At 65.9% G+C, this 57,671-nt stretch carries 47 protein-coding genes and 1 other RNA gene (1 of these 48 running past the window's edge); 19 read left to right on the forward strand and 29 right to left on the reverse strand.

Going from position 1 to position 57,671, the window contains the following annotated elements:
• From VGQ44_14520 to mnmA, 11 genes are all read left to right on the forward strand, one after another.
• Positions 1-322, forward strand: a 322-nt coding sequence (locus VGQ44_14520) for a TolC family protein (protein ID HEV8448041.1), incomplete at its 5' end; no start/stop codon positions are given.
• A gap of 15 nt (positions 323-337) precedes the next feature.
• Positions 338-1,627 carry an efflux RND transporter periplasmic adaptor subunit gene (locus VGQ44_14525; protein HEV8448042.1) on the forward strand — a complete coding sequence of 430 codons (1,290 nt, stop codon included), beginning with the start codon at positions 338-340 and terminating at the stop codon, positions 1,625-1,627.
• The gene (locus tag VGQ44_14530; protein HEV8448043.1) at positions 1,624-2,430 is read left to right on the forward strand and encodes an ABC transporter ATP-binding protein; all 807 of its coding nucleotides are present in this window, start codon (positions 1,624-1,626) and stop codon (positions 2,428-2,430) included. The genes VGQ44_14525 and VGQ44_14530 overlap by 4 nt, the downstream gene beginning before the upstream one ends.
• A gap of 90 nt (positions 2,431-2,520) precedes the next feature.
• Positions 2,521-3,765 carry an ABC transporter permease gene (locus tag VGQ44_14535; protein ID HEV8448044.1) on the forward strand — a complete coding sequence of 415 codons (1,245 nt, stop codon included), beginning with the start codon at positions 2,521-2,523 and terminating at the stop codon, positions 3,763-3,765.
• Between the two features lies 1 nt (position 3,766).
• Positions 3,767-5,023, forward strand: coding sequence for an ABC transporter permease (locus VGQ44_14540; protein HEV8448045.1), 1,257 nt, complete (start codon positions 3,767-3,769; stop codon positions 5,021-5,023).
• Positions 5,023-6,264, forward strand: coding sequence for an ABC transporter permease (locus VGQ44_14545; GenBank protein HEV8448046.1), 1,242 nt, complete (start codon positions 5,023-5,025; stop codon positions 6,262-6,264). Before VGQ44_14540 ends, VGQ44_14545 begins: the two co-directional genes overlap by 1 nt.
• Entirely contained in the window at positions 6,261-7,526 is a 1,266-nt protein-coding gene (locus VGQ44_14550; protein ID HEV8448047.1) for an ABC transporter permease, read from the forward strand. The genes VGQ44_14545 and VGQ44_14550 overlap by 4 nt, the downstream gene beginning before the upstream one ends.
• Positions 7,527-7,562: 36 nt before the next feature.
• Positions 7,563-8,306 (forward strand): bacillithiol biosynthesis deacetylase BshB1, encoded by a 744-nt coding sequence (gene bshB1 / locus VGQ44_14555; protein HEV8448048.1) that lies wholly within the window; start codon positions 7,563-7,565, stop codon positions 8,304-8,306.
• Entirely contained in the window at positions 8,303-9,052 is a 750-nt protein-coding gene (locus VGQ44_14560) for a tryptophan 2,3-dioxygenase family protein (GenBank protein HEV8448049.1), read from the forward strand. The genes bshB1 and VGQ44_14560 overlap by 4 nt, the downstream gene beginning before the upstream one ends.
• 18 nt (positions 9,053-9,070) lie before the next feature.
• Entirely contained in the window at positions 9,071-10,240 is a 1,170-nt protein-coding gene (locus VGQ44_14565) for a cysteine desulfurase family protein (protein ID HEV8448050.1), read from the forward strand.
• A gap of 7 nt (positions 10,241-10,247) precedes the next feature.
• Positions 10,248-11,402: a tRNA 2-thiouridine(34) synthase MnmA gene (gene mnmA / locus VGQ44_14570; GenBank protein HEV8448051.1), complete on the forward strand. Its 1,155-nt coding sequence runs from the start codon at positions 10,248-10,250 to the stop codon at positions 11,400-11,402.
• Between the two features lie 88 nt (positions 11,403-11,490).
• Here mnmA and dnaJ read toward each other — a convergent pair whose 3' ends face one another.
• Both dnaJ and VGQ44_14580 read right to left on the reverse strand, forming a co-directional pair.
• Positions 11,491-12,636: a molecular chaperone DnaJ gene (gene dnaJ / locus VGQ44_14575; protein ID HEV8448052.1), complete on the reverse strand. Its 1,146-nt coding sequence runs from the start codon at positions 12,634-12,636 to the stop codon at positions 11,491-11,493.
• Between the two features lie 16 nt (positions 12,637-12,652).
• A complete protein-coding gene (locus tag VGQ44_14580) occupies positions 12,653-13,285 on the reverse strand; it encodes a nucleotide exchange factor GrpE (protein HEV8448053.1) in 633 nt (210 codons plus the stop codon).
• Between the two features lie 145 nt (positions 13,286-13,430).
• Here VGQ44_14580 and VGQ44_14585 point away from each other — a divergent pair, with 145 nt between their 5' ends.
• Positions 13,431-13,760, forward strand: coding sequence for a YdhR family protein (locus VGQ44_14585; protein HEV8448054.1), 330 nt, complete (start codon positions 13,431-13,433; stop codon positions 13,758-13,760).
• A gap of 20 nt (positions 13,761-13,780) precedes the next feature.
• On the opposite strand, the gene VGQ44_14590 is transcribed toward VGQ44_14585, so the two are convergent.
• The 8 genes from VGQ44_14590 to ffs all read right to left on the reverse strand — a co-directional run bounded on the left by VGQ44_14590 (position 13,781) and on the right by ffs (position 20,508).
• Positions 13,781-15,100 carry a competence/damage-inducible protein A gene (locus VGQ44_14590; protein ID HEV8448055.1) on the reverse strand — a complete coding sequence of 440 codons (1,320 nt, stop codon included), beginning with the start codon at positions 15,098-15,100 and terminating at the stop codon, positions 13,781-13,783.
• Positions 15,097-15,729: a CDP-alcohol phosphatidyltransferase family protein gene (locus VGQ44_14595; protein ID HEV8448056.1), complete on the reverse strand. Its 633-nt coding sequence runs from the start codon at positions 15,727-15,729 to the stop codon at positions 15,097-15,099. The genes VGQ44_14590 and VGQ44_14595 overlap by 4 nt, the downstream gene beginning before the upstream one ends.
• Before the next feature lie 128 nt (positions 15,730-15,857).
• Entirely contained in the window at positions 15,858-16,535 is a 678-nt protein-coding gene (locus VGQ44_14600) for an ADP-ribosylation factor-like protein (protein ID HEV8448057.1), read from the reverse strand.
• A 12-nt stretch (positions 16,536-16,547) separates the two neighbouring features.
• Positions 16,548-17,033 carry a roadblock/LC7 domain-containing protein gene (locus VGQ44_14605; protein ID HEV8448058.1) on the reverse strand — a complete coding sequence of 162 codons (486 nt, stop codon included), beginning with the start codon at positions 17,031-17,033 and terminating at the stop codon, positions 16,548-16,550.
• A 348-nt stretch (positions 17,034-17,381) separates the two neighbouring features.
• The gene (gene recR, locus VGQ44_14610) at positions 17,382-17,984 is read right to left on the reverse strand and encodes a recombination mediator RecR (protein ID HEV8448059.1); all 603 of its coding nucleotides are present in this window, start codon (positions 17,982-17,984) and stop codon (positions 17,382-17,384) included.
• Between the two features lie 39 nt (positions 17,985-18,023).
• The gene (locus VGQ44_14615) at positions 18,024-18,341 is read right to left on the reverse strand and encodes a YbaB/EbfC family nucleoid-associated protein (GenBank protein ID HEV8448060.1); all 318 of its coding nucleotides are present in this window, start codon (positions 18,339-18,341) and stop codon (positions 18,024-18,026) included.
• A 114-nt stretch (positions 18,342-18,455) separates the two neighbouring features.
• Positions 18,456-20,354, reverse strand: a complete 1,899-nt coding sequence (gene dnaX, locus VGQ44_14620; GenBank protein HEV8448061.1) for a DNA polymerase III subunit gamma/tau — start codon at positions 20,352-20,354, stop codon at positions 18,456-18,458.
• 57 nt (positions 20,355-20,411) lie between these two features.
• Positions 20,412-20,508: signal recognition particle sRNA small type (ffs, locus tag VGQ44_14625), an RNA gene on the reverse strand.
• 196 nt (positions 20,509-20,704) lie between these two features.
• Here ffs and VGQ44_14630 point away from each other — a divergent pair.
• Entirely contained in the window at positions 20,705-21,142 is a 438-nt protein-coding gene (locus tag VGQ44_14630) for an MmcQ/YjbR family DNA-binding protein (GenBank protein HEV8448062.1), read from the forward strand.
• A 30-nt stretch (positions 21,143-21,172) separates the two neighbouring features.
• Here the strand turns inward: VGQ44_14630 and ilvA are convergent, their stop codons facing one another.
• From ilvA to VGQ44_14715, 17 genes are all read right to left on the reverse strand, one after another.
• Positions 21,173-22,132 carry a threonine ammonia-lyase gene (gene ilvA / locus VGQ44_14635; GenBank protein HEV8448063.1) on the reverse strand — a complete coding sequence of 320 codons (960 nt, stop codon included), beginning with the start codon at positions 22,130-22,132 and terminating at the stop codon, positions 21,173-21,175.
• Entirely contained in the window at positions 22,133-23,212 is a 1,080-nt protein-coding gene (locus VGQ44_14640; protein HEV8448064.1) for a GntG family PLP-dependent aldolase, read from the reverse strand.
• A gap of 275 nt (positions 23,213-23,487) precedes the next feature.
• Positions 23,488-24,432 (reverse strand): YhjD/YihY/BrkB family envelope integrity protein, encoded by a 945-nt coding sequence (locus VGQ44_14645; GenBank protein ID HEV8448065.1) that lies wholly within the window; start codon positions 24,430-24,432, stop codon positions 23,488-23,490.
• A gap of 43 nt (positions 24,433-24,475) precedes the next feature.
• On the reverse strand, positions 24,476-24,967 hold the full coding sequence (locus VGQ44_14650) for a YtxH domain-containing protein (GenBank protein HEV8448066.1): 492 nt from the start codon (positions 24,965-24,967) through the stop codon (positions 24,476-24,478).
• A gap of 16 nt (positions 24,968-24,983) precedes the next feature.
• Positions 24,984-26,504: a sigma-54 dependent transcriptional regulator gene (locus VGQ44_14655; GenBank protein HEV8448067.1), complete on the reverse strand. Its 1,521-nt coding sequence runs from the start codon at positions 26,502-26,504 to the stop codon at positions 24,984-24,986.
• Between the two features lie 33 nt (positions 26,505-26,537).
• A complete protein-coding gene (locus VGQ44_14660) occupies positions 26,538-27,149 on the reverse strand; it encodes a hypothetical protein (protein ID HEV8448068.1) in 612 nt (203 codons plus the stop codon).
• A 3-nt stretch (positions 27,150-27,152) separates the two neighbouring features.
• A complete protein-coding gene (locus VGQ44_14665; protein HEV8448069.1) occupies positions 27,153-28,559 on the reverse strand; it encodes a class II fructose-bisphosphate aldolase in 1,407 nt (468 codons plus the stop codon).
• Positions 28,560-28,614: 55 nt separating this feature from the next.
• The gene (locus tag VGQ44_14670; protein ID HEV8448070.1) at positions 28,615-30,015 is read right to left on the reverse strand and encodes a glucose-6-phosphate isomerase; all 1,401 of its coding nucleotides are present in this window, start codon (positions 30,013-30,015) and stop codon (positions 28,615-28,617) included.
• Between the two features lie 35 nt (positions 30,016-30,050).
• Positions 30,051-30,830 (reverse strand): MBL fold metallo-hydrolase, encoded by a 780-nt coding sequence (locus tag VGQ44_14675; protein HEV8448071.1) that lies wholly within the window; start codon positions 30,828-30,830, stop codon positions 30,051-30,053.
• A gap of 29 nt (positions 30,831-30,859) precedes the next feature.
• On the reverse strand, positions 30,860-32,266 hold the full coding sequence (gene pyk / locus VGQ44_14680) for a pyruvate kinase (GenBank protein ID HEV8448072.1): 1,407 nt from the start codon (positions 32,264-32,266) through the stop codon (positions 30,860-30,862).
• Between the two features lie 27 nt (positions 32,267-32,293).
• Entirely contained in the window at positions 32,294-33,436 is a 1,143-nt protein-coding gene (tal, locus tag VGQ44_14685) for a transaldolase (GenBank protein HEV8448073.1), read from the reverse strand.
• 94 nt (positions 33,437-33,530) lie between these two features.
• The gene (locus tag VGQ44_14690) at positions 33,531-34,823 is read right to left on the reverse strand and encodes a PQQ-dependent sugar dehydrogenase (protein HEV8448074.1); all 1,293 of its coding nucleotides are present in this window, start codon (positions 34,821-34,823) and stop codon (positions 33,531-33,533) included.
• A complete protein-coding gene (locus VGQ44_14695) occupies positions 34,820-35,923 on the reverse strand; it encodes an alpha/beta hydrolase-fold protein (GenBank protein ID HEV8448075.1) in 1,104 nt (367 codons plus the stop codon). Before VGQ44_14695 ends, VGQ44_14690 begins: the two co-directional genes overlap by 4 nt.
• Before the next feature lie 118 nt (positions 35,924-36,041).
• Complete coding sequence (locus tag VGQ44_14700) at positions 36,042-36,512, reverse strand: hypothetical protein (GenBank protein HEV8448076.1); 471 nt, start codon at positions 36,510-36,512, stop codon at positions 36,042-36,044.
• 102 nt (positions 36,513-36,614) lie between these two features.
• Positions 36,615-37,973 (reverse strand): SusD/RagB family nutrient-binding outer membrane lipoprotein, encoded by a 1,359-nt coding sequence (locus tag VGQ44_14705; GenBank protein ID HEV8448077.1) that lies wholly within the window; start codon positions 37,971-37,973, stop codon positions 36,615-36,617.
• Between the two features lie 15 nt (positions 37,974-37,988).
• Positions 37,989-41,327: a SusC/RagA family TonB-linked outer membrane protein gene (locus VGQ44_14710; GenBank protein ID HEV8448078.1), complete on the reverse strand. Its 3,339-nt coding sequence runs from the start codon at positions 41,325-41,327 to the stop codon at positions 37,989-37,991.
• 397 nt (positions 41,328-41,724) lie between these two features.
• A complete protein-coding gene (locus VGQ44_14715; protein ID HEV8448079.1) occupies positions 41,725-44,625 on the reverse strand; it encodes a BTAD domain-containing putative transcriptional regulator in 2,901 nt (966 codons plus the stop codon).
• A 126-nt stretch (positions 44,626-44,751) separates the two neighbouring features.
• On the opposite strand from VGQ44_14715, the gene VGQ44_14720 reads away from it, so the two are divergent.
• Together VGQ44_14720 and VGQ44_14725 are read left to right on the forward strand one after the other, a co-directional pair.
• Positions 44,752-45,588 carry a glycosyltransferase family 2 protein gene (locus VGQ44_14720; protein ID HEV8448080.1) on the forward strand — a complete coding sequence of 279 codons (837 nt, stop codon included), beginning with the start codon at positions 44,752-44,754 and terminating at the stop codon, positions 45,586-45,588.
• Positions 45,585-46,301: a polysaccharide deacetylase family protein gene (locus tag VGQ44_14725; protein ID HEV8448081.1), complete on the forward strand. Its 717-nt coding sequence runs from the start codon at positions 45,585-45,587 to the stop codon at positions 46,299-46,301. Before VGQ44_14720 ends, VGQ44_14725 begins: the two co-directional genes overlap by 4 nt.
• A gap of 261 nt (positions 46,302-46,562) precedes the next feature.
• Here VGQ44_14725 and VGQ44_14730 read toward each other — a convergent pair whose 3' ends face one another.
• Entirely contained in the window at positions 46,563-49,676 is a 3,114-nt protein-coding gene (locus VGQ44_14730) for a hypothetical protein (protein HEV8448082.1), read from the reverse strand.
• Between the two features lie 336 nt (positions 49,677-50,012).
• Between VGQ44_14730 and VGQ44_14735 the strand changes: the two genes are divergently transcribed.
• The 4 genes from VGQ44_14735 (at position 50,013) to hrpB (ending at position 56,865) form a co-directional block, all read left to right on the forward strand.
• Positions 50,013-52,349 (forward strand): M14 family zinc carboxypeptidase, encoded by a 2,337-nt coding sequence (locus VGQ44_14735; protein ID HEV8448083.1) that lies wholly within the window; start codon positions 50,013-50,015, stop codon positions 52,347-52,349.
• A 196-nt stretch (positions 52,350-52,545) separates the two neighbouring features.
• Positions 52,546-53,265, forward strand: a complete 720-nt coding sequence (locus VGQ44_14740) for a matrixin family metalloprotease (GenBank protein HEV8448084.1) — start codon at positions 52,546-52,548, stop codon at positions 53,263-53,265.
• 37 nt (positions 53,266-53,302) lie between these two features.
• Positions 53,303-54,241: a hypothetical protein gene (locus VGQ44_14745; GenBank protein ID HEV8448085.1), complete on the forward strand. Its 939-nt coding sequence runs from the start codon at positions 53,303-53,305 to the stop codon at positions 54,239-54,241.
• A 104-nt stretch (positions 54,242-54,345) separates the two neighbouring features.
• On the forward strand, positions 54,346-56,865 hold the full coding sequence (gene hrpB / locus VGQ44_14750; GenBank protein ID HEV8448086.1) for an ATP-dependent helicase HrpB: 2,520 nt from the start codon (positions 54,346-54,348) through the stop codon (positions 56,863-56,865).
• Between the two features lie 8 nt (positions 56,866-56,873).
• Here the strand turns inward: hrpB and VGQ44_14755 are convergent, their stop codons facing one another.
• On the reverse strand, positions 56,874-57,671 hold the 3' portion of the coding sequence (locus tag VGQ44_14755) for a serine hydrolase domain-containing protein (GenBank protein ID HEV8448087.1). The gene runs 723 nt beyond the window's last position; only the last 798 of its 1,521 coding nucleotides appear in the window; the start codon falls outside the window, past its right edge; it ends in the stop codon at positions 56,874-56,876.

The following is a 57,671-nucleotide window of genomic DNA, read 5'->3' on the forward strand; positions in this document are numbered from 1 at the left end:
GCAGGCGAAGGTGACGCGTGACAACGCGAACTACGCCCTCAAGGCCCGCCAACTCCAGGTCACCACTGACGTCACCAACGCGTACCTGTCGTTGATCGCCGCCGCGAAGACGGTGCAATTGCAGGAGCAAACGGCTCAGAAAGCCGCCGAGGAGCTCGCGGCGGTGGAAGAGCGGTACAAGGTCGGCGCGGCGACGTTCCTCGAAGTCACCACGTCGCGCGGCTCGTACGAAACGGCGCAGATCGGCCGGGTCAACTCCATCTACGATTACCATACGGCGTTCGCCAATCTCGAGAGCGCAGTCGGGCGCCCACTCCGCTGAGGACTGCTGACCATCATGGGTAAGAAATCGAAGATCGCGATCGGAGTCGTGGCCCTGGCGGGCCTCGTATCCGTCTTCGCGTTCAGTGCCTCCAAACGGGGCAACAAGGCGGTCGAAGTCCGCATCGAACCGGTGCAAAAGCGCGATCTGATCGCGTCGGTCACCGCGAGCGGACAGGTTCGGCCGCAGACGAAAGTCGACGTCGCCTCCGACGTGAGCGGCAAGATCACCAAGCTCGCCGTCAAGGAAGGCCAGATGGTGAAGCGGGGCGACCTGCTGCTGCAGATCGATCCGACGCAGGCGCAGGCCGCCGTCGAGCGCGCCGAGGCGGTGCTTGCGTCGAGCAAGGCCCAGCTGACCCAGTCGCAAGCGAATCTCGAGCAGGCCCAGAAGAGCTACGATCGCTCCGCACAAATCAAGAAGGCGAACGCGCAGCTCATATCCGATGAGCAGCTCGAACAGCTGAAAACCGCCGTGGACGTGAACGCGGCGTTGGTTGACGCGGCAAAGCACGCGGTCGATCAGGCAGTCGCCGGCGTCAACGACACCAAGAGCTCGCTGGACAAAACGACCATCTACGCGCCGATGTCTGGCCAGATCACGCGTCTCGACGTCGAGCAGGGTGAGACGGCCATCCAGGGCACGCTGAACAAGGACGCGGCGACGCTCCTCACGATCAGCGACATGTCCGTGCTCGAGACGCGCGTGAAGGTCGACGAGACCGACGTTGCGCGCATCGCAGTCGGCGACTCGGCGCAGATCCAGCTCGACGCGTTCCCGGACACGACCTTCCTGGGCCGGGTCACGCGCATCTCGAACAGCTCGGTCAAGGGCACGAGCGCCACCACGACGACCGACCAGGCCGTCGACTACGAGGTGACGATCCAGCTCCTGAACGCGCCCAGGGACACGCGTCCCGACTTCTCCGCCACCGCCAAGGTGATCACGGACAAGAAGACGCACGTCCTGTCGGTGCCGATCATCGCCCTCACGGTGCGCGAGAACCAGGCGCTCCAGCAGGGAGATACGGCCGTGGGGTTGGGCAAAACCAAACCCGCGAAAGAAGTTGGCAAGAAGGACGTGGAAGGGGTCTTCGTGGTCGGCACGGACAACAAAGTGACCTTCCGGCCCGTAAAAGTAGGTATAGCCGGCGAGAAGCACTTTGAGATTCTCGACGGTGTCAAAGAGGGAGACCGGATCGTCGCCGGTACCTACCAGGCGATCCGCGACCTGAAGGACGGGACCATCGTTCGAGAGACCAAGCCGGACCCAAAGAAAGCCGCCACCCCGGGGACCAAGTCGTGAACCCAATCGTAGAAACACCGCTCGGCGAAACCGCCGAGCGGCAGGTCGTTACAGGCAAGCCAGGAGCCGCGCCAGAGTCGAAGTGGATCATCGTAACGCGCGGTGTGAAGCGCGAGTACGACATGGGCGGCGAAGTCGTCCGCGCACTGCGCGGCGTCGACCTCGCCATCGGGCGCAACGAGTACGTCGCCATCATGGGTCCGTCGGGCTCGGGCAAGTCGACGCTGATGAACGTGCTCGGATGCCTCGACACGCCGAACGGCGGCGAGTACTGGCTCAACGGCCAGCTCGTCTCGAAGATGAGCGACGACGCTCTGGCTCGCGTGCGGAACAAGGAGATCGGGTTCGTCTTTCAGACGTTCAACCTCCTTCCCCGCGCGACGGCACTGCACAACGTCGAGCTGCCGCTCGTGTACGCCGGCGTCGGCGCCGACGAGCGGAAGCGGCGCGCCATCGAAGCGCTGACCAAGGTGCAGCTCCAGGACCGCATGGACCACCGGCCGAACGAGCTCTCCGGCGGTCAGCGCCAACGCGTCGCGATCGCCCGCGCGCTGGTCAACAATCCCTCGATGCTGCTCGCCGACGAGCCGACCGGTAACCTCGATTCTCAGACCTCCGAAGAGATCATGAGAGTGTTCGAGTCCCTTGCCGACGCGGGACAAACGGTCGTCATGGTGACCCACGAGCCGGACATCGCGTCTCATGCGCGCCGAATCGTCGTGCTGCGCGACGGGCTCATCTCGACGGATGAGCGCCGGGAACAGTTCACCGCCCGCCTCGGCGCGACGAACGCGCACTCGTAACTTCGCCTGCGGTTTTCCCGTAAGAACGGGAGACGTCTGACGGCGGGGGGCATCCCGACCCGAAAGCGTCTCCCGCTCGCATTTCAGACCATGTCATTCTTCCAAGCCGTTCGACTTGCGTGGGAAACGATCCGCGTGCAGAAGCTGAAAAGCTTCTTCACCGTGATCGGTGTGACGATCGGCGTGACGTTTCTCATCGCCGTCGTCTCGATCGTCAGCGGAATGGGTCGCTACATGAAGGACGACCTGATCGGCAAGCTCATCGCCGTCAACTCGTTCAACCTCCGCTCCCGACCCGATATCCAACTGGGCGACGTGACCCAGGACGAGCTGCGCGAATGGCGTAAGCGCCCGCACATCATGGACTCCGATGTGCCCGCGGTGGCGGCGGCGCTCGCGCCCGACGTCCTCTGGGCCACCGAGAGCGGCAGCAACCTGAACGTGGAATCGGCGTACGCCTCGCCGCGCAACACGCAGTGCTCGACCGTATCCGAGCAGTGGTTCACCATCAAGAAGATGGGCGTGTCGCAAGGTCGCCCGATCGCGCCGCAGGAATACGAGATCGGGGCGCCGGTCGTGATCGTCGGACAGGACGTCGCCGACCACTTCTTTCCAAATCTGAATCCGATCGGGCGCGCCGTTCGCATCCAGGGCATTCCCTACACCGTCGTCGGCGTGGCCGAGTCGCAGGGGAGCGTGTTCGGCATGTCGCTCGACAAGTTCCTGATCGCGCCCGAGCGTGCGCCGCTCAACCGCTGGGTGAACCCGCACGGCGTGATCGACCAGATGGTCATTCAGGGGCCCTCCGACGAAGGAATGAAGGAGGCCATGGAGGCCACGCGCTCGGTGATGCGGGCACGGCACCATTTGCACCCGTCGCAACGGGACAACTTCGCGCTCGAGACGTCGGATTCAGCGCTCGAGTTCTGGAACAAGCTGCAGGGCTATCTCATCGTCGCCGGCATCGCGTTGCCGACGGTGGGGCTTGTCGTCGGCGCGATCGTGATCATGAACATCATGCTCGTCGCCGTCGCCGAGCGCACGCGTGAGATCGGAATCCGGAAGTCGCTCGGCGCGCGCCGCCGCGACATTCTGAACCAGTTCCTGGTCGAATCGGCGACGCTGGCGACCATCGGCGCCGCGTTGGGCGTCGCCCTCGGCATCGGCTTCGCCAAGGCACTCGCCGCGATCTCGCCGCTGCCGGCGTCCGTTGAGATCTGGTCGATCTTCGTCGGCGTCGGCGTCGGCGCCGGAGTCGGCCTCATCGCGGGCGTCTATCCCGCGAGTCGCGCGGCGATGCTCGATCCGATCGCCGCCATGCGCCAGGAGACCTGACATGTCCGATCTTGGCGTGCGGGTCTTCAGCCTGTTCGAGGGAGTCGGCATCGCGCTCGACTCGCTCAAGTCCAATCGGGTCCGCGCCGCGCTGACGATTCTCGGCGTCGCCGTCGGCGTGTTCGTCGTCGTCGTCATCTCGGCGGCGATTCATGGGATCAATGCCAGCGTCGCTCGGGATTTCGAGAAGGCGGGGCCGAAGACGTTCTTCCTGTCGCGCTACCCGATCACGTTCGAAGCGTGCGATGGCACGGACGACACGTGCAAATGGCGCCACAATCCGCATTTCAATCTGTCCGACGCGCAGATGCTCAACACCTTGCCGAGCATCATGGCCGCCGAGGCGCAGCTCGGGCTGAGCAAAGAAGTGCGGTATCACGACAACGTATTGAGCAGCACGCAGGTCATTGGCGCGATGGCGAACTGGACGCTCATCGACCACGCCGGCGATCTGTATCCCGGGCGTAGCTTTACCGAGGCCGAGGCGGCGAACGCCGAACGCGTCGTGATCGTGAACGACGAGATGGCCAAGCGGCTGTTCGGCGACTCCGATCCACTCGACAAGGTCGTGACGATCGGCGGGTCACCGTTCACGGTGATCGGCGTGTACCACTACGAGGCCAGCTTCCTCACCGGCGGCAACCGGCCGCGCGCGATCGTGCCGTTCGAGACGGCGTATCGCACGCTCAAGGGCGGCATCGGCAACATGGGGATCGCGATCCTCCCGCGCGACGAAGTGACGCGCGACGAGGCGGAGGACGACGTCATCGCCGCCATGCGAGCGCGGCGCGGGCTTCGGCCCGGCGTCGACAACAACTTCGCGATCATCACGCAGGATCAGCTGCTCAACACGTACAACAAGATCTTCGGGATGTTCTTCCTCGTCATGATCGTGTTGTCCGCCATTGGGCTGATGGTGGGCGGCGTCGGCGTCGTGGCGATCATGATGATTTCGGTCACGGAGCGCACGCGTGAGATCGGCGTCCGCAAGGCGCTCGGCGCGACGCGGCTGACGATCCTCTGGCAGTTCCTCGTCGAAGCGGTGACGCTCACCGCCATCGGCGCGATCATCGGCCTGCTCTTCGGCGGCATCGCGTCGGTGATCATCCGCAACGCGACGCCGATCAAGGCGTCGGTCCCTCCGCTCGCGATCGTGGCGGCGCTCGGCGCGAGCGCGATCACGGGCGTGTTGTTCGGAATGCTGCCCGCGATGCGGGCGTCCAAGCTGGATCCGGTCGAAGCCTTGCGCTACGAATAATGCCGATCTTCGAGGCAGTGCGCCTCGCGCTCGCCCAGATTCGCGTCCAGAAGCTCAAGAGCTTCTTCACGCTTCTGGGTGTGATGATCGGTGTGATGTTCTTGATCGCGGTCGTGTCGATCGTCGAAGGCATGGGCCGCTACATGGAAGACGACTTCGCCGGTCGTCTCCTCGGCGCCAACACGTTCACGCTTCGCCGCTTTCCGTGGTTCGGCAACCACGTGACTCGCGACGAATGGCTCGAGTGGCAGCGGCGCCCGCGTTTCTATCAGGCGGACGTGGCGTTCGTGCGGTCGGTCCTGCCGCCGGCGGCGCGCTGGGCCGTGGAGAGCCAGGACAACACCAACGCGTCGACGCAGTACGCACGCCCGCGACAGGTCGACGCCCACGCCGTCGACGGCGACTACTTCGTCATCAAGAAGTACGATCTCGCGTCGGGACGCACGATCGCGCCGCAGGAGTACGAGCTCGGCACGCCCGTCGTCGTGATCGGTGAGGAAGTCGGGAAGTATTTCTTTCCGAACCTGAATCCGCTCGGCCGCGAGCTGCGCATCGGCGGCATCCCGTACCAGGTCATCGGCGTGATCGCGCACCAGGGGTCGCTGTTCGGCCAGTCGCTCGACCAGATGGTGATCGCGCCGTTCGGTTCTCCGCTCCACCGCCTCACGAATCCGCGCGGCGACATCGATGGACTGCTCGTGCAGTCGTCGAGCACGATGATGATGGACGATCTGATGGAGGTCGTGCGCGAAGCGCTGCGCGCGCACCGGCATTTGCGTCCGGCGCAGCAAGACAACTTCGTGATGGAGACGACCGCGTCGGCGCTCCAGTTTTTCGAGCGCATCAAGAACACGATGACGATCATCGGCGCCGCGCTGCCCGGACTCAGCTTGGTCGTCGGCGGCATGGTGATCATGAACATCATGCTCGTTTCCGTCGCCGAGCGGACACACGAAATCGGGATCAGAAAATCCCTCGGCGCTCGACGGCGCGACATTCTCCGCCAATTCCTCGTCGAATCCGCGACGCTCAGCACGGTCGGTGCGATGATCGGCATCGCGCTCGGCATCGCGGCCGCCAAGATCATTTCTATGAAAACGCCGCTGCCTGCGGCAGTGGCGCCCTGGTCGCTCGTCGCGGCGACGCTGCTCGGTACGGTCGTCGGGATCGCGTCGGGCGTCTATCCCGCGCGCCGCGCGTCGCGACTCGACCCCATCGAAGCGCTGAGACACGAGACGTGAGATTCCTCGCGCATGCATACGAGGGCGTGTTCATCGCGCTCGAGGCGATCCGCGGGAACAAGTTTCGCGCGGCGCTCACCATCATGGGCGTGGCGGTCGGCGTGTTCGTGGTGGTGGCGCTGTCGTCGGTCGTGCGCGGCGTGAACGAATCGTTCGCGCGCGACGTCGCGGCGGCGGGACCCACGTCGTTCTTCGTCTATCGCCGGCCGCTCAATCCGTTCCAGAGTTGCGACCCCAGCGATCCCGATGCCTGCCCCGAGCGCCGCAACCCGGCGATCACCAACGACGAAGCGAACGGCATCGGGGCGCTGGCGACGATCTACGCCGTCACGCAACACGTCGCCGGCGGCGCGGAGTTCAAGTACAAGGACCGCTCGCTCAACGCGGGCATCGAGTACTACTCGGCGAATTGGACCGACGTCGACGGCGGCGACATCCAGCCGGGACGCAGCTTCACCCAAGCCGAGAATGCCGGCGGCGCGCGCGTCGTGATCGTGAACGACAAGATGGCGCAGCAGCTCTTCGGCGCCTCGGACCCGATCGACAAAGTGGTGATGGTCAACGGCGCACCGTTCACGGTGATCGGGCTCTATCACTACACCGCGAGCCCGATGGGCACGCCGACGTCGGCGGGCGGCGGTGACTCGCCGAAGGCGATCATCCCGATCGAGACGGGCCGGCGCCACATGAACCTGTGGGTCCGCGGAAACAACCTCATCGTCAAGCCGCGCGCGGGTGTCGGCGTACAGGACGCGGTCGACGACGTCACGGCCTATCTGCGCTCGAAGCGAGGCCTGCGCCCGCGCGACCGCACCAACTTCGCCGTCGTTACGCAAGACCGGCTGATGGACGTCTACAATCAGCTGTTCGGGACGTTCTTCGTCGTCGGAATCGCGCTCTCCTCCGTCGGACTTCTCGTTGGCGGCATCGGGGTCATCGCGATCATGATGATCTCGGTCACCGAGCGCACGCGCGAGATCGGCGTCCGCAAGGCGCTCGGCGCGACGCGCGGCACGATCCTGTGGCAGTTCCTCGTGGAGGCGGTGACGCTCACGGGCATCGGCGCGGCGGTCGGACTGATTCTCGGGTTCGCCGCGACCGTCATCGTGCGTACCGCGTGGCCGTCCATTCCGGCCTCGACGCCGCTCTCGTCGATCATTTCCGCGCTCGCCGCCAGCGCCGTCACCGGCGTGGTGTTCGGCATGCTGCCGGCCGTCCGCGCAGCTCGCCTCGATCCCGTCGCCGCGCTGCGCTACGAGTGACCCGGGCGGCGACAGGGCCCCTGTAGATTTCGCGCCATGTCCGCCCCCTCCCCTTCCGACAACGGCCGAGTGGACGTGCTCGCGATCGCCGCGCACCGCGACGATTGTGAGTTGACCTGCGGTGGAACGCTCGCCCGCGCCGTGCGCCAGGGCCACCGCGTCGGCATTCTGGATCTCACGCAGGGTGAGATGGGCACTCGCGGATCCGCGGAGGTTCGCGCGGACGAAGCGACGCGAGCGGCGAAGGTGCTCGGCATTACCCTCCGCGAGAACCTGGCCCTCCCCGACGCCGCGATCATGAACGACCCGCCGACTCGGGAAAAGCTGGCGCGCGCGATTCGCCGGCTCCAACCGCGCGTGGTCATAGCGCCGGCGCTCGAAGGCCGCCACCCGGACCATCACGTATCGGCCCAGCTCGTGCGCGACGCGTGCTTCATCGCCGGATTGGCGAAGGTCGCCCCCGATCGGGCGAAACATCGCCCGCTCAAGATCCTCCATTGTCTCGCCTACCGGCAGGACTTCATCCGGCCCTCGTTCGTCGTCGACGTCTCGGACACGTTCGAGCTGAAGATGGAAGCCATTCGCTGCTACAAGTCGCAGTTCGAGGGGGAGACGCAAGCCGGCGAGGTGTACCCGAGCGGCGAGCCGCTCGAGGACGTCGTTCGCCACTACGGCGCGTATTACGGAACGCTCATTCGGCGTCGCTACGGCGAGCCCTATTTCACGACGGAGATGGTCGCGGTGGACGACGTCGCCGCGCTCGAGGTGTCGACGTTTTGAGCGAGGTCAACTACCAGTCGTATCTCTCGCTCGACGAGCTGCTGTCGCTCCAGCGGCCGCTCTCGTCGCCGGAGCACCCCGACGAGCTGCTGTTCATCGTCGTGCATCAGGCGAGCGAGCTGTGGTTCAAGGCGATCCTGCACGACATCGACGGGCTCGTGGACTCGCTCGTCAAGCACGACGCCGGACAGACGCTTTGGCACGTGCAGCGGCTGAACGGTCTCATGCGAATCGTGTCGGCGCAGCTCTCTTCGCTCGAGACGCTCCCGCCGCAGCACTTCGCCCAGTTCCGGAAATTCCTGGGCACGTCGAGCGGACAACAGAGCGTGCAGTTCCGGGCGATCGAAGCGGCGTCCGGGCTTCGTGACGCGCACTTCATGCAAGTGCTCGAGGAACACGGCTCGATCCCCGATCTCGTCCGCCGAGCGCTCGACCGGCCGACGCTTCAGGATCTCTTTCTGCGGCTGGTCGAGGCAAGCAACACGACGTTGGAGGACCTCTACCTTGGGCCGGGCCCGAAGATGCTCTTTTTCGTGGCCGAGGCCTTGCTCGAATACGAGCAACAGTTCGCCCAGTGGCGCTTCAAGCACGTCCAGCTCGTGGAACGGGTGCTCGGCCCGAATACCGGCGGCACCGGCGGAACGCTCGGTTCCCGCTATCTAATGCGGACGATCGACCAGCGCTTTTTCCCCCGCCTCTGGGAGGTCCGCTCGCGGTTCTTCGGCAGCCCTGATCGAAAGACGTAAAGAGCCTATATTGTTGCCATGCCGGAGCCTATCTACCTCGACCACGCCGCCACGACCCCGGTCCGCGCCGAGGTGCTCGAGGCCATGCTGCCGTTCTACGGGCCGCGCTTCGGGAACCCGTCGAGCATCCATCGTTGGGGGCGCGACGCTCGCACGGCGCTGGACGAGGCGCGCGAGCGCGTCGCCCACTGTCTTGGCGCGCAGCCCGACGAAATCTGCTTCACGTCGGGCGGTACCGAGGCGGACAATTTCGCGATTCTGGGCACCTGGCGCGCGCTCCACGGAAGCAGCCGGAACGCCGTCGTTACCTCGCCGATCGAGCACAAGGCCGTGCTCGGCGCGGTTCATCAGGCGGGGCACGAGGGAGCCGCAGAGCGTCAGTGCGCGGTGCTTTCGACAGGCGTCGTCGACGCCGCATCGTTCACTTCGGTCGTCCGCGACGATACGACGATCGCCAGCGTCATGTGGGTGAACAACGAGATCGGCACGGTTCAGCCGGTCGCCGAGCTGGCCGCCCACGCGAAGAGCGTCGGCGCGATCTTCCACACCGACGCCGTACAGGCGTTCGGCAAGATCACGATCGACGCCGCAGCGACTCCGTTCGACCTCCTCTCGGTGTCCGGCCACAAGATCGGCGCGCCCAAGGGAATCGGCGCGATGTTCATCCGCCGAGGCATCGGGATTGAGCCGCTGTTGCACGGTGGCACGCAGGACCGCGGCCGTCGCGCCGGCACGGAGAACGTCGCCGCGATCGTCGGTCTGGCTCGCGCCGCGGAGCTGGCCGTTGCAGAGCGTGAGGAAGACTGTACGCGACTCTCGGCGTTCCGCGACCGCCTCGAGCAGGCGCTCGTCGCGCGGATTCCCGATGTCGTGATCCACGGCCGCGGCGCCCCAAAGCGCGCGCCGCACATCCTGAACGTCTCCGTGCCCGGCACCGACAGCGAATCGATGCTCATGGCGCTCGACCTTCGGGGCATCGCCTGTTCGGCCGGTTCGGCGTGTCAGAGCGGAAGCGTCAACGCGTCGCACGTCCTCGAGGCCATCGGCGTCCCGCCGGAGCTCGGCAACGCGGCGATTCGCATGAGCGTCGGCTCGCTTACGACCGACGCCGCGATCGATCGCGTGGCCGAAGTCTTCCCGGCCGTCGTCAACAAGGTGCGCGGCATGTCCGCCGCCGCCGCGGACTGATGGATCGATGAACGTAGTCAGCAGTTCCGGTCCACCCGTCCACTCGTCCACCCGTCCACCCGCTCGAGGGCGCGTTCTCGTCGCCATGTCCGGCGGAGTCGACTCTTCGGTCGCCGCCGCGCTTCTCGTTGAACAGGGCTACGACGTCGTGGGCGCGACGATGAAGCTCTTTTGCCACGACGGCGACCTGCCGGACCGCCCCTGCTGTTCGCTCGATTCGGTGAACGATGCGCGCCGCGTCTGCCACACGCTCGGCATTCCGCACTACGTGCTGAACCTCGAGAGCGCGTTCGGCCGCGACGTCGTCGACGATTTCGTCGGCGAGTATTCGCGCGGACGCACTCCGATTCCGTGCGTCCGCTGCAACACGTTCACGAAGTTCCGCGACCTCGTCGCCAAGGCCGACGGAATCGACGCGCGCTGGGTGGCCACCGGACACTACGCTCGCGTCGTCGATGGCGTGTTGCATCGCGGCGTCGATCCGTCGAAGGACCAGTCGTACTTCCTCTGGGGAATCAACCGCTCCGTGCTATCGCGGATGATCCTGCCCGTGGGCTCGCAGACGAAGCCGGAGACACGCGCCGTCGCGCACCGCCTCGGCCTCGAGGTGGTGGCGGAGAAGACCGAGAGTCAGGACATCTGCTTCGTCCCCGACGGCGACCACACGAAGATCATTCGCCAGCGACTCGGCGACGACGCGCCGTCGCTCGCGCGCGGACCGTTCGTGCTCTCCAACGGAGAGATCGCCGGCACGCACGACGGCTTCGCACGGTTCACGATCGGGCAGCGCCGTGGCCTGCCGGGCGGATTCCGCGTGCCGATGTTCGTCGTGGAAATTCGTCCGGAAGACCGCGCGGTCGTGATCGGCCCGCGCGAGGAGTTGCTCGGACGCGGCGTGATCGCGCGCGGCATGAATTGGCTCGTCGACGCGCCCGATGTCGGCGCCCGAGTCGAAGTTCAGGTGCGCCACCGCGCGGCGCCCGCCCGCGCCGAGATCGTGCGCGTAGACAGCGACGAAGTCGAACTGGCGCTCGACGAACCGGTCGCCGCGATCACGCCGGGCCAATCGCTCGTCCTGTACGACGGCGCGCGTGTGCTCGGCGGTGGCTTGATCGAGCGTGGAATGCGGGGGCGGGGGGCGTTGCCGGTTTTAGCGGCGTAAAAAGGGGTGGACGGGTGGACGGGTGGACGGGAAACTACCTCAGTTCTCAGATCTCGGTGGTTCGCTGTCCACCTGTCCACCTGTCCACCTAGTACTTCAATCCCCCCGCATCGGCGAAGTCCCGCATCGCCTTCTCCTGCTCTTCGGTGAGCTTTTCTGGCACGCTCACCTGCACCTCGATGATCAGGTCGCCCTTGTGGTCGTCCTTCGTGATGCCCTGACCTCGCACGCGAAAGCGTTTTCCCGCGGGAGTGCCGGGTGGGATTTTGATCGCGACTTTTTTGCCGTCGAGCGTCCGCACGCTGATCTTCGAGCCCAGCGTCGCTTGCGCGATGTTGATCGGCACTGGCGCGACGACGTCGAGGCCTTCGCGCCGGAAAAAGCGGTCCGGTTCGACTTGGAACGTGATTAGCAGATCGCCGGCGGGGCCGTTTCGCGTGCCGCGCCCGCCCTGTCCCTTGAGACGAATCTTCGTTCCCGTGTCGACGCCCGGCGCAACGGTGATCATCACCTTCTTTCGCGTACGAACCTCGCCGACGCCGTTGCACGTCGGACATCGCTCGCTGGGAACGGTTCCCTTCCCGAGACACATCGGGCAAGGACGCTGCACCGCGAACCCGCCCTGGCCGAACGAGATCGTTCCGCGGCCCGAGCACTCAGGACACGTCTGAATCTTCGCGCCGGGCGCGGCACCGGTGCCGTGGCAGGTCGGACACTCCTCGTTCACCTCGAGCTCGATCGGCACTTTGCCGCCGAGGGCCGCGACGCGAAACGGAATGTTGAGTTGCGACTCGATGTCCTGTCCCCGCTCCGGTCCCCGCGGCCGCGATCCGCGAGCGGCCCCTCCGCCGCCGAACATCGAGCTGAAGAGGTCTCCGATGCCGCCCAACCCGACGTCGTTGAAGTCCTCGAACCGGAATGACCCGCTGGCGAACGGATTCTGCGCGCCAGCCCCCCCGGGCTGCTGCCCAGGCCGTCGCTGCCCTCCGCCGCCCCCGAAGCCGCCGAATGCGCCGAGTGAGCGCATCGTGTCGTACTGTTTGCGCTTCTCGGCGTCGCCCAACACCTGGTAGGCTTCCGAGATTTCCTTAAAGCGCTCGGCGGCCTTTGGGTCGTTGGGGTTTTTGTCGGGATGGTGCTTGGCGGCGAGCTTCCGGTACTGCTTCTTGACCTCGTCCTGCGAAGCGGAAGCGGGCACGCCAAGGACCGAGTAGTAGTCCTTCGTCTGAGCCATATCGATCAGTACGTGCTCAGCCGTTCCACTGCTTCACGACCACGCGCGCCGGGCGTAAAAGCTGGCCGTTGAACAAGTAGCCCACCTGGAAGACGCGCGAAACGACGTGGTCGTCCTCGGGCGATAGGGCCGGTTCCGTGACTACCGCCTCATGGAGGGCGGGGTCGAAAGTTTGGTCGATTGGGTTGATCAGCTGAAGACCCGCCGCGCCAAGCGACTTCAAGAACTTCCGCTCGACCATCTCTACGCCCTGTACGAGGGTCGAGGGATCGACCGTAGCGGGATCGACGTGCGCGAACCGCCCAAGGTCGTCGAGCGCGTCGAGTAAGTGCTTGGCGAGATCGGCCTGAGCCCGGCTCGTCAACTCCCCCCGCTCCCGCGCGGTTCGCTTGCGATAGTTGTCGTATTCGGCGGCGAGCCGAAGGTATTTGTCGCGTTCGGCAGTCAGCTCTCTCTGGGCATTTCCGCCACCCACGACCGGGTCGGCCTGGGCGACGTCGGAGTCGCCGGGATCAGCCTCGGGCGCGAACGCCTCCGCCGGAAGCTCGCGGATTTCGTCGGTCGGACTGGCCGCGTCCCCGTCGGCTTGGCGGCCGGCCCCGTCGGCCGCGCGTGAGGACTCGGCCTCTGGCTTTTTCGGATGCTTCATCGTTCCTGAATGTTCGCGGTACCGGTGGCGGGGTGCAACGGCCATACCCTGTATCACTGCCGGATCGACAGCACGCCTCTGGCAGCCCCCTCCGAAGGGTCGTACGGTAAAGCCTCAGGTAATCCACTTCAATTCGGAGCCCGTCATGGCCGACCATCTGCTGCAGATCAACTTCACGCTGTCGGTTCCGGTCGAGGAATACGAGCATGCGACCGAGGCTGCTTCACACGCGATCTCCGGCGTCTCCGGCCTGCGATGGAAGATCTGGATCGCGAACGCGGAGACTCACGAAGCGGGCGGAATCTACTGTTTCGAGAGCCGCGAGTCGGCGGACGCGTACCTCAACGGCCCAATCGTCGCCGCTCTCAAATCGGCGCCGTTCGCCCACGACGTGAGCGTCAAGCACTTCGACTATCTCGAGAACGCGACCGCGCTCTGTCGTGGACCGGTCGCCACGGCGTTGCAGGGTGTGTAGGTCCGATCGTCGTCGATAGACTATCGCGCGACGCTTACACTGGCACCCCGCACCGCCGGCGCTGATTGATTCGCGAGCAAACGCACACGCAACTGATCCAGCGTGTACTGAGCAGCGCGCTCGCGAATCTCCGCGCGGTCTCCCCACAGATGGTGAAGCTGCGTCGTCACATCTCCGTCGATGTCGACGGCCAGCCACACCGTGCCCACGGGTTTCTCCGGAGTGCCCCCGGAGGGCCCGGCGATTCCGGTGATCGCCAGGCCGACGTTCGCGCCGGTGACGCGACGCGCGCCGGCGGCCATTTCTCGAACGACTTCGTCACTGACCGCGCCATGCGCGGCGAGCGTTGCGTCGCTCACACCGAGCGTCTCGCGCTTCACGTCGTTGTGGTACGCGATGACGCCGCCCAACACTGCGTCGCTCGAGCCGGGAATCGCGGTGAGTCGAGCGCCGAGTAGGCCGCCCGTGCAGCTTTCGGCGACGCCGATCGTCAGCCCGCGCGACCGGCACATCTCGAGCACGACGGCCGCCAAGTCGGCGTCGTCCTCCCCGTAGATCCACTGGCCCGCGCGATCGCGCAGACGCGATGCCGCGCGCGCGATGGTGCCCATGGCGTCGCGCTCCGGCGCGTCGCGCACGGTGAGCCGGAGGTCGACGCCGGTGATCGACGGCAAATACGCCAACTCAACGCCGAGCGGACCGCCGTCCATCGAGCCGATCTTGTCGGCGAGGAGTGACTCGGAGATTCCCGTCGTTCGCAACGTGCGCGAGCGGACCACCGTCCCCGTCGCGACGCGCGATGCGAGCCGCGGAAGGAGCGAGTCGGCGAGCATGCCGCGCATCTCGCGCGGAACGCCCGGAAGCATCGCGACCCAGCGGCCTCTTTCGTCCTCGAGCCAGACGCCCGGCGCGGAGCCGTGGTTGTTCTGCAGCTTCGTCGCCCCGACGGGCATCATCGCCTGCTGCTTGTTGGCGGCGGGAAGCGGGCGGTTGAAGCGCTTGAGCCAGCGCTCTTCCATCCATCGGAAATGCTCCTCGTCGAGCTCCATTCGTCGGCCGAACAGCTCGGCGATCGATTGCTTGGTGAGGTCGTCCGACGTCGGACCCAGCCCGCCGGTCGTGATGACGGCGCCGCTGCGCTCGAGGGCTTCGGCGACCGCGCGCTGAATCGCCGTCGCGGTGTCGCCGACGGTCGCGCGCCGCACGACGTGCATACCGAGCGACGCAAGCGCGCGCGCCAGATGCGCGGCGTTCGAGTCGACGGTGAAGCCGAGCAGGAGCTCGTCGCCGATCGTGACGATCTCCACCGCGGTGCCGCGCTGCAGTTCCTGCGAGGTCATTTTTGAGGGACGGTGGAAAAAATGCTCCCGAAGCTGCGCAAGTAGATCGCGAGCGAAAAGATCGTGAGCGCCACGGCGACGATCATCGCGAGCCATCCGACGGTGCCGTTGAACATGGCGAACGCTTCCCACAATTCGCCGCGCCACGACTGTGCTTCTTTGAGCGCCACGGCGAAGAACCAACAGTAGGCGCATCCTTGCCAGAACAGCTGAATCGCCGTCTTCCACTTCGCCGGGCCGATCGCGGCGATCACCACGCCGCGCCGCGCCGCCGCTTGCCGAAAGAGCGTCATGAACAGCTCTCGCCCAAGCACGACCAACACGACCCACAACGGGAGGCCCATCAAGCCGAGCGGCGTAACGAACGGGAGATGCGGCGCGAGCAAGTACATCGGGATCAGCGTCGCGACGAGGAGCAGCTTGTCGGCGAGCGGATCGAGAAGTCGGCCGAGGTCGGTTTCCTCTTTGCGCGAACGCGCGAGATATCCGTCGATGTAGTCGGTGACGGCCGCGATGACGAAGAGAACGAACGCCGTGAGACGAAGCCCCCAAGAGTTTGCCAGCGGCAGCGTCGCAATGAGCGGCGTCGCGACGATGCGGCCAACCGTGAGGGCGTTCGGCAGATTCATGTCGACGGGGAAACTACACAGGGTGACGGCGCTCTGGATCGCGCGGGCTTACCTAGAATCTCCCGCCCTCCAACGCCTGTTCCAAGACCTACGTCCACCTGTCTCCCCGTCCACCCGTCCACGCACGCTCAGGCGAGCGACTTCAGCACCAGCTTGCTGACGATCTTGAGCGTGTCGAAGACCCCGTCGCCGTTCACCGCCACCGCTTCGATGTAGGGGGCGCGCTCGATCCATTCGCCGGTCCCCAGCTGCTCGACCAGGCGCTCGCCCGGGTGCGCGGCATCGTTCATCACGCGCCTTCGCGCCGGATCGGTGACCTCCCAGCCCGGGTTGAGCGCCGACTGGAGCTCGCGGATCGAGGAGGCGTTCGGCAGATCGCGCTTGTTGTACTGAATCACGAATGGCATCGACGTCAGGTCGTACCCGTACTCGGCCATGTTGTCGTACAGGTTCTGCATGGCCTCCTGATTCGCCTCCATGCGCTCAATCTGCGAGTCGCCGACGAAGACGATGCCGTCGACGCCCTTGAGGATCAGCTTCCGGCTCGCGTTGTAGTAGACCTGGCCGGGCACCGTATAGAGGTGGAACCGCGTCTTGAACCCGCGGATCGTGCCCAGGTCCACGGGAAGAAAATCGAAGAAGAGCGTGCGCTCGGTCTCGGTGGCGAGCGAGATGAGCTTGCCCCGAGTGTCCGGCTCGACCTGGCCGTAGACGTGCTCGAGGTTCGTCGTCTTTCCGCCCAACCCGGGACCGTAGTAGACGATCTTGCAGTTGATCTCGCGTGACGCGTAGTTGATCATCGACATGGCTGCGTTCCGCTATTGAAACAGCTTGTCGATTTCGTCGTCGGCGCCGGCCAGGATGCTGGGTCCGGCCGCTTGCGCGCTCCGCGTGAATACGGTTTCGAACAACTGTGAAAGCTCTCCGACGGTTTGGCGAAGCTTGAGCCGCACCAAGCCGAGCGTGGTTCGATTGTCGAACAGCACGACGAGGATGACGCGGCGGGCGATGTCGGCGAGATACATCGACTCCTTCTCGCCTTGATGGAACAGCGAGTTGAAGTCGTTCTCGCCGATCAGCTTCGCGAGTTGATCGTTAGCGCTGAAATCGGCGGCGGTGAGGGTCGCGAACGCGGTCGGATCGAACGTCGGGCGCTCGCCAACCGTCGCGATCAGTTGGCCCGTCCGGTCGACGAGCAGCGCGCACCGCGCGTTGCAGTCAACGAGAAACCGGTCGAGGGCCTTCGTGATCGCGCCAAAATCATCTTCGGTGAACGACCAACTGGCGCTCACGGAAGGGGCCATTTCGAGGGAAGTCCTATTCGAGGTGGGAATCCAAGCGACGGAGGAGCCGTTCACCCGTTCGCCGAAGCAACGGACGGCGTTCCCACGCCACGTAATCATGCAACAGGTGAACGGTCTCGGGCCCCGGTTTGCGACCGAGGTATCCAAGCGCCGCCAGGCGCCTGACGGGCTTCCTGCTGAACAAGTCACGCCGCGACCGCTGAATCTGCGAATTCCACGCGGCCGCCCCGAGTATTAGACCGACGAGGAAGCCCCCCGTCACGGCCCATCCTGTTCCATTTGCGCGGCTTCGGCGCTTTCTCGCCGTCCCGGCCCACCGGTCCACCGGTCCACCGGCCCATCTGCCGTTCACATCGCCCTCCGCGCGCTGATCGCCTGCGCGATGGTCACTCCGTCGGCGTACTCCAGATCTCCTCCCACTGGCAGCCCGCGCGCGATGCGCGACACCGCGACTCCCGTTGGCGCGAGCTGTGTTTGGACGTACAAGGCGGTCGCCTCCCCCTCCAAACTCGGATTCGTCGCGAGGATGATCTCGCGCACGGCGTTCCCGGTTTCGTCCGCGGGATTCACCCGACTCAGTAACGCGTCCACAGTCAGGTCCGCGGGACCCACGCCGTCGAGCGGAGCGAGCCGTCCGCCGAGGACATGGTAGAGGCCTTTGAACTCGCCGGCCCGCTCGATCGCGCCAATGTCCGACGCCTGCTCCACGACGCAGATCAACGACGGATCACGCCGCGGGTCGCGGCAGATCGAACAGACGTCGTCTTCCGTGAGGTTGAAGCAGCGCGCGCAGGTTCGCACGCGTTCGCCGAGCGTGACGAGCGCGTTCGCCAGACGTTTGCTCTGCTCCGGCGATTGTCGGAGCAGGTAGTACGTGAGACGGAGCGCCGTCTTGCGACCGATTCCGGGGAGGCGCGCGAGTTCCGTCGCGAGATCGTCGATCGCCGACACGTCTTGGGTCGCCCTACTCGAGGCTGGCGGGTTCGCCGCTCAGAACGGGAGCTTGAACGGCAGCTGAAGACCGCCCGTGATTTTGCCCATCTGCTCCTGCGCGGCCGCCTGCGCCTTCTGCTGCGCGTCGGCCACCGCGACGACGACGAGATCCTCGAGCATCTCGATGTCCGACGGATTCACGACGCTCGCGTCCAGCTTGATCTTGGTGATTTGTCCGGTCCCGGTGACTTCCGCGGTCACCATGCCGCCGCCCGCGGAACCGGAGACACGCTGCTGCTGCAGCTCGTCCTGGATCTTCTGAAAGCGGCCCTGCACTTCCTGCGCTTGCTGCAGGATTTTCATGAAATCAGGCATGGAAAGCGGGTGGACGGGTGGATGGGTGGACGGGTGAACCGCGGTGCGGTTGGACTTTGCTGTCCACCCGTCTACCGGTCCACCTGTCCACCTGAAAAGTTAGAACCCAGCACGTCAATCAGCCACGTCGAGGTCCAGCGCCTCGATCGCGGCGTCGAGCACCGGGTCGCGCTTCCTGAGAGCAGCCACGCGCTCGGCACGCACCATCTCGTCCGTCAGCCGCTTGGGCGGCGCGGCGACGGCCTGTTCATCCCGCCGCAATTCGACACGGTCGACGCCGACGAACCTCTCGCGCAATGCGGCAACGATCTCGCCGCGCGCGGTGTTGATGGCGTGCGCGTAGATGTCGTTCGGCTCGTCGAGCTCGATCGTGACGACACCGTTCGCCGTGACCGCGGCGGGCAGCGCATGCGAGAGCGCGGTCGCGAGCATCGGCTTCGACGCGCGCAGGCGATGCACGACCGAATCCCAGTGCGACGTGAGCTTACTCATCTCGAGCGGTACGACGCCCGCCATTTTCCCGTCGGGTCCGGCCACCGCGACCATCTCCATCCACTCCCCACGGAGCGCAACGGGCGCCGCGTCCGCGAGTTCGGCTCGAACGGCTGGTCCGTCGGCGCGAGCGCTGGGGCGCGGAGACGGCGACGGTGTGACCGGCCGCGGCGTGGGAGCGGCACTCGGCGTCGGCGCGGCCGCTGCGTCAACGCGTGCGTCACGGCGCGAAGTCGGCGACGGAGTCGACTGCGGCCGCATGGATGAACCGCCGGAGCTCGAGCCACCTGAACCGCCGTCGCCGGCGCCGCTGCCGATCGACCGGATCAATCCTTCAATGTCGACCGCGCGATCCATCAGGGCGAACCGGACGAGCAGCGTCTCGACGAGCAATTGTTGTTGGCCGCTCTTCTTGAAGCGCGGCTCGATCTCGGTGATGAGCTGGAGCATGCGCAGCAAGTCGGACGTGGCGATGCGGTCGCGCCGAGCCTCGAGCGCTTCGCGCCCGCGCTCGGACACTTCCGTCGCCGCACCGCCGAGGGCGACGGTGAGCAGCGACCGAAGCGTCTCGGCGAGCCCGTTGAGGAAACCGCCGAAGTCGATGCCCGCATCGGCGAGTCGCGACACCGCGGGAAACACGTCGGCCGCGCGCCGATCGGCGATGATGTCGATGAGCGCGACGAATTCGTCTTCGGCGACCAGACCGAGCGCGTCGCGGACGCGATCGGCCGTGACGCGGCCGTCGCCCATCGAAAGCACCTGGTCGGTGAGACTCAGCGCATCGCGCATCGACCCGTCGGCCGCGCGCGCGATCGACGCGAGGGCTTCGGGTTCGGATGAAATTTTCTCTTCGGCTAGCACGTGCGAGAGCCGGTCGCGAATCTCCGCGGCACCGATGCGCTTGAAGTCGAATCGCTGCAGACGGCTCAAGACCGGCGCGGCCGACTGGGCGATCTTTTGCGGCTCGGTCGTCGCGAAGACGAAGACGACACGCGGCGGCGGCTCCTCGAGAATCTTGAGGAGGGCGTTCCACGCATCCTTCGTGAGCATGTGGGCTTCGTCGACGATGTAGACCTTGTGGTGGTCGACACCGGACGGGGCGTACATGGCGCGCTCGCGCAGATCGCGTGCGTCGTCGACGCCGCGGTTGGACGCCGCGTCGATCTCGACGACGTCGAGACTCGCCGCGCCGCTCCAGATGCGCGTGCACGACGTGCATTCACCGCACGGCTCGCCGTCGAGCGACGGATCAGCCCGCCTCTCGCAGTTGAGCGCCATCGCCAGCACTCGGGCGAGCGTCGTCTTGCCGACACCGCGCGGCCCGCAGAGCAGATAGCCGTGCGCCACGCGGCCACGCGCGATCGCGCCCTTGAGCGTCGACGACACGTGCGACTGCACGGCGACGTCGGCGAACTTTTTTGGGCGGTACTTCCTGGCGAGCGCGAGTGACAATGGCCGAGTGCGGAGGGCGGTGTGCGGAGTACAGCCGCGAGACGCGAAGAACGAGAGCGGGTTGGACAATGTACCGAAAAGCAAAGCGCGGGGACATCGCTCACCTCGAGCGTGTTCCCCGCGCGATACCCCAGGTCTGACGAAGCAACATCAGACACCTCTTACCGCTGCTACCTTCGGGGTCCTGACGGAGTTTGAAGGCTGACGCCCTCCGGGACCTGAGGCAAGGAGAAATTTAGGCAGCGTGGAGTCCGACGAGAAGTCTGCGGTCCGACTTCAGATGTTCGGGCGTCCGATTTCTCGCCGTTCGCGTCGCTTCATGGCGGTGCCTTGCGCCGCGAATGAGCTCCTGTCATGTTACCGAACAAATGCCGAAAAGCGTCTCACGCTCGCGAGCGACGGCCAAGCGGCCGTCGAAAATGACCAAACGGCGATCCAAGCCGAAACCCGCCGCGAAGGATCCCCTGTCGCGTCTCCGCTCGATCTGTCTCGGACTCCCGCAGAGCACCGAGGTCGAAGCGTGGGGCGCCCCCACGTTCCGCGTCGGAAAGCTGTTCGCGATGTACGCCTCGCCGTCGTCGCACCACAGCGGTGGGCGCCCCGCCGTTTGGATTTACTCCGTGAGCGTCGAACAAGACCTCGTCATTCGCTCTCGCCCCGACAAGTACTTCAAGCCGGCGTACGTCGGCGCGTACGGATGGGTCGGCGCGTGGCTCGACCAGAATCCGCCGTGGGAGGAGATCGAGGAGCTTCTGCGCGACGCCTGGCGACGCCGCGCGCCGAAGAAGGTCATCCCCCTGCTCGACGGCGTCGAAGCGCCTCCGGAAAAAGCGCAGCGGTCCAAGCGCGCGCGCTGACGCGTCGCCGCCGCGGAATTCGTCGGCGAACTAGTTCCAGTTCAACCCGCGAAGCTGATCGAGATTGACGTTGCCGCCCGATAGTACGGCGACCACGCGCGATCCCTTTGGCAGCTTCACGAGCCCGTGCAGCAGCGCGCCGACCGGCGCCGCCGCCGCGCCCTCGACGACGAGCTTGCACCGCTCCATCACCCAGATCATCGCCTCGAAGATCTCGCGATCGGGGAGGGTGACGATCTCGTCGACGAAGCGCTGGACGACCGAGAGATTCAGTTCGCCGACGCGTCGCACGCGGAGGCCGTCGATGATCGTGTTGCAGTCGATCGTCTCGAGCCTGCCCGCTTCGACGCTGCGCTGCATCGCCGGACCATCGGATGACTCGACGCCGATCACGCGGATCTTCGGATTGTGTCCCTTCACCGCCATCGACACGCCGGAGATCAATCCCCCGCCGCCGATCGGCACGACCACGGCGTCCACGTTCGGCCAATCCTGTACGATCTCGAGGCCGAGCGTACCCTGCCCCGCGATGAGCTGCGCGTCGTCGAACGGGTGCACGTAGGTGAGCCCTTCGTCGCGGACAAGTTCTTTGGCCTTCTCATTCGCTTCATCCCATATCTGGCCGTGCAGCACGACCTCGGCGCCATATGCCTTTGTTGCGGCGATCTTGGCCGGCGTGGCGTTCGTTGCCATGCAGACGACCGCTCGAATCCCGTGAATGCGCGCGGCGAGCGCCACGCCCTGCGCGTGGTTGCCCGCCGACGAGCAGACCACGCCGCGCCGTTTGTCCTCGTCCGACATCAACGCGAACTTGTTGAGCGGCCCGCGAATCTTGTACGAGCCGACGCGTTGAAAGAGCTCGGCCTTGAGCCGAACGTCGAAGCCGGTCACGTCGCTCAACTGCTGCGACGTCAAGAGCGGCGTGTGCTTGATGTGCGGCGCGATGCGCGCGCGGGTTTGGACGAAATCGTCGAGCGTCAGCGTCAGCATTCAGTGTCCACGCGTGAGGGCCGAACGCAGCACGGTCGCCGCGCGGCGGCAATCGTCCGCGCTCACGTCGATGTGCGTCACCAGCCGAATTCGAGTCGAGCTCCATTCGGAAACGAGCACTCCGTGTTCCTTCGCCGAGGCGGCCAGGTCGGCCACCGACTGTCCCGCGAGCAGGTCCACCATCACGATGTTGGTGTCCGGCGAAACGATCTCGACGCCGGGAATGCCTTGGAGCGCCTCCGCCATGTCGCGCGCGTTGGCGTGATCGTCGGCGAGACGCGCCAGCTGATGATCGAGCGCGTAGAGCGCCGCCGCCGCGAGGATGCCGGACTGACGCATCGCGCCGCCGAACAACTTGCGCGCGGTCCAGGCCCGCTCCATGGCCTCGCGCGTCCCGGCGAGCATCGCGCCGATCGGCGCGCCCAGCCCCTTCGACAGGTCGACCATCACGGTATCCGCCGGCGCGGCCAACTCGGGGAGCGACACGCCGCTCGCGATGCTCGCGTTCCACAGCCGTGCGCCGTCGAGGTGAACGGGAATTCCGTGCTCGCGCGCGATCGCGCACATCTCACAGAGGTCGCCGAGCGGGACGATCACGCCGCCGGCGCCGTTGTGCGTGTTCTCGACGCATACCAGTCCCGGCGCGGGATAGTATCGCGAGCGCGGCCGAAAGGCACGCCGCAAATCGTCCGCCGACATGACCCGTCCCGCCCCGTCGGGCACGACGGCGAGAATCTGCGCCCCCGCCAATGCCGCGACGCCGGCGATCTCGCTGTGCACGATGTGCGCGTCGACGTCGGCCAACACCTCGGTGGCTCGCGGCGCGAGCAGCCACACGGCCGCCTGGTTCGCCATCACACCGCTCGGAAAGAAGAGCGAATCCTCTTTGCCCAGCATCTTGGCGACGCGCTCCTCGAGGCGGCGAGTCGTCGGATCGCCGTCGCGCTCGTCGTCGCCGACATCGGCCACGGCCATCGCGGCGCGCATTCCCGGCGTCGGCTTCGTGACCGTGTCGCTTCGCAGGTCGATCGGCATCGACGGAATATCGCGTCGGTGCGCGAAACCCGCGAATTCGTTCATGAGGGAGGCGGGGTTCGTGGGAACGACGACGTCTTAACGGCGCTGACGTCCTTACGACGCTGACGTCCTTACGACGCTGACGTCCTTACGACGCCCTAAGGGCGCCGTCCGTTGCGGCGCCCTCTGGACGTCAGCGCTCTAAGGACGTCAGCGCTCCAAGGACGTTAGCGCTCCAAGGACGTCAGCGCTCCAAGGACGTCAGCGCTCCAAGGACGTCAGCGCTCCAAGGACGTCAGCGCTCCAAGGACGTCAGCGCTCCAAGGACGTCAGCGCCCTTAGTCTGTCAAAACCTCACGCTGCAACCTCCGCACTCTCCTCAACTCGTATACTTGTCCGACCTCCCCCCCCAGTATGAAGATGAGCGCCGCGTAGTAACACCAGACGACGACGAACACGATCGCGGTGAGCGTCCCCCTGTACATGCCGCCGGGGTTGAAGCTCCGCGTGTAGTTCGCGAAGAGGATGCGCGCTCCCTCGAAGCAGACGCTCGTGAACCCCGCGGCAACCCACGCCGACGCCGTCGTGACGCGGCGGATGGGCAGAAACTTGTAGAGCGCGTAGAACATCAGGGCGAGGAACGCGAAGCCGAGGACGCGGCCCACCCAGTAGTCGACGCCGCTCAACACGTCGGTGCGCAGCCCCACCGACACGAGCGCGTGCGACGCGAGACCGACGTACGTCGTGACCGTGACGCTCGCCACGAACAAGAGCGTCGACACGATGGTGATCTTCACGTCGAACACCTTGCCGGCGATGATGCCGCGCTCCGTCTCGATGTCGAACACGCTCGCCAGCACAGTGCGCAGCGATCCGAACAGCCGCGTGGAGAACCACACGAAGCCGATGGCGCTGTAGATCGTGATCGACCTGCGCGCGCTCAGCAGGTCGTTGATCAGCCTGTGGACCGGCGAATTGGTCTCGACATGCGCCGGGAGCAGGCGGTCGAGGAAGACGCCGATCTGGTCGGTCGAGTCGATCGACCCGGCGTACACGATCGGCAGGATGAACGTGATGCCCGCCGCGAGGAGCAACAGGAACGGCAGCGCGGCGAGCAGAATGTTGAACGCGATCCCGCCGGCGAGGAACAGCACGTTGTCCTCACCGCTGTTGTCCCAGACCCGCTTTATGTAGTCGCGGGCGGTCCAGACAAACTCACCAATCGGAGAGCGACGAGCCCCGCCTTCGCCCCCCGTCTCTCCCGCGCTTACGCTCGAGGACAATGGACGCGCGAACGTGGGGCTGGCCGATCAGCGGGCAATCCGATCAGCCCTCGACCGGCTCGTCGGCCCCCGTGTCGTGCGCGCGCTTCGCCGCTTTCACGCCCGCGGTGTACGCGGCCTTCGTCGTGGCGAGCCGGTTCTCCAGATCCTCACGCGCGTCGTGCGCCGCAGCGCGACCGGCGTCGACCGCGTCGCGAGCGGCCGCGCGGCCCGCCTCGACGGCGCGCGAAACCTGCCGGCGCTTGAGCTCGACCGCGTCCTTCGCGCTGTCGATCGTGTCTTCGACGCGGCGGCGCGCGTCCTGATACGTCTCGTTGACCGTATCGCCCAGCTCCTGCGCCTTTCGCTCGGCGAGCTTGCGCGCGCGGATGGCGCGTCGCTTGAGGTCGCGACGCGTTTCCTCGCCGGATTTCGGCGCGAACAGGAGCGCGACGCCGGCGCCGAGCGCCAGCCCGACGATGAACGGCATCACGCTCGTCGAGCGCTGCTCGATCACCACGTACGGATCGTTGTCTTCGAAGTCTCGGCGTGACATCGCGATCTCCTCTCGGTTAGCGTTTGCGCGCCAACGGCTTCTTCACCGAAGCCAAGACGCGCTCTTGTGGAAGGTCGGCTTTCGCCCGGCCGTTGGTCGTTGTGTCGTCCGCGGCGTGAGCGGCGGGCGTCGCGGTCGTCAGCGTCGCTGTGGGAGGCGGCTGCATCTCGCCGCTCAGGAACGACATCAGGTCTCGTCGCACGTCGTCCCCGCTGATCCCCAGGAGCTTGGACGTCTTGTCCATGTCGCCCGACGTGGACGCGAACGTTTGCAGCGCGAGCAACCGCCGCCCTTCCGTGGCGCTCGCGCCGACTGGGATCGTCACCGAGGTCGGGGCCACACCCGAGTCGCGCAGATGTCGCGGCATCACGTCGCTCAGACTGATCGCGTCGCCGCGCGCCATGATCACCGCGCGCTCGACCGCGTTCTTCAACTCGCGCACGTTCCCCGGCCAGTGGTACGCGAGGATCCACCCCCACGCCGCATCGTCGAAGTCGGCGATCTTCTTTCCGTTCTGCTCGGCGTACCGCGCGAGAAACTCGGTGGCGAGGAGATGGATGTCTTCCGTCCGCTCGCGCAGCGGCGGCAGGGAGATCTCGACGACCGCGAGACGGTAGTAGAGATCCTCGCGGATGTCTCCGTCGGTGATCGCTTGCTGCAGATCCTTGTTCGTCGCCGCGACAATGCGGATATCGACGGAGATCTCTTTCTTTCCGCCGAGGCGGCGAACCTGCCGCGTCTCGAGTGCGCGAAGCAGCTTGACCTGAATGTCCGGCGACATCTCAGCGACTTCGTCGAGGAAAATCGTGCCGCCGCTCGCCATTTCGAACGCGCCGGGTTTCTCGTTTACCGAGCCGGTGAACGCGCCCTTCTCGTGGCCGAACAACTCGTTTTCGAGAATCTCCTTCGGCAGCGCGGCGCAGTTCAGCGCGAAGAACGGCCCGCTGGCCCGCTCGCTCTTGCTGTGCAGTGCCCGGGCGACCAGCTCCTTGCCGGTGCCGGACTCGCCGAGGATGAGCACGCTCGCCGTGGACGGAGCGACCGCGTCGATGACCTGGTAGACGCCCCGCATCACCTCCGACTGGCCGGTGAGCTCGCCATAGTGGGTGAGTCCCTCGAGCCGCGACGTGAGCTCGCGGTTCTTTTCCTGGACCTCGAACTTCTCGAGGGCCTTGGGAATCAACGCCTTGAGTCGGTTGAGCTTGTCCGCGTTGAGCGGCTTTTCGATGTAGTCGTATGCGCCTTGTTGCATCGCCTGGACAGCCGAGTCCACGGTGGCCTGCCCGGTGATGATGATGCATTCCGTGGCAATTCGGCGTTGCTGTAGCTCACGAAGCAGCGCCAAACCGTCGAGTTTGGGCATCTTCAAGTCGGCGAGCGCCACCCCGTAGCGATCGTTGGCCAGCCGCTCGAGCGCTTTCTGGCCGTCCGGGGCGATGTCGACCGTGTACCCCTCGTCGGTCAGAATGGCGCTCAGGCCTGACGTAATCGCCTGCTCGTCGTCCGCAATCAGAATCTTCGCGTTCGTGTGTTTCATGCGCTGTCGGGATACCCCGGGGCGTTCCGCCCTTTAGGTAGGGAACGTAATCGTAGCGCCGCTTTCGAAGATGTCGAGATGGACGCCAGCACTATGCGCCGCGGAAACGACCTCGTCGCTCAGCGCAAATCTCGAACCGTCGCGCTCGGCGTAAGAGATACGCATCGCGGGGCCTCCGGGCCCCTCCACGGCGGCGCAGACGACGTCGTCCGAGACCTCGACCGCGGCCATCAGGACGGCCGCGATCGCGAGCCGGGCCGCCGATGCCGGCACGCTCGTCGTCCCGAGCCGTTCTACCCCCTTGTCGACCGTAAGGCGCGTTCCGGCCTCGCTCGCGGCTGCGCCGCGCGAGGCCAGCACGGCCACGTCGCGAGTGATCTTCGCGATGTCGGTGGCTCCCCCGCCACGCGGCGACCTCGCCAGAGAGAGCATCGCCTCCGCCGATTGGATCACCGATTCCAACTCGGCCGCCGCCGCCTCGGCGAACGGGCGTACCGTAGACGTGTCGGCGTCCGCCTTCGTACTGCGCGACCGTACGACCTCCAAGTTCACGGCCACGCCATTCAGCGCGCCCTTGAATTGGTGCGCCGTCGCGTCACAGAGCCGCTGGAAGACCCCCAGCCACAGCTCGTCGGCCGTCGCCAATCGTCAGTCGCTCAACTCCGCGTCGTCCGGCGCTGCCGCCACCGACACGGCACGCGTTGGATCGTCGCGATGGATGGCGATGGGCTTCACGAATCGCGCGACCATCGGTGCGGTATCGCCGATGGCCAGCTGATCGAACAGGAAACCGAACTTCTGGTCGTACGCGGCGTCGAGCGCGGCGCGCGTCGCTTCGGGCAGGTCCCAGAATTTTCGCTTGAACGGGCCCAGCGCCTTTTTGCGAGTCTTGTAATAGAACTGTTCGTCGGAATCCTTCGGCTTGCGCTCGTCCTTGGCGTTCTCGTCGAGCCACTTATAGATCTCGGCGCGCAGCGAATCCGGAATGTGGTCGAACAACATGTTCTGGAAGTTCGTCGCCAGGTGGATCTCGGCGGTCTCGCACTTCGGGAAATTGTGGAAGGCGGTTTCCGGTAGCGTGGACGCTCCGTGTTGAACCGCGCCGGCGAGCCCGTACTCGTCGCGCGCGACCTTCGACAGCCGCTCGAGCGTGTCGAAATCGAGCTTCACGTCGGCGATCGAGCCGTCGGGCAGCACGACGCCGCCGTGCGACGTCCCGGACTGCACGCTGATCTTCGACAGGCCGACCTCGCCCTTCGGCAGACGACGAATCAGTCCGTCCACGTAGGCGCGCAGTTCTTCGGCCGTGCTGTTTTGCGTGCCGATTTCGCCGATCTCGCCGCCGATGGAAATCGTGATCCCGTCGGGCTCCAGCTCGCGCACCGTCTTGAAGATGTCGGCGCCGACCTCACAATTCAGCCGCTGCTGCTCGTCGAGCGTCGACTTGGAGATGTCGACGAGGGTGGACGTATCGATGTCGATGTTGAAGAAGCCGGCGGCGATGGCTTCGCGGGCCAGCGCTTTGACGGCGTCGACTTCGGGCTTCGGATCGGCGGCGTACTTCTTGGCGTTCACCTGGAAGTGGTCGCCCTGGATGAATACCGGACCGCGAAACCCTTCTCGAATCGCCGCGGCCAGCACGACGGCGACGTACTCGCCGGGCCGCTGGTCCGTGTAGGCGATCTCCGAACGCGCGATTTCGAGAATGAACGCGCCGGCCTTCTTGGCGAGCGCCGTCCGGAAGATCGATCGCGCCGTGTTGTACGCCATCCCGCGCACGTTGATCGCGGGCACGGTGAACCCGTGACACGCACCGCGCCCGCGGGCCTTGTACAACTCGTGAATCGATGACGGTATCACTCCGACTGCCTGCGCGATTTCCCAGATCAGCCAGCGCGCATGCTCCTTCTCCGGCCCGGACTCGAAGACCGCCGCCCTCACCAGCGTGTCCATCGCCGCCGTCGCGACGGCATCAGCGTTCTTCACCGTCACGCGGCCGTCGCGGACCTTGACGTCAGCGCCGAACAATTCGTTGAGCGATTCGATTGAGTTCATGAGATTCGTCCGTCGTCTCGATCGTTCCGGTCCATCGGTCCACCGGTCCACCGGCCTATCGGCCCTCCGCCTTCCAGGCATACCTCGCATCCGGCTTCGGCAACAGATTCCATTCCTTCCGCGCCTGTTCCGCGTCGACGCGGCCGAGTTGCGCGTAGGTGAACTGCTTGCCGAGCTCCACGCCCGGCTGGTCGAGCGGATTCACTCCGTAGAGCGCGCCCGCGTATATCGTTGCGATCTCCAGCAGCATGAACAGCGCGCCCAAATGCCACGCGTCCACACGATCGATATGGATCGTCATACTCAGCCGACCGCGCCTCGCGAGCGCGCCGGCAGTCGCTCGCTGTTCGATCGACAACAGCTCGCCCAGTCGGTGCCCGCCGAGGTAGCCGAGCTCCTTCACATCTGAATGTAGCGAAGGAATGGTCACGTCCGACGGTGATTCACGAACGGCGATGAACGTGACCGTTTTGTCGAGTGGCCCTTCCATGAAGAGCTGCACCTTGCTGTGCTGGTCGGTCGCGCCCAACGCGGCAAGCGGCGTCGGACCGACTCCATGGTCGCCGGGTTGCCGATGCTTACCGAGACTCTCTGCCCAAAGCTGCACGAACCAGTCGGCGAGATTGCGCAGCGGGTCGGAATACGGCATCAGCACGTGGATGTGCCGGCCGGCGGTCGAGTCCGCGAGGTATTGGAGCGTCGCGAAGAGCGCCGCCGGATTCTTCGACAGGTCTTTTCCCGTGCAGCCCGCGGCGATGTCGTGCGCTCCCGCGAGAAGCTGGGCGGTGTCCATCCCCGTCAAAGCCGCCGGAAGAATCCCGACCGGCGTGAGCACGCTGTAGCGCCCGCCGACGGCCGGCGGAATATCGACCGCGGGAATCCCCTCGGAGTTCGCGATCTCTCGCAGCGCGCCGTTCTTGGGATCGGTGACGAACACGAGATGCGCTTTCGCGTCCTTCGTTCCCTTGTTCAACCGATCGCGCACGACGAGATACTGCGCCATCGTCTCGGCCGTGCCACCCGACTTGGAGATCACGACGAACAGCGACCGTTCGAGCGAGAGGCGATCGAGCAGCGCGGCGATGGTGTACGGGTCGACGTTGTCGAGCACATGAAGGCGCGGATTTCCGGCGCGTTCCGCGTCGGTCAGCGCGTTCCAGTCGGGCGCGAGCAGCGCGGTGCGCAGCGCGATGGGGCCCAATGCCGAGCCGCCGATGCCAAGCACGACGACGTCATCATACTTGCCCTTCGCGCTGGCGGCGAAATCACTGGACTGCTTGTGAAGCTCCGTGTCGTCGGGGAGGGCAAGAAAACCGAGCTCACCCGCGGCTCTTCGCTTGCCGAACGTGTCGTGCGCTGCTCTGAACGCGTTGGGGGCGGACGTCCAATCGGCCGTCGTGATCCCACCGCCGACGACATCCCCCATCATGTTCGAGAAATCGAGATCGAGCGTCATGAGCGTGGTGTGAAGTGCGGCGCGCGTTACGCACGTCAGTCGACGCGAACCACCAGACCGTCGAACGCCGGCGTAATGCCGTGCGGCAGCTCTGCCTCGAGGTCCGCGTGGAAATTGTCGTGCGTGAGGTGCGTGAGATAGGTGCGCTCCGCTCCGACTTGACGCGCGGCGCTCACCGCCTCGGGGAGACTCAGGTGCGTAGGATGTTCCGTTCGAAAGAGGGCGTTGATCACGAGCACCTTCGCGCCGGCCAGCAAGCGGAGCGCGTCGGGTGGAAGCGACTTGGCATCCGTGACGTACGCCAACGGCCCGATTCGATATGCAAAGACCGTGACAGCTCCGTGAGGCACCCCGACCGGCAGCACTTCCATGTCGCCGACCATGAACGGAACGCCTGCGGCGACCGGATGCGCCTTTCCTTCGGGCTTCGACGTCCCGGGCAAAGGCCGGATTTGATCGTCGAAGATGTAGCGGAACTTCGACTCCAGCTCGTCCAGCGTCTCCTTCGGCCCATAAATCGGAAGCGGCGCCTCACGATTCACCGTGATCGCCCGCAAGTCGTCGATGCCGTGCGTGTGATCGGCGTGGCTATGCGTGTAGGCAACCGCGTCGACGCGGTCGATTGCCGCGGCGATCAGCTGGAGGCGCAGTTCCGGCGGCGTGTCGATGAGAAGCCGAGTCCCGTGAAAGTTCTCCACGACCGCGCCGACGCGATTTCGCTTGTCGCGCGGATCCGGCGACGTACACACCGCGCAGCGACACCCAATCTTGGGGACGCCGAAACTGGTGCCGGTGCCGAGGAAGGTGAGTTTCACGGAGTCACGGTGCGACGGGCGCCCGCCCGTTACACCGTCTCGACCTTGAGCAGGTTCGTCGTGCCGGGAACGTCGAACGGCACGCCCGCCGTGACCACGACGCGATCGCCATCGCGGGCGAGCCCGCGGCGTTGCACGGCTTCGAGAGCGAGCTGCACCATCTCGTCGTACGTGTTGCAGTGCTTCACGAGCTCCGGGATCACGCCCCACACGAGCGCGAGCTGGCGAAACGTGCGCGGTACGTCGGTCAGCACCAGAATCGGCACCCTCGGCCGGTGGGCGGCGACGACGCGCGCGCTGAAGCCGCTCTTCGTGAATACGATCAGCACAGGCGCATCGAGCATCGTGACCGCGGCCGCGCTCGCCGCGGCGATCGCAAACTCGGTGGACACCGCCGTCTCGTCTTTTCGGCGTTCGTCGCGCTGACCGCGGGGACGCGCGCGAGTCTCGATCTCCGTGATGATGCGGGTCATCGCTTCGACGGCCAACCGCGGATATTGTCCCGCCGCGGTCTCGGCCGACAGCATGACCGCGTCGGTGCCGTCGAGGATCGCGTTGGCGACGTCGCTCGCCTCGGCGCGCGTCGGACGCGGATGCGTGATCATGGACTCGAGCATCTGTGTCGCGGTGATCACCGGCCGTCCAAGCCGGTTGCACAGCGCGATGATCCGTTTCTGCGCCCACGGCACCTCCTCGAACGGCAGCTCCACGCCGAGGTCGCCGCGCGCGACCATGATGCCGTCCGAGGCGCGCACGATCGACTCGATGTTCTCGAGCGCCGAATCTTTCTCGATCTTCGCGACGACGAGCATGTGCTTCGGCACGAGCTGCCGCAGCTCGGCGATGTCCTGCGCCCGCCGCACGAAGCTCAGCGCGACGTACTCGAGCTCCTGCTGCACGGCGAAGGCGATGTCCTCGCGATCCTTCGACGTGATCGACGGCGCCGACACCTGCACGCCGGGCAGGTTGATTCCCTTGTGGCTGGAGAGCGTGCCGCCGTGTACGACGCGCGCCGTCACGCGAGGCTTGGCGACATCCAGAACGACGAGCTCGATCAGTCCGTCGTTGATGAGGATCCGGTCACCGTCGTTGACGTCGTCGGCGAGCGCCTCGTAGGTCACGGGCACTTCGTCGCCCTTCTCTTTCCCCTCCGGCGCGAACACGACGTCGCTCCCGTCGAGAAGCTCGCGCGTATTCCCCAGCTCACCGATGCGGATTCGCGGACCCTGGAGATCGCCGAGAATGGCGATCGGCCGCTTCGTCTCGGTGGCAACCTCGCGAATCAGCGCGATCGTCGCCGCGTGCTGTTCGTGCGTGCTATGTGAGAAGTTGATCCGGGCGACGTTCAGGCCGGCGCCGACGAGGCCGCGTAACGCGTCGCGCGTCGAGCTCGATGGGCCCAACGTGCACACGATCTTGGTTCGGCAGTAGCGCAATAGTGGAGTTCGTGTTGACGGCGTGAGTTAGTGGCTCTCGACCAGCTCCTTCCCCAGCGCCTTCGTCTTCGCCTGCAGTCCGGCCAGCAGCGTGTCGTACGACTTCTGGAAACTCGCGATGCCGTCGACCAGCAGCTTCTGCGTCACGTCGTCGATCGAGATTCCGTACGTGCCGAGCTCGTCGATCGTGGCCTGCGCCTCGTCGACGTCCTTGTCCACCGTGCGCGAGACGTTACCGTGGTTGCGGAACGCGTCCACGGTCTGCGGTGGCATCGTGTTCACGGTGTTCGGGCCGATGAGGTCCTCGACGTACATCACGTCGCGGTACGCCGGATTCTTGGTGCTCGTGCTGGCCCACAGCGGACGCTGGATCGTGGCGCCCTTCGCCGACAGCGCCATCCATCTCGGCGAGGCCTTCCGCTCCTGAAAGAGCTTGTAGGCGAGCTTTGCGTTGGCGATCGCCGCCTTGCCTTTCAACCCCTCGAGCGCTTTCGCGTCGCCCGGGCGTAACTTCGCGGCGGCGTCGAGCCGCTTGTCCGTCTCGGTGTCTACGCGGCTCACGAAGAAGCTGGCCACCGAATGAATGTTCGTGATGTCCTTGCCCGCTTCGACACGCTCCTCGAGCCCCGCCATGTATGCGTCGATGACCCGCGCGTACGCCTCGATCGCGAACAGCAACGTGATGTTGATGTTGACGCCGGCGGCCGTGAGTCGCTGCACCGCCTTCGCGCCTTCGACGGTGCCGGGTACCTTCACGAACGCGTTCGGGCGATCCACCGTTTTCCAGAGTCGCGTCGCTTCGTCGATCGTCGCCGCGGCATCGTTGGCCGCGCCGGGCGACACCTCGATCGACACGAAGCCGTCGGCGCCGTGGAGCCCGTCGAACGTCGGACGGAAGATGTCGCACGCGTCGCGCACGTCGGTCGTCGCGATCCGCTCGAACAGCTCCATCGCCGTGAAGTCGCCGGCGGAGAACCGAATCTGATCGTCGTACGTCGTGCCCTCGGCCAACGCCTTCTCGAAGATCGTCGGGTTCGACGTCATTCCGGTCACGGCATCGTCGCGAATTCGGCGCGCCAAGTCGCCGTTCTTCAGGATCGTGCGATCGATGAAGTCCAACCAGATCGCCACGCCCGCATCATGAAGATCCTTGAGTCGATTCTCACTCACTTCTCTCTCTCCCCCGAACTCTTCGCTGTTCAAGCGGTTCCCGTCCACCTGTCCACCTGTCCACCTGTCCACCTGTTTCACAACCTAGCCGATCCTACTTCTTGTCGTACACGATCTTGTAGATGCGTCCGCCCGCGTCGTCGGCGACGAACAGCGAGCCGTCGGTTCCCTGGGCAAGACCCGTGGGCCGGTGGTTGCCCGGGTTTCGCGGCCCGAAGCCCTCGGCGAAAACCTCAAAAGCGCCGGCGGCCTTGCCGCCGTTCAGAGGTTGGAACACGACGTTGTAGCCCTGCTGCGGCTCCGGGGCCCGATTCCACGATCCGTGGAACGCGATGAACGCGCCACTCTTGTACTTCGCCGGGAACGACGAGCCCGTGTAGAACATGAGTCCGTTCGGCGCCCAGTGCGCGGGAAAGACCGCGACCGGCTCCTTCTTCGGCGCGCATTGGCCGGTCTTCTTGCCGTCACCGCCATACTCGGGCGCGAGCACCAGATGGTGTTCCTCCACTGCGTAGTAGCAATACGGCCAGCCAAAGTCATCGCCCTGATTGGGCTGAATCAGTTCTTCCGCGGGGTTCTCGGCGTTGTAGTGCGCGCTTTGCGGCCACTGTCCAGAGTTCTCCGGCTCGCCGCCGAGTCCGTCGCGACCGTGCTGCGTCGTCCACAGCTTTCCGTCCAGCGGGTTCATCGCGATGCCGACCGCGTTGCGAATGCCGCGGGCGAAATGATTCTCGGCGCTCGGTTTCTGGTGCAATTTCCGCGCGTCGAACTTCCAGATCCCTCCGCGAATTTCGACTTCGTCGCACGGATTTTTCCCCGGGGATTCCTTCTGACGGTCGGCCGTCTGACACGAGTTGGTCGCCGTACCGAAGTTCACATATAGGTTGCCCGCGCGGTCGATCGTGAACGTCTTGACCTGGTGGCTCCCGCCCTTCGGCAATTCCTCGGCGACGGTGTCCGCGTTTCCCGCGGCAGCGAACGTTCCGGTCGGAAACGGATAGCGAAGAATCTCCGTGCTGGTTTCCGTATAGAGGTGTCCGTCGAACAGCGCGACCTCCGACGAGGTGAATCCGCGCGCGAAGTGGACCGCCTTGTCGGCCTTTCCGTCGCCGTTCTCGTCGCGAAGAATCCAGACGCCGCCGACGCCACCGCGCCCCTGCGCCGAAACGATCACGTCGCCGTTCGGCGCGACGACCATGTGACGCGGGTTCTTCAGCGTATCGCCGTCGACGCCGATTTTCTCCGCGTAGACGGTCGCGCAGAAGCCCTGTGGAAGCCTGATTCCGGCGTTCTCAGGGTCGCACTTTTCCGATCCACGCGGCTGCGCGCCGAGAAGGGCCGGGGCCGCCAAGAGCGCGACCGCGGCAACGGACAAAAATCGTCTCATTGATGGTTCCTGCCAGTTGTCGGTGAAGGACCGAACTCGAGAGTTCGCGAAAAGAATGGTAACACCTTGGTGATGATTCGCTGGCCGATGCCGTTGGTGTGCGTGCCGTCGTAGGTCTCGAAGGTGTGCGGCACCCCGGCACGCGTGAGCGCCGTGTCCATCGTGACGAGCTGCGACGGCGGCACGAGCTCGTCGCGCGTGCCGATGTCGAACGCGAACCCAGCGAGACGCTTCAGCCGGTCCGCCGAGCGCGGAATCATGTCGAGCGGAAAATGCTCGGTCCACTTCGCCGCTACTTCGTCCATCAGTCGCCAGCTGCTGTCCCGACGCTCCGCGGGGAAGTCCACGAAGAGTGGCGGCCGGTTCGGATTCGGCGTGAACGCGGCAGCCATCGCGAGATCGACCGATGCGCCGAACGGCAAGCGCTTCGCGTCATCGAGTGACGCCAGGTCCTCGACGAGCCCCCACGCCGCAGCGGCACCGGGATCCGCGGACATCCGAAAGTGCGTGCAGCACGCGCTGAGGGCGTATGCGGCGCCGTAGACGTCGCCGGCGTGTCGCATGGCCAAGTACAACGTGCCGAATCCACCCATCGAGTGGCCGGCGATTCCTCGGCTGCGCGGAGTGGCGAGCGTGCGGTACTTGCCGTCGATGTACGACACGAGCTCGGCGACCGTGAAGTCCTCCCAGCCGCCGGCCGACGAGGAGTTGGTGTAAAAGCTGCCGAGCAGGCGGTTTCGCTCGTTCGGCATCACGATGATCATCTCTCGCACCGCGCCGGCGGCGACGAGCGAGTCTGTGGAGCGGCCGATGTCGAACCCGGCGTAACCGCGCGCCCACGAAAGCTCGTTCGCGGTGAAGCCGTGGAGCAGGTAGACGACCGGGTATCGCTTCGTCGGACTCGAGCCGTAGCTCGGCGGCAGGTACACGAGCACCGAGCGATTCGGCGAATCGCCGTACTTGTTCCCCTCGAGCGCCGCCGAATGAACCGTATCGTGGACGAGCCGCGTCGCGGGCGCCGCCGCCTGCCCTTGCAGCGCCGCGGCGAGGAAAACCGAGAACAGCACAAACTGGCCGCGAGGGCGGAGGCGTGTCGTCATCGCCGTGTCACGAGTTGTCTGGTCGAACACGATGACTTACGCCGCGGGCGCCGCGAACGCAACCGCGGCCGTCTATTGGATCGGGCGCGGGTGAGCACCGCGCCCGCGCACTGATCGCTCAGCGCGCGACGGGCGTACCGGTTTGGGCCGTCCCGGCGGCATTGGCCCCGCCGTTCTTCAAAAACCCCTTCTCCACCGCGATCAGTGCTGCCGACGTGAGGAACGCTGCGAACAGTGTCCGCGTTGGCGAGAAGCCACGAATGTCGATTTCGCGAATCAACGGCCGTGGTACCTGGACGACCTCCTGCTTCCACGGGGCGCCTGTTCCATCGCGTCGCACCGACTCATCCATTGCGACGGAGAGCGAGGTCAAATCTTCGGCGACCACGCTTCCGCGCAGCTGCTCGATGGCCGGCCCCACCTTCGCCGCCATGATGACGGAGCCGGAGTCGGTCAGCGTCGCTTGCACTTGGCGTCCGGTGAGGTGCTCGGTCTCCGCGATGTGCGGCGTGGTATACGCGTAGCACCCCGAAGCGAGCACGCCGGCGACGACCGTAACCGTGGCGCGATGAGCTTGTTTCATGATCATGCGACGTCACTCCTGCAAAGGATCGCGGGGAGGGCGAGGCACGCTCACCCTCCCCGCATCAACGCTAGCACTTCAACTCCATTCCCGCGCCGGGACGGCGATTTACGGACAGCCGTTCGGGTCGTTCCAGTTTCGGCCGCTGGCGAGCCCTGGCTCGTTCGTCGGCGCGTTCGTGTTCGTCTGCATCTCGGTCGATCCATACAGGAAGCGGCCGGGGATCGCCGTCTTGTTGCGAGCCGGCTTGAGCGCCGGGAGACAGGTGCGCTTGTAGTCGTTCCACGCTTCGACGTTCTGGAACGTGAGGATGTACTTCTCGGTCATGATGTCGTTGAGCGTGGGGCTTGCGATCGGTGCCTTGCTGTACCGCGCACGCACGTTGTTGAGGGCCGTCGTCGCGGTGGTTTTGTCGTTGGTCTGGAAGGCCGCCTCGGCGATGATCAACTGCGTCTCGTCGTACGTGATGATCGGCTGCTGGAACTCCGCGTCGTTGGTGCGGTTCGATCCAAGAATCGACGAGACCGAATCGGCCGGCGTGGTCTGCGTCGTGACGTCGTAGCCGGCGTACCCGCCGTGCGAGTTCTTGGCGAAGTAGTCGGGCAGGCGCTTGTCGTTCTGGGCGACCATGATCTTGGCGAGGACGGAACCCGCGACGAGGTCCTGGCCGAACGACGTGAGCTGGAACTGCGCCCACAGGTTGCGCTCCGACGTGGCCGACGAGTGCACCGTGAGCCAGTCGTTGGCGGGCGTCGAGATACCCTTCTTGGCCTCGTTGAGCGCGCTCGTGTACTGCGCCGCACCGAGCTTCTCCTCCTGGTGGAGATAGATGCGGGCCTTGAGCGTGTGCGCGGTTTCGATCCACTTCGCGGTGTTGCCACCGTAGATGAGATCGTACGCGCCGGGACCCGCGCCACCGGAGCCCATGTCCGTAATGGCCTTGTCCAGGAGGGTCAGCAGATCGGCGTAGATCTGCTGCTGCGGGTCGAAATGAGGCGACGAGTTGCCGCCGACCGCTTCGCGGTACGGCATGTCGCCCCAGATGTCCACGCCCCACAGCACGTCCATCGCCTCGACCACCTCGGCGATGCCGAGATACACCTTGTCGTTCGCGGCCGTGGCGTTCGCCTCCACCTGGCGGATCTGGATCAATCCACCCGTGGTGTAGATGGACTGGAACGACCCGTCGAAACTGTCCGAGTCGATCGCGTAGGTGCCCTGCAGGTCGACGAACCGTCCGCCCTGGCCGGCGCACTGCTGCATCCACTCGCAGATGTTCATCGCCACCGGGCCTTCCTGCTGGCCCATGATGTTGGCGATCGCGCCGCCGAACAGCTGGTTGGTCGTGGCGGCCGTCGGAGCGTTGGGGTTGGCGACGGCGGTTTGAGAGTCGAGGAAGCTGCCGCACGCGCTGGGGAGCGCGAGCGCGACGACCCCGACGAACGCGGCGTATTTGGAGATTCGCATTCGAGAGTCCTCGCGTTAACGGTTGAGGCTGACCGAGACGACGAACGAACGGGTGAGCGGGAGGTTGAAGTAATCCGCCGCGCCGACCTGCTCGAACGGTCCCGCGACGTTGGTCTCGGGATCGAGCCCCTGGTACTTGGTCCACGTCTTGAGATTCCGACCGGCGACGCGGATGGTCATGGTGTTCAGGTTGAGCAGCCGGTTGACCCAGGCGCCGTCGAACGTGTACGCGGCCGAGATCTCGCGCAGCTTCACGAAGCCGGCGTTCTCGAGGCACGGCTCGTCGATGCCCGTGAAGGGACAGGCGGCGATGCCGCTCGTGCGATACCAGTTCTCGCCGATCGGAATCTTCTGGCCGGCGCCCGGACCGGTGACCGGCCCCGGGTACCAATCGGGATCACCGAATGCGTGCAGGTTGCCCGAACACGAGGCGTTCGACGAGCCCGTGCAGATCGCGCGGTTCTTCGTGTCGCCCGCGGTGCCGTAGCTCCACAGGGCGCCCCGCGTGCCGTCCCACATCAAACCGCCGTGACGGATATCGAGCAGTCCCGACAGCTCGAGCTTCTTGTACTTGAAGCTGGAGTGCATGTTGCCGGTCCACTTCGGATTCGGATCGCCGAGGATGCGCTGGTTGTCGAAATCGCCGCACGGCATGCCGGCGTTCGCGCAGCCATTCGTGCCGTCGTCGATGTACAGCGTGCCCTTCGCCTTGCCCTGGCACGCCGCGGCCGCGGACGGATAGTTGGCCTGTAGATAGTCGGTCGGCGTGACGCCGCAGCGGATCCACCCCAGACCGCGGATGACGCCGAGCGGCTGACCGACCATCGCCACCGTGCCGATGAACGACGACCCCGTGAACAGGAACTGCGCGCCGGCGATGTTCTCGACGAGCGACTGGTTCTTGCCCCAACCGAAGCCGAGGTCCCACTGGTAATTCGTGCCCATCAGCGGACGCAGGTTGAGCGAGAGCTCGGCGCCACTGTTGCGGAAGACGCCGGCATTCTTCGCCTCGCTGCCGAAGCCCGTCGACGGTGAGATCGGCGTCACGAGAATGACGTCCGTCGTGCGCGACTTGTACCACGTGGCGCTCAGGTCGGCCTTCTCACCCCAGAAGCCGAGATCGAAGCCTGCTTCCCTCTCTGTCGTGCGCTCGGGCTTGAGCGCCGTGGCAGGCTTCACGCCCGTGAAGAAGAGACCACCGAGGCCGCTCTGCGTCGGGGTGAGGCCCGTGCCCTGCGCAATGCCGCCGACCGTTCCTTGGCCGTTGAACACCGCGGACGTCAGGTACGGCTGCGGCTCGTTGCCCGCCTGACCGTAGGACAGGCGAAGCTTACCGTACGTGAGTCCCTTCACGCTGTGGAAGTTCGTGAAGTTCCATGCGGCGCTCGCCTTGGGAAACGCGGCCGTCTTGTTCGAGTGGCCAAACGTCGTCGAGCCGTCGCTTCGCAGCGCGCCCGTGAGATAGAGCTGCTGGTGGATGTCGAACGTCGCCTGACCGAAGTACGACTCGTTGTGGATCTGCGTCTGGAAATCGCTCGCCGGATCGCGCGACAGCGTGTTGATGATGTCCATCGGCTGCGGCGCGATGAGCGTGCGCCCAACGACGGAGAACGTGCGGAAATTGCGCGCGTTCAGGTTCTGGCCCGCGGTGAAGGTGCCGCCGAAGTTCGGGTTCAGGTTCCAGGTCGCCGTCGCCGTGAGGTTATGGTCGATCTGGTAGTCGACGATCTTCCCTTCGGTGACGCGGCCGGTGGCGGCAACGTCGGAGCACTCGGCCGGGCACCCCTCGGTGCGCTCGTCGTTGGAATAATCCGCGCCGAGTGTGTACGCGAACGTGAGCCAATTGTTCGCGATGTACTGCGCGTTCATGTTGCCGAACGTGCGTCCGGCCTTCTGATCGTTCAGCTCATCCTCGAGCGAGAAGATCGGATTGTTGAACCCGCGCGACTGTCCGGCGGTTTCCGGCGTCGGATCTTGGAGGCGGTACGAACGGTGGAGCCCCGTCTTGGGATCGAGCGCTGGGAAGTTGTTGAAGCCCGGCGGCGTCCGGAACAAGCCGAGGAGCAGGCCGTTCACGTTGTTGCCGCGCTGCGTCAAGTGGCCGCGCGTATCGGCGTACGAGAAGTTGCCGCCGAGCGTGAAGTTGTCCGTCAGGTGGTGCGTGGCGTTCAGGCGAACCGTGCCACGGTTGAAGTAGTTGTTCGGCCCGATGAACACGCCCTGGTTGTTGTTGTAGTTGCCCGACAGGTAGAAGGTCGTGCGATCGTTGCCGCCCGACGCGCTGAGCGTGTTGTCGAGGATGTGGCCGGTGTCGAATGCTTCGCTCGCGTGATCGTACGTCGGCGTACCGGCTGGAATCGCCGGGCCCCAGCTGCGCAGGCAGCTCCCCTTGCCGATGTCGTCGCACGTACCGGCGGCCACGTTCTGCAGCCCCTGGCCGAAGCCGCGCTGCAGCGGTTCTTTGCGCGTGACCTGGTCGTTGGAGCCGGACGAGCGCAGCTCGTAGTGCGTCTGCCCAGAGCGGCCGTGCTTCGTCGTGATCAGGATGACACCGTTCGCGGCGCGCGCACCGTAGATCGCCGCGGCGGCCGCGCCCTTGAGAATCTCGATGTTCTCGATGTCGTCCGGATTGATGTCCATCATGCGGTTGGGAGCCGAGGTGCCCTCGAACTCGCCGCCGTTGTCCTGTCCGCCGACGCCGCCGCCGCCCGCGTCGATCGGATTGAAGTTCGTCGTCGAGAAGGTTTCGTTGTTCGCTGGAACGCCGTCGACGACGAATAGCGGCTGCGTCTGCCCGTTGAGGGTGCGCAGACCGCGGATCTGAATCTTCGACGCGGCGCCCGGATCGCCCGCCGATTGGTTCACCACGACGTTGGGCGCCTTCGCCGCCAACGCCTGAACCACGTTCGACTCGTTCGACTTTTGAACGAGGGTCGAGTCGACTTGGTTGCGTACGTTGCCAAGCTTCTCGACTTGCATCGTCGTGCCCGCGCCCGTTACCACGACTTCACCCAGTTGCAGCGGATTCGCTTCGAGCGTGAAGTCCTGCGTGATCGTGCCGGGGTTCAGCGTGACGCGCGCGGTTTTCGGCTTGTAGCCCACGCGTCGCGCCGTGATCGTGACGGCCGCCCGCGTGACACGCGCGCCGGGGACGGTGAACAGATACGTCCCATTGTCTTTCGTCGATCCACCGAGTCCCAACTCTGGGATCGACACTGCCACGCCGGCCAAACCACTGCCGCCTTCACCGGTGACCTTTCCGGTAATCGTCGCGGGCTGCTGCGCCGCGAGCGCGACCGGCACCGCTACTGCGACAGCCCACGAAGCAAGGATGCCGCGGAACGAGAGTGCCATGCCTCCTCCATCGACCGTACTGCTTGGGTGAGTGGCCGATATCGCGATTTGGCGAGCGCGTGCGAAGTCCTTTACTCGAGAATCGCAATTCGGCGCGAGCACGAACCTGCGACCTGCGCGGACCACGAGCGCTACGGGGACGCTCGTCCCACCGGTGGTCCCACCGGCGTCACGCAAACAACCCTGCGAGGTGACAAATCGTCACCCAGAAATTGACAAAACCTCGACGCATATATTATCCAATCCTGATAACTTGGCTAGATCGCGCGCCAATCGTTTCAGATGCGTAAACCGGCCTCGTTTGGGACGGTTCGTCACACGGAAACCGCGCTGACCGTTAGCTGATAGGGACCAATTGATCGGCGCGAGTCGCGGCCGACGACTCGGGCCGCTACGTTCAGCGGCTCGTCGGGATCAAGCGCTCGCGGGCGGCGCGCACAACCGCCGTGTCTCCCAGCTCCGTCGCGAGATCGATCTGGAGCCGCAGCCCCGTCTCTTTGTAACGCGGCCACCCACGGCCGAACGATCGGCGTAACAAGGCCGAGAGGGCGTGGCGCGAGTCGCCGGCCGCGCGGTACTCGCGCGCGACGAGAAGATTCGCATACCGCATGGCGTCGCCCACCGCCGGACCGCTGAGCATTAAGGAATCCAAATGGGCGAGGCGCTCGCGCGCGGTCGGCGCGTTCGACTCGATCGCGATCGCTGCGTCGAGCAGCGTTGCGCACGTGCTCGGGCTCGCGCCGACGGGCACTGGGAACGCCGGCGTGCCGCCGGCGCGCAGCATGGCGAGCGCGTCGCGCGCGCCGCGCACGTCGCCCGTCTCGAGACGCCACTGGCCGACCACGCACGCGTCCGCCAATCGCACCGCACTGTCCGCTACCGACGCGGTACTCGGAGCCCGCAAATGATCGCTCAGCGCGTCCGCTTCACGACGCGCCGACACCGGCACGTCGCCGGAGTACAGCGCATCGAGCACGCGGAGTCGAAGGCCGGCGTGCAATCCCGGCGGAAACGACTCGAGGTCGCGCGCGATCGCGTTCGCCGCGACACGATCGCCGCGATTCAGCGCGCGGCTGTGGCGCGCCAGCGCGACGTCTACGCGCTCGCCGTCGGTGATCGCCCGCCGCGCGAGGATTTCGATCGCCCGGTCGCCATCGGGCACGTCGATGCCGTCGAACTGCGACGTCATCGCGATGTTCCGCAGCGCGCCGCTCGGCGCGTCGCCAAGATGCGCGCGGACACGGCGCACCTCCTGCGAATCGCCTAGCGCGTGCGCGACGCGCCATCGTACGAAAACGCTCAACGCGTCGCTCGAGTCCGCCGCCGGGACGCTCGACACGAGCCGGCGCAGCGACGCCGTGTCGCGCAGCCGGGCGTAAAGGAGCGCGAGCATGCGGCGCGACGGGCCGGACGACGGGTCGAGTTGCAGCGCGCGCGAGAACGCTTCGCTCGAGCGTGCCGCGGCGTCACGCATTCCGATGATCTCGCCGTCGTTGTACAAGCTCTCGCCGAGCTCGTACCACGCGTCGGCGCGGTCGGGCGCGAGGCGCACCACCGCGCGCCACGCCTCGAGGATTTCCGAGGCCGACGACGGTTGCGGATATCGCGGGCCCGCGAACGCACGCAAGAACGCGCGATCCGCCGGCGGCAGCGAGGCCTGGTGCGCCCAAGCGATCGCCACGCCGCGATCGTGCTGTTCCGCCGAGTTCGCCTTGTCCGCCGACATCGCCAACCCGAGCGCGGCGAGCGCGAAGCTCGGCTCCTCGGCGAGCGCTTGTCCGTACGCGCGAAGCGCGAGGTTGTAGTCGCTCAACCGATATGCGGCGCGGCCGGCCACGTAGTCGCGCAGCGCCGACGGTGAGATGCTCGGCGGCTCGGGCAGCGACGACGATCGGTCGCCGGATTCTCGCAGAATCAGACCGGCGACGATCTTGTCGACGAGCGCGGTCAAACTGTCGGGCGGGCCGGAGACACGCACCGACGCGGCGATCTGCGACTTGCGCACGTCGACGAGCGTCGCGGCAATCGCCACGGTTCCGTTGGGCGCGGGCTCGATCGAGCCGGCGACGATTTCATCGACGCTCAGCGACTTGGCCAATCGCACGGCGTCGGCGATCGTCGGCGTCGTGGCTCCGTCGTTCATGAATCCGGTCGAGCGCGCGGCGCGCAAGACGCGCGACGGATCCGTCTCTCGCTTTCCGTCGGCGAGGGCGATGCGCGAGCCGAGCAACTCGAGAAGGCCCTCGCGGACATACGAGGCCGATGCGTCCGACGCTTCGACGTGGAACGGCGCGACGGCGACCACAGGCTCATGGTCCGCCGCTCGAGCCGTGGCCAGACGCCACGCCGATGCCGACAACGCGCCGATCGCCACCAGAATCGTGGCGGCAAATCCCATCCACGCCGCTGACGACGCTTTGAGCCGCTTCGTGATGCCCGCGTCGCGATCGTCGCTCGGAACGACGCTCACGCCGATCGTCGAAACGGCCGCCGCATCAGGCGCCGATACGAGCGCCTCCGACGGATGCTCCGATGGAAGGACATCCTCGGTCTCAGTGCTCGGCACTTCTCGCGTCGGCGTCGAACGGCGAAGCTTGACCAACAACTCCGCGACTTCGGGAGCGGGTGGAAGGTCGAGCTCGCTCTGCATCCGGATCTCGTGCCAACGTCCGCGCTGCAGAGCACCGACCTGATCGCCGCTCTCCGCGAGCGCCGTCATGAGTCCCGCCATTGCGACGCCGTTCAGCGGATCCTGATCGGCGAGCCGAATTCGCCACTGGATTTCGCCCTGGCGATCACCGGCCTCGTGGGCTTCGCGCGCGAGCGATTCGAGTGACTGCGCGAACGCGCGCGACAGTCGATCTCGTTCAGTGGCGGCCCAGAACTCGAAGTCAGGATCCCCGTTGAGATAAAAACCATCGAGAAACGGACCGCGGTAGACCTTCACCGCGTCGGCGAGACGGCCCTGCGCGAGTGCGAGCTGGAAGTCGCCGACGTCGGACGTCATCGCGGCGGGATCGATGCGTAAGTCCGCACCGCTAAGAAAGATTCGCTCGACGCCGAGTGCTTTTCTTATATGGTACAGCGACTGGGTGAGCGCGTGTCGCGATTTGTCAGGCTCGCCCTCAGACCAGAGCAGTCCGAGCAGCTTATCGCGAGACATTCCGCGTTCGCCGACGGATGCGAGGATCGTGAGAATCGCGAGCAGGCGACGCTGCCCCGCGGCCCCCGACAGAATCTCCCCGTCCCGCGACAGGTAAACGCTACCAAAGGTGCTGAGTCGAAAGGGGGGGATCATCGGGCCGGCGGCGAGACCGTCTGACATCCATCTGAGGGGGGAACCTTATAGATGGACCGCCGACTACGGAAACGCAACATCCGGCGGCGGCATTCGGTTCGCATTTCTCCCACCCAGACGCACGCGATGTCCGCTGCGGTACCTCTGAACCTGTCCGCTCTGCGCGAGGGGACTTCGCTCGCCTCCGTCGACGCCGCGCCGCAACACGGCATCGCGGTCAGCGTCGTGATTCCGACGCTCAACGAGGCGGCGCAAATCGCTCAAGCTGTCGCCGACCTGTCTTGGGCGAACGAAGTCATCGTCGTGGATGGCGGTTCGACCGATCGGACACCCGCGATCGCTGAAGCGGCTGGGGCGCGCGTGATCATGGTCTGCGGCGAGACCATCGCGGCGCAGCGGAACGCCGGGATCGAGGCGGCCCAGAATCGCTGGATTCTCGCATTGGACGCGGATGAACGCGTCACGTCCCAGCTGCGAGCCGAGATCTCCCAGATCGTGACCGGCCGGAACCCGACGCGCGCGGCCTACCGCATGAAGTTCCGCAACCACTACCTCGGCCGGGAGCTGCACTACGGACCGTGGGGGCGCGATTGGCACGTTCGGCTGTTCACGAACGAGCGTCGCTACGTGTGCCATCGCGTGCACGAGCACCTCGAGCCGATCGAAGACATCGGGACGCTCACCGGCCCGATCGTGCACTATCCGTATCGCGACCTCGCCCACCATGTTGCGAAGATCGTGAAGTATGCGCGGTGGGGGGCGGAGGATTTGTACGCTCGCGGGCGCGAAGCGCGCATGCGCGACTTGGTGGGTCGTCCGGCGTGGCGTTTCTTCCGCGACTACTTCGTGTACTCGGGATGGCGCGACGGAAGCGTCGGCTTCGTGGCTTCGGCGCTCAGCTCCTTCGCGTCGTTTCTGAAATACGCCTTCCTGTTTTCCAGGAGCCGATCGACCGAGGGATGAAGCTCACGATCCTGATGTATCACAAGGTCGATGAGCTTCCGTCGGACGTTCGGACGCCAGGCAACTTCGTCGCGCCGGAGCTCTTCGCGGCGCAGCTCGACGCGCTGCGTGCGCTGGGCTATCGCACGATCGATTTCGCCGACTGGCTCGCCCATCGCGACGGTGGCCGTCCCCTGCCGAAACGACCGCTGATCCTCACATTCGACGACGGGTACACTTGCTTCGACGAGCGGGCGTGGCCGGCGCTCCGCTCGCGCGACATGGGCGCCTGGGTCTTCCTCGTCGCCAGTCAGATCGGCGGCACGAACGCCTGGGACCGCGGCGAGCACTCGTTCCCCCTGCTCGGCCCCGAACGCATCGCCGCGCTGCGGCGCGACGGCGTACGATTTGGGTCGCACGGCGATCTCCACGTGCCGCTGGCCCGCGTCCCGCTCGAACAAGCCGCCGCCGATCTGCGCCGATCCCGAGAGACGTTGAGCGAGCTGCTCGGCCACTCAGTGGACGTCGTGGCGTACCCGTTCAGTAACCAGAGCCGCGCCATCCGCCACGCCGCCCGCGCCGCCGGCTACCGTTGCGCCGTGCGCGGCAAGGGCCGTATGAATTCCGGCCTCACCGACCGCTTCGGCCTCCGCCGCATCAAGATGGATTCGACGATGACCGTCGAGCGCTTAGAGCGGATCCTTTTCGTGGAGCGTTATTTCAGATTTCTATAGACCAGTCGGCGGAACAATGCGCCGTGCGCGCGCTCGACTGCAACTGAACTGCTCACCGCAAGAGACGCGGAGGACGCAGAGACACGCAGAGAGAAGACGACGAGAGGACCGTTTGCAACCGACCCCGGGAAGCCACGCTAGGGCATCCCGGGGTCGCTTCACAATGTCTCGCTGGTGCTTTCCTCCGCGCCTCTCTGCGTCCTCCGCGTCTCTGCGGTCGAGTCGTTGCGGTTTCCGCAGAAGCACAGTCGCGCGCACGGGCTACGCCTTGGGCCGAACCTCGGGACCCAGCACTCGGAGAACGGCCGCTTCCACAGTATCGAGATCTTTTCGGAGCACCTGGTACCGTTCGACAGCGTCGCGGCCGATGCGTTGGTCGACGCGGGCGGTCATGCCGGCGAGATACGTGATTTGCGTCTGGAGGCCCGGGCGGCCGTAGCGGATGCCTTCGTCGGGGCCGAAGAGCGTCGTCGCGAGCGAATCCACCTTGGCGAGAGAGTCGGCGCTGCCGCCGTTGCGCAGGCGTGTCCGGGCCTGGCGCACGCGGTTGGCAACTCGGCCGACCTCGGCGGTCATCTCGCGCATGCGCACGTTGTGCTCGTACTGCTCGCGCAGATCGGCCGTGGTGACGTGGTCGGCGACCAGCCGTGGATCGGGCGTCAACGCCAAGGGCTGCGTATCGCTCCATGTGCCAGCCGACATCTTCACCTTGTACGATCCCGGCGGGAGCATCAGGCCGCCGTCGTTGTTGAAATCCCAGACGAGACGATTCACGCCGGGGTTCGCGCTGAGACGAACCGGCGGCGCGGCGCGACGGAATCCTCCCCCGCCCTCCTCGTCGTCCGGAGCGGCGGCGGGGGCGTCGGCCGACGCAACGCTCGCCGTGGCTTCGCTCGAGTACTTCCGCACTTCGTGGTTCGCCGAATCGAGTATCGAGATGTTGACCGGGCCCGACGGGGCGTGCGCCAGGTAGTACTCGATTGACGCGCCGCTTGGGCCGAACTGCGCCTGCCCCGACGCCGCGGCGCCGGCGCCACCTCCGCCGCCGCCCCCACCGAAGCCGCGCCCTCCGCCGATGCGCGCGCGCACGGCGTCGCGCGGCTTGAAGAGGACCGACGCGGCCGTCGCGGTCTGCGCGTTCACCTGCCGCAGCGACGAGACGTCGTCGAGGATCCACATCGAGCGTCCCTGCGTCGCGACGATCATGTCGTCGTGGTGGATCTTGATGTCGGTGATCGGCACGTTCGGCATGTTGAGCTCGAAGGGCTGCCAGTGCCCACCGTCGTCGTACGAGATGAACAGCCCGAATTCCGTGCCCGCGTAGAGCAGGTGCTCGCGCACCGGATCCTCGCGCACGACTCGCGTCGGCCAATCGGCGGGGATGCCGTTCTTGCCGTCGGTCAGTCGCGTCCACGTGGCGCCGTAGTTTTCAGTCTTATAAATATACGGCTCGAAATCGCCGAGCAGGTAGCGGTACACCGCGTAGTAGGCGGCGCCCTTTCGGTGCGGCGACGTCTCGATGTACTGGACGCGCCCCCCCGTCGGCAGGTCCTTGGGCGTGATGTTCTTCCACGTCTTGCCGTTGTCGCGCGAGATGTAGAACGGACCGTCGTTCGACCCCGTCCAGATGACGCCCGGCTCGGTCTTCGATTCGCTGATCGCGTAGAGCGTGCTGTAGAACTCCTCGCCCGTCACGTCGCGCGTGATCGGCTCGCCGCTTCCGCCTTGGCAGCACGCCGGGTGCGCGGTGAGGTCGGGCGAGATTTTTTCCCAGTGCACGCCGCCGTCCTTGGAGCGGTGCACGAACTGCGATCCGTAGTAGACAACGCTCGAATCCCACGGCGACGTCTCCATCGGCGACACGCGTTGGAAGCGGTAAATGAGATCCTTCGCGTCGTTGCCGTAGAGCGATTGACCGCCGACCCAGTAGTTCTGTTCCTGGCGCGTGTTCATGAACATGCGTCCGAACTGCCCCTTGCACGCACCGTAGACGATCTCCGGATTCTTCGGGTGCGGCATGATCGGCCCCGTCTCGCAGCCCGGTCCGCTCTCGAATGGATCCGTGTTGCCGGCGACGGGATTGCTCGGCACGATCACCGTGCTCGCGTCCTGCTGCGCCCCGTAGAGGCGATACGGCGTCTGCTCGTCGAGCCACACGCCATAGATCTCGGCGGTCGGCTGATTCATTTGCGTCGACCAGGTGCGGCCGCCGTCCTGCGAGACGTTCGCGCCGCCGTCGTTCGACTGGATCATGACCTTCCCGTCGTGCGGGCTGATCCACATGTCGTGATTGTCGCCGTGCGGCGTGCGCATCGACGTCCACGTCGACCCGCCGTCCGTCGACTTGTAGAAGCTCTCCGCGCCGGCGTAGACGATGTCGGCGTTCGTCGGATCGGCGGCGAGCGCGACGTAATAGAAGGGGCGCGTGATGAGCTGACCGTTGCTGCTCACCTGCTTCCACGAGACGCCCGCGTCGTCGGAGCGATAGAGTCCGCCGCCCGGCTTCGCCTCGACGAGCGCGTAGATGCGATTCGGGTTGGCCGCGGTGACGGCGAGATTCGCCTTGCCGACCAACGCCGTCGGCAGGCCGCCGGTGATCTTGGTGAAGTGCTCGCCACCGTCGGTGCTCTTGTAGAACCCGACGCCGGCCGAATTCTGCGCGCCGCTGATGATCGTCCACGGCTTGCGCTGCCCGCGCCACATCCACGCGTATACGATGTCCGGGTTCGCGGGATTGAGCTCGACGTCCGCCGCGCCGACGCTGTCCGACACGAACAGCACCTTCCGCCACGTCTTTCCGCCGTCGGTGGTCTTGAATACGCCGCGCTCGGAGTTCGGCTTGAACGCGTTTCCGATCGCCGCGACCCACACGACGTTCGGGTTCGACGGATGGATGCGCACCGCACCGATCTGACCGGCGTCATACAGGCCGGCGAAGGTCCAGCTGGTTCCCCCGTCGGTGGTTTTGTACACGCCACGGCCGGTGGAGACGTTGCTGCGAATATCGTCGGAGCCGGTGCCGAGGTAGATCGTGTTCGGCTCGGATTCGGAGACGGCGATCGACCCGGTCGACGCGACAGGCACCTTGCCGTCGGTGATCGGCACCCACGAGGCGCCGGCATCGGTCGTTCGGAAGACGCCGCCGCTCGCCACGCCCATATAGAAAGTGCGCGCCTGCGACGGCACACCGGTCACCGTCGTGACGCGGCCGCCGCGCGGCGGACCGACCATCCGGAACCGAAGCCCGTGGAAGAGCATCGTGTCGACGGAGGCGAGTATCGGCGCCGTCGAGTGCGCGGCCGCGGCTCGTTGAGCGCGAGCGAGCGAAGGACGGAAGGCGACGAGAACGGCGAGGATAAACGCAGGACGTCTCATGACAGGCTCGAGGATGGTCGGGGCGAAGAGAAAACTGGCGTGAACGCGCCGAGTTGCCAGTGGGTGCGGCATCAGCGGCGCGCACTAAAGGGGACCTCCGTGGGGCGAACATTCTAGTCGTCAGCGACCGGCGGCAGCGTCAGGCGAAACAGCGCCGTCTGGACTGGCGCCCGTCGCTGACGCTGACGACTAGAGCGCCAGCGGCCACAACAGCCCCCTTTCAGCCGCGCCGCGCCGTTACAAAACCCAACGAGTCGCCCCGCTATCTCGTAGTCTGTCGACTCTTACGCCCTCGAAAGCCGTGGCGTATCGTCAACGGCCCTCAATCCTTCCTCGATGCGCCTTCGTGCTTTCGCCGTAACGAGCCTCGCCGCCTGCGTCGCTGTCCCCGTCGCCGCGCAGCGTACGGCGATTCCGACGCCCGCCTCCATCCTCGGCTTCGAGCCGGGCGCCGACCGGCATCTGCCCAGCTGGAAACAGATCACCGACTACTTCACGGCCCTCGACAAAGCGAGTCCGCGCGTCACGACGCGGGTGCTTGGCAAGACGACGCTCGGCCGGCCGTTCCTCGCGGTCTTCATCTCCGACTCGGCGACGCTGGCGAACCTGGACCATTATCGCGAGATCCAACGGCGATTGATGGATCCGCGGCTTCAGGGGGCGCGTGGCGACCGCGAAAAGCTGATCGACGAAGGAAAAAACGTCATCCTCGTCACGTCGGCGATCCATTCGAACGAGTCGGGCGGCTTCACGACGCCGATCGTCCTCGCGGATCGTCTGGCGCGCGCGCAGGACCGTGAAGCGAAGGAGATCCTCGCCAACACGATCATCATCCTCGTGCCGTCGCAGAACCCCGACGGCGTGGACATCATCGGCGACTACTACCGCTCGACGCTCGGCACGCCGCAGGAGGGACGTGACCCGCCGGTGCTCTACCACAAGTACGTCGGCCACGACGACAACCGCGACTGGTACGCGTTCACGCAGCCCGAGACGCGGTACACGGTGGATTCGCTCTACACGCCGTGGGACCCGGAAATCGTGAACGACATCCACCAGCAGGGATCGAACGCGGGTCGAATCTTCATTCCGCCCTACATGGACCCGATCGAGCCCAACATCGATCCGATTCTCACGGCGGCGACGAACGGCCTCGGCATGTCGATCGTGTGGCGGATGACGAACGAGGGATTCACGGGGATCGGCAGCAACGCATCCTATGACCAGTGGTCGCCGGCGCGGCAATATTCGCTGTATCACCGCGGCGCGCGACTGCTCACCGAGACGGCGAGCGCGCGTCTCGCGACGGCAATCGACATTCCCTTCGACCAGCTCGGCGCCGGTCGAGGGTATGAGGCGAAAACGGTGTCGTGGAATTTCCCGTCGCTCTGGGTGGGCGGGCATTGGGGCTACGGCGACATCGTGCGGTATCAAGTCGCGGCAAGCTGGGCGCTCTTCCTCGACGCGGCGCTCAACCGCCGCGCGTGGCTCGAGGGCTACGCGGCGCAGGCCGATCGCGCGATGGGCGATCTTCCGGCGTGGGGGCGCGACAAGTGGCCATCGGCGATCGTGATTCCGAAGACGCAACCCGATACGCAGGCGCTCCAGCGTTTGATCTGGACGCTCCAGCACGGCCAGGTCGAGGTGCGTGAATCGACCGCGCCGACGACGATCGACGACAAATCGTATCCCGCCGGCAGCTACGTGGTCCTCACGAAGCAGCCGTTCGGCGCCTACGCGAAAGCGCTTCTCGAGCGCCAGCACTATCCGGATCTCTTCGACTACCCGGGCGGGCCGCCGAAGCGCCCGTACGACGTCACCGCGCACACGCTGCCGCTGCTCTTCGGCGTCGACGTCGCGCACGCCATGGACGCTGCGCCCGCGACGGGACCGGTGATCAAGGGGGTGCCCGAGCCGAAGGTCAGCGCGAAGATCTCGTCGTCGAAACGAATCGCGCTGCTGCGCCCGAGCACCAACGAGCCGATCGACGAGGGTTGGACGCACTGGATTCTCGATCTCTACAAGGTGCCGTTCACGCCAATCACCGAGAAAGACGTCGAGCCGGGTTCGTTGAACGACAAGTTCGACGTGATCGTGATTCCCGAAGGCGGCATCGCGGGCGCAGGTGGGCGCGGCGGCGGTGGCGGTGGCGGCCGCGGTGGTCGAGGTGGCGGCGGTGGCGGCGGTGGTGGAGGCGCGGCCGATTCGTTCGCCGCGTTGGACAGCTTCGTGAAAAACGGCGGATCCGTTCTGGCGTTCAACACGGCGTCGACTGCGCTGATCAGTGGACTCAAGCTGCCGGTGAAAAACGTGCTCGCCGGCGTCTCGAGCAATGATTTCTACTGTCCCGGTTCGATACTCGCCGTGGAGCTCGATCGCTCGAGTCCGCTTGTGAAAGGCTTCACATCCAATGTTCCCGCGATTTGGTTTGAGAACGGCCCCGCGTTCGAGATTTCAGACCCCTCCCAAGCGACCGCGGTGGCGACCTATCCCGTTACAGGAAATCCACTCCTTTCAGGGTGGCTCCTTGGCGGGTCGAAGCTCAATGGCAAGGCCGCGCTAGTTGATGTGAAACTGGGCCGCGGGCATGTGGTGCTGTACGGGTTCCGGCCGCAGTATCGCGGCCAGTCGATGGCGACCTACCCGCTGATTTGGAGTGCCATTGGGCAATGAGCCGCGCGTTTCCGCTCGGCTGCACCAAAAACTGACGCTTTGCTGAAACGTTGTGGTGGAGTCCGGGTACGAGTGACACATGTGACTTAGGTCACTTCCCCGCCTCCAAAGGCAGTGAGACGCCCGGTCTCTCTCGCCGGCTCGAACGAAGAACCTTCCTCCTCCGGGCACAGTCGCTCCCTCCTCCGCAGGTCAAATGCAGCATCGCCGGTCTGTTCTCGCGCTTGGGCGCGTCGCAGGCATCACGGGCACCGCGCTTTTCGCGGCGGCCGCGCTCAATTGCACCGCGTACACGGCCGGTGGCCGTGACGGATCGCTCGACGGCTTCACGGAGCCGCGCCGAGCTCCCAGCGATTTCATCTCGCGCGAGGCCGTGCTGTCCGCGGCTCCAGGCACGTACATCGAAGCAGTTCTCGCCGATCGCGACTCGACGATCGAGCGCTGGCCGGCGCGTGTGGCGCAGCCGATCCGCGTCTGGATCGACTCTTCTTCGCTCTGCGACGGCCCGCAGGCCAGCTTCCCGGCGGCCGTTCGTACCGCCTTCACCACGTGGGGCACCGCCGGCATCCCCGTTCGCTTCGCGTTCGTTCCCTCGAGCCGCGACGCCGACATCCGCGTCCACTGGACGACGCACCTCGATCACAAGACCGGTTCAACCACCTGGCGCACCGACCGAAACGGTTGGCTGACGCAGGGCGACATCACGCTGGCCACGCACATCAGCGATGGAATGCCGCTCGATTCACGCGGCATGCGCGCGATCGCGCTCCATGAGGTGGGTCACTCGCTTGGCTTGAGCCACAGCACAAATCCGCAGGACATCATGGCGCCTCTCATTCGTGTGGACGTCTTGAGCTTGTCCGACCGAAACACGATCAAGCTGTTATACTCCTTTCCGGCAGGTCCCATCCACTAACACTCCCCTTTTTTTGTTCACCCCGGCCCCCGGTACAATGCGCAAACTCGGTCTGCTCATCCCCGTCGCCGCGGTCTCGATGCTGGCAGCATGTGACCCACAGGCAGGAAGTAAGCTCAAAGCGCTCGCGCACGCGGATTCGCTGCGCACCGACTCGCTGATCTCGATCAAGAACGACCTCCTGAATGAGGTCATGTCGTCGACACAGTTCGTCAACGACCTCAATAACGAGATCGCAAAGCTCAAAGCCAAACAAAACGCCGCGCTCACGACGAAGCTGACGAGCGAATCCGACATGGCCGCCATCAAGGAAGAGCGCGCGGCCGTCGTAAAGCGCATTCAGAATCTGGTTGCGCGGCTCGATTCGAGCGAAGCGCACGTGTCGGCGCTCCGCAAGCGCGCCTCGACGCTCGCCGTGCGCGACTCGACGCTCGTCGCGCAAGTCGCCGAATACGAAAAGACGATCGCCGATCTGCGCCACACGGTCGACCAGCAGCGCGCCGACTACGAAGCGACGATCGCCAAGCAGACCGCCGAAATCGCCACGCTGAACTCGAAGGTCGATACCGTGACCACCGAGAACACGCGTCTCATGGGCGAGGCGAAGACGCTTACCGATACGGTCACTCAGCTCACGACGGCCGTGAACACGGCCTACTATGTGATCGGGACGAAGGACGAACTGGTCCAGAAGGGCATCCTCGTCGAGGAAGGCCACCGGCGCTTCTACCTGTTCGGTGGACGCACGATGTCCGCGGCCCGCGAGCTCGATCCCTCGAAGTTCACGCGCATCGACCGCGCGAAGGACAAGGTGATCAACTTTCCCGACGGCGACTACGTGATCTTCACGCGCCAGAACCCGGCGTACGCGTCGCCGTTCGCGTCGAAGGACGGCGCGATCTCCGGCGGCCTGCGCATCGATCAGCCGGATCGGTTCTGGGAAGCGTCGAAGTTCTTGATCATCGTGAAGACGTGAGGCGGGTGGACGGGTGGACCGGTGGACAGGCGGACCGGTAGACCCGACAACAGCGAAGTTTGGAGGGCCGGCTGAAAATCAGCCGGCCCTTTGCATCTTCACACATGGCGCTTCCGATCGAGCCGATTCTGCCAGCCATCCGCGACGCGTTGGGCGAGCGCGGGTGCGTCGTCGTGCAGGCGCCGCCAGGGGCGGGAAAGACGACGATGGTGCCGCTTGCGCTCCTCGATGCTCCGTGGCTCACCGGGCAGTCTATCGTGATGCTCGAGCCTCGCCGGGTCGCGACACGCGCGGCGGCCTGGCGGCTGGCGGAGCTGCGCGGTGAAGAAATCGGCGAGACGATCGGCTATCGCATGCGCGGCGAGCGGCGAGTCGGACGCGCCACGCGTGTCGAGGTGGTCACGGAAGGCGTGCTCACGCGGCGTCTCCAGCGCGATCCGACGCTCGACGGCGTCGGCATCCTGATCTTCGACGAATTCCACGAGCGAAGTCTCGACGCGGATCTCGGGCTCGCGCTCGCCCTTCGCACCAGGGCGATGCTGCGCGACGACCTGCGCATCGTCGTCATGTCGGCGACGCTCGACGGCGAATCCGTCGCGCGGCTCCTTGGCGACGCGCAGATCGTGACGAGTCAGGGCCGGACGTACGCGGTCGAGACCCGCTACGTCGAGCCGCGGCGCGAGCCGCGCATCGAAGGCGCGGTGACCAACGCGGTCGTCGACGCGCTGCGGCGCGACGATGGCGACGTGCTCGTGTTTTTGCCCGGCGCTGGCGAGATCCGCCGCGTCGAGGCATCGCTCGCCGAACGTGTCGATCGGAGCGTGATCGTAGCGCCGCTGTACGGGATGCTCGAGCGCGACGCGCAAGACCGCGCGCTGTTCCCGGACCGCGGCGGGCGCCGCAAAGTCGTGCTGTCGACGTCGATCGCCGAAACGAGCCTCACGATCGAGGGAATTCGAATCGTCGTCGACAGCGGGCTTTCCCGCGCGCCGCGCTTCTCGCCGCGCACCGGCATGACGCGACTCGAGACGGTACGCGTCTCGAAATCGTCGGCGGACCAGCGGCGCGGACGCGCCGGCCGTACAGCGCCGGGCGTCTGCTACCGGCTCTGGGCCGAGCACGAAACCACGCACCTTCTCGAGCAGTCGCCGCCCGAGATCCTCCACGCCGACTTGTCTCCGCTGGCGTTGGATCTCGCCGTCGCCGGGGTGACCGACCCCTCGGAGCTCGCTTGGCTCGACACGCCGCCGGCCGCTGCCTTCGCGCAGGCGCGCGAGCTCTTGGCCGAGCTCGAGGCGATCGATGCATCCGGCGTCGCGACCGCGCACGGCCGCGCCATGGGAGAGCTCGCGGTGCACCCGCGGCTCGCGCACATGCTGATTCGCGCGACAGAGCTGGGCGCCGCGAAGATCGCCTGCGACATCGCCGCGCTTCTCTCGGAGCGCGACGTCGTTCGCTTTCAGGAAGGCTCGAGTGATTCGGATCTCGCGCGCCGGCTCGATCTCATGCGTGCATCCCGCGACGCGTCGGCCGACGTCGACCGCGACGCTCTTCGGCGAGCGAGGACGGAGTCGGATCGCCTCGCCGAGCGACTGGAGTCCGTCTCAGTCACCGGCCGTCCACCTGTCCACCCGTCCACCCGTCCACCGGATCCGGGCGCGCTGATCGCACTCGCCTACCCCGACCGCGTCGCGAAGCGTCGTTCCGCGACCGGCCCGGGGACACGGGCGCGTTTCGTTTTGCGCAACGGTCGCGGCGCCGAAGTGCGAGAGAGCGATTCGCTCGCCGCGTCGCCGTTCATCGTCGTCGCGCAGTTGGACGACCGGAAGCCCGAAGCGCAGATCTTTCTCGCGGCGGCGGTCGACGAGGATGACGTGCGCCGCTTGTTCGGCGATCAGATCGTGACCGACGAGTCGGTGGACCTCGACGATTCGACGGGCGCCGTCGCCGCTCGGCGTGTCGAGCGACTCGGCGCGATCGTGCTGCGCGAATCTTCGCTCGCCGCGCCGTCGGAGGAGTCGGCGCGCGCGGCGCTCCTCCGGGCGATTCGGCGCCGCGGCGTGTCGGGGTTGCCATGGTCCGACGCCGCGACCCGTCTGCGCCAACGCATGTCGTTCGTCGCGTTTCACGATCGTGAATGGCCCGACGTGTCCGACGACGCGCTCACGGCGCGCCTCGACGAGTGGTTGGCGCCGTCGCTCGCCGGCGTTCGTCGGCTCTCCGCGCTTCAGCAGGTGGATCTCTCCGAAGCGCTCTCGTCGTTGCTCGACTGGCGGCGGCGGCGGGCGCTCGACAACCTCGCTCCGTCGCACGTCGTCGTTCCCACCGGCTCGCGCATTCCCATCGACTACTCGGATCCCGCCGCGCCCAAGGTCGCGGTCCGCTTGCAAGAGGTGTTCGGGCTGACGGAATCGCCCCGGGTGCTGGACGGCCGCGTTCCCGTCACGATGCAGCTTCTTTCGCCGGCGCACCGTCCGGTGCAGACCACGCGCGACCTCGCCGGATTCTGGCGCACGAGTTACTTCGACGTGCGAAAGGATCTACGCGGGCGATATCCCCGTCACGAATGGCCGGAGGATCCGCTCACCGCTGCGCCGACGAAACGCGCGAAGCCGCGGCGCTGAGCGACTCGTTAGAATTGCCAGAACGGCACGCTGCGATCGGCCGGCCGCTTCACGAATTCCAGATCGCGCACGCGGTTGATCGAGAGCGTGAACCCGTTCACCGCGCCCCGTTCGTTGCGCACGACGCGCAGCAGCATCTGGTCGTTGTTCGTGAACAGGTCGGTCGTGAAGGTGACGAACCGCAGGTCGGACTCGTGCGGGCGCCGGAGCAGGAGAATGCCCTCTCGCGGCACGAGCGACACGGCGAGGTCGAGCTCGGGACTGTAGAACTCCCCGGCGAGCTGGGTCAGCTGGTCGTTTCGCTTACGAGCGATCGTCGAGTCGCCCGCCGTCGACGCGGTGCCGACGCTGAACGGGCCCGCCGAGAAATCGATCGCGCGCGTGGCCGCGGCGGCCGCCACCGCGCGCTGCCTGGGGATCAAGCCGAGATGGATCGTCGCCACCTGGTCGACCAGGGTCGTCGGCGCGCCCGACGTGTTGCACAGGGAGATCACGCTCAGACGGCGCGAAGGGATCATGAGCATGGCGCTGCGATAGCCGCCGTACGCCCCGCGATGTGAAAAAGTGCTCATGCCGGCCATGTCGCCCACGGTGAGCGCCAACGCGTACGGAATGGCCTGGCCGTTGTTCAGCCGGCCCGGTTCCTCGAGCTCGGCCACGCCATCCCGACCGCCGACGCGTCCCGATTCGAAATTCGCGTCCCACTTGGCCAGATCTTCGATCGTCGAGTAGACGCCGCCGTCGCCCACGACGTCGAGCTCGGGCTGGCTGATCCGATATCCCGAGGCCGTCGGTTGATAGCCGAC

This window comes from Gemmatimonadaceae bacterium, assembly GCA_036003045.1.
Taxonomy (GTDB): Bacteria; Gemmatimonadota; Gemmatimonadetes; order Gemmatimonadales; family Gemmatimonadaceae; genus JAQBQB01.

What these genes read in the sequence shown, in the direction of transcription:
- VGQ44_14565 (HEV8448050.1), top strand. Translation starts at nt 9,071, where the DNA reads ATGCCGGAGCCTATCTACCTCGACCACGCCGCCACGACCCCGGTCCGC.
- VGQ44_14535 (HEV8448044.1), top strand. Translation starts at nt 2,521, where the DNA reads ATGTCATTCTTCCAAGCCGTTCGACTTGCGTGGGAAACGATCCGCGTG.
- VGQ44_14600 (HEV8448057.1), bottom strand. Translation starts at nt 16,535, where the DNA reads ATGTCGATGATCAACTACGCGTCACGCGAGATCAACTGCAAGATCGTC.
- VGQ44_14585 (HEV8448054.1), top strand. Translation starts at nt 13,431, where the DNA reads ATGGCCGACCATCTGCTGCAGATCAACTTCACGCTGTCGGTTCCGGTC.
- VGQ44_14695 (HEV8448075.1), bottom strand. Translation starts at nt 35,923, where the DNA reads ATGACGACACGCCTCCGCCCTCGCGGCCAGTTTGTGCTGTTCTCGGTT.
- VGQ44_14715 (HEV8448079.1), bottom strand. Translation starts at nt 44,625, where the DNA reads ATGATCCCCCCCTTTCGACTCAGCACCTTTGGTAGCGTTTACCTGTCG.
- mnmA (HEV8448051.1), top strand. Translation starts at nt 10,248, where the DNA reads ATGAACGTAGTCAGCAGTTCCGGTCCACCCGTCCACTCGTCCACCCGT.
- VGQ44_14605 (HEV8448058.1), bottom strand. Translation starts at nt 17,033, where the DNA reads ATGGCCCCTTCCGTGAGCGCCAGTTGGTCGTTCACCGAAGATGATTTT.
- VGQ44_14725 (HEV8448081.1), top strand. Translation starts at nt 45,585, where the DNA reads ATGAAGCTCACGATCCTGATGTATCACAAGGTCGATGAGCTTCCGTCG.
- VGQ44_14595 (HEV8448056.1), bottom strand. Translation starts at nt 15,729, where the DNA reads ATGAATCTGCCGAACGCCCTCACGGTTGGCCGCATCGTCGCGACGCCG.
- VGQ44_14580 (HEV8448053.1), bottom strand. Translation starts at nt 13,285, where the DNA reads ATGAAGCATCCGAAAAAGCCAGAGGCCGAGTCCTCACGCGCGGCCGAC.
- ilvA (HEV8448063.1), bottom strand. Translation starts at nt 22,132, where the DNA reads ATGCTGACGCTGACGCTCGACGATTTCGTCCAAACCCGCGCGCGCATC.
- VGQ44_14525 (HEV8448042.1), top strand. Translation starts at nt 338, where the DNA reads ATGGGTAAGAAATCGAAGATCGCGATCGGAGTCGTGGCCCTGGCGGGC.
- bshB1 (HEV8448048.1), top strand. Translation starts at nt 7,563, where the DNA reads ATGTCCGCCCCCTCCCCTTCCGACAACGGCCGAGTGGACGTGCTCGCG.
- VGQ44_14710 (HEV8448078.1), bottom strand. Translation starts at nt 41,327, where the DNA reads ATGGCACTCTCGTTCCGCGGCATCCTTGCTTCGTGGGCTGTCGCAGTA.
- VGQ44_14545 (HEV8448046.1), top strand. Translation starts at nt 5,023, where the DNA reads ATGCCGATCTTCGAGGCAGTGCGCCTCGCGCTCGCCCAGATTCGCGTC.
- VGQ44_14735 (HEV8448083.1), top strand. Translation starts at nt 50,013, where the DNA reads ATGCGCCTTCGTGCTTTCGCCGTAACGAGCCTCGCCGCCTGCGTCGCT.
- VGQ44_14690 (HEV8448074.1), bottom strand. Translation starts at nt 34,823, where the DNA reads ATGAGACGATTTTTGTCCGTTGCCGCGGTCGCGCTCTTGGCGGCCCCG.
- VGQ44_14655 (HEV8448067.1), bottom strand. Translation starts at nt 26,504, where the DNA reads ATGAAACACACGAACGCGAAGATTCTGATTGCGGACGACGAGCAGGCG.
- VGQ44_14650 (HEV8448066.1), bottom strand. Translation starts at nt 24,967, where the DNA reads ATGTCACGCCGAGACTTCGAAGACAACGATCCGTACGTGGTGATCGAG.
- VGQ44_14590 (HEV8448055.1), bottom strand. Translation starts at nt 15,100, where the DNA reads ATGACCTCGCAGGAACTGCAGCGCGGCACCGCGGTGGAGATCGTCACG.
- VGQ44_14705 (HEV8448077.1), bottom strand. Translation starts at nt 37,973, where the DNA reads ATGCGAATCTCCAAATACGCCGCGTTCGTCGGGGTCGTCGCGCTCGCG.
- VGQ44_14630 (HEV8448062.1), top strand. Translation starts at nt 20,705, where the DNA reads ATGACCAAACGGCGATCCAAGCCGAAACCCGCCGCGAAGGATCCCCTG.
- VGQ44_14665 (HEV8448069.1), bottom strand. Translation starts at nt 28,559, where the DNA reads ATGAACTCAATCGAATCGCTCAACGAATTGTTCGGCGCTGACGTCAAG.
- VGQ44_14615 (HEV8448060.1), bottom strand. Translation starts at nt 18,341, where the DNA reads ATGCCTGATTTCATGAAAATCCTGCAGCAAGCGCAGGAAGTGCAGGGC.
- VGQ44_14740 (HEV8448084.1), top strand. Translation starts at nt 52,546, where the DNA reads ATGCAGCATCGCCGGTCTGTTCTCGCGCTTGGGCGCGTCGCAGGCATC.
- VGQ44_14700 (HEV8448076.1), bottom strand. Translation starts at nt 36,512, where the DNA reads ATGATCATGAAACAAGCTCATCGCGCCACGGTTACGGTCGTCGCCGGC.
- VGQ44_14670 (HEV8448070.1), bottom strand. Translation starts at nt 30,015, where the DNA reads ATGACGCTCGATCTCGATTTCTCGAACATGATGGGGGATGTCGTCGGC.
- VGQ44_14745 (HEV8448085.1), top strand. Translation starts at nt 53,303, where the DNA reads ATGCGCAAACTCGGTCTGCTCATCCCCGTCGCCGCGGTCTCGATGCTG.
- VGQ44_14640 (HEV8448064.1), bottom strand. Translation starts at nt 23,212, where the DNA reads ATGAACGAATTCGCGGGTTTCGCGCACCGACGCGATATTCCGTCGATG.
- VGQ44_14730 (HEV8448082.1), bottom strand. Translation starts at nt 49,676, where the DNA reads ATGAGACGTCCTGCGTTTATCCTCGCCGTTCTCGTCGCCTTCCGTCCT.
- hrpB (HEV8448086.1), top strand. Translation starts at nt 54,346, where the DNA reads ATGGCGCTTCCGATCGAGCCGATTCTGCCAGCCATCCGCGACGCGTTG.
- VGQ44_14720 (HEV8448080.1), top strand. Translation starts at nt 44,752, where the DNA reads ATGTCCGCTGCGGTACCTCTGAACCTGTCCGCTCTGCGCGAGGGGACT.
- dnaJ (HEV8448052.1), bottom strand. Translation starts at nt 12,636, where the DNA reads ATGGCTCAGACGAAGGACTACTACTCGGTCCTTGGCGTGCCCGCTTCC.
- VGQ44_14540 (HEV8448045.1), top strand. Translation starts at nt 3,767, where the DNA reads ATGTCCGATCTTGGCGTGCGGGTCTTCAGCCTGTTCGAGGGAGTCGGC.